We start from the raw sequence: 57,671 nt of genomic DNA on the forward strand, positions 1-57,671 counted from the left end.
GTTTGGCAACTCCGAATCGGCTGAACGTTGAAAAGAAACGGTCATGCCCCCACATACGGTTGTCGCGCACCCCTTCCCTGACAGAAAGGGCATTAACCGCCCTACCCCAGACATCAAGGCACTTATATGCATCCCTCACCGCAGTAGTCCCGTTTACACACGGACCATCCACAATAAGTCCGCTCGACTCCTCTATACAGGCACCATCTTCTGCCGCCCATTTCAAATAATCTTCAGCATAAGGAATTCCTGACAGATGGGTATGAAGCTCTGCCCCTTTCGGCATCTCAGCCAGAACAATGCGCAGGGCAACAGGATCGACCTGCCTGAGAAGCATCGACCTCTCAGAATTCTTGGGAACACAGGCTGAAATAAAAAACAGCAAAAGGATGATTAGTTTTTTCATAGTCAACATTTTATACAACAAGCCCCTCTTCAAGGTAAATGGCATTTTTATGCTGATACTCATTTAATGGAATTCGAAAGGTACCAATACAAAAAAAAAAAGGCCGCCCCAAGGGACGGCCTTTTTACTAATATGCGACTAGATCCTAGTGTGCTGCGGGAGCGGCACCGCCTTTGGGGTGGCAACCAGCGCAGGATACGGGACCCTTATCTTCTTTTACGTGGCAGTCGGTGCAAAGCTGATGATAAGCATTGCGCAGACCGGTCTTACCGGATTCAGGCTTAACTGCGTGGCAGTCAGCGCACTTCTGATCTTCGGAAGACTCGTCTTCAACGATTTTGCCATCTTCCCATACGTGGTGACAAACAGCGCAATCGTCGATACCGGCCATTTCATTGTGTGCATCATGTGCGAACACAGCAGCAGGTCTTTGATGCTTAGGGAAAGCCGGGTCCAGCAGGGAGGTAATGTCTTCCTGACAGAACGCGGGAACCATGTAGAGCAAGACACAGGCGGCAATGACCGCAATAGAGAATACTCTTTTAATCATTGTAATCTTCCTCCTACTCTTCCGGCTTTTCCATGAGATCATAGATAAGATCGCCGAAGAACTTAATGTCCATACCGAGCTCATAGTAATGAACGAGGTCTTCAAGTCCGCCGTGGCAGTTATGGCAGGGAGCGAGAATGGTGTTCACGCCAGTCGCCTTAAGCTGCTCAGCCTTGATCTTGTTACCCTTCATACGGACGTTCTTGAACGGAGGACCGCAGTTGATAACACCACCACCAGCAGCACAGCAGTAGTTGTGCTCAAGGTTGGGGGTCATTTCAACAACGTTTTCACACAGAGCGTGTGCAAGCTTGCGGGACTGTTCCATCAGGCCACGACCACGGATAATGTTACAGGGGTCATGCACAGTGATGGGCTCTTTGAACTTCTCACGCAGCTTGATCTTGCCTGCTTCGAAGAGTTCCCAGAAGAACTCAACGGAGTGGACAACTTCAATGGGGTACATTTCCCATGCGTCCCAGCGGTTACCCTGATCGTAGATGGAGCGGAATGCGTGACCGCACTCACCCATTACAATGCGCTTGACCTTGAGGTCGAGAGCGGATTCGAAATGGCGCTTTTTAAGGCGACCCATCATTTCGAAGTCACCGGTGAACATGCACATGTCGGAGTTATCCCAGCCCGGTTCAGTGGGCATGGTGAAGTCTACACCGGCTTCGTTGAAGATGTATGCAGCCTGATAGATGAGCTGGGTACGGAACTTGGGTTCCGGTGCGATAACGGAGTAGTAGATCTCCGCACCTTCTTTATCCAGCGGAATGCGCAGGTTAGGCATTTCATCGCGGGCCTCATCTTCCTGCCACTGCAGGGTATCCGGCCATTCGTCATCCTTGAGCCACATCTGGTTCATGGTCGCGGAATGGGAATGAGCGGTATCCTGAATGTACTGGGGAGTTACACCGAGCTTGTGGCACATGCGGCGCACCATGCTCATGATGTAACCAGTATCAATACCGAGCGGACAGAAATGTACACAGCGGCGGCAGAGGTTACACTCGGTGTAAGCAATCTGTGCCATTTCGTACACTTCATCAGCAGTGAGTTTGTAATTCTTACGCAGAATCTTGCCCAGAGTCTGGTGAACTTTACCAGCGGGAGAATAGCTGGGGTCACCTTCGTGGGACATATAGTAATGGCAGGCTTCGGAGCACATGCCGCAACGCATACAAGTCTCAGCATAAAGCTTGAGTTTTGCGCCGGCTTCTCCTTCAATAACCTGCTTGAGAGTATTTTCGATACGTTCCGGAGTCAGGCGAGAAACACCCCGCTCGAGTCCTACGTCTTCGATTTTCCTGTCGAATGTCATTTTTCAGTACTCCTTGCGGGAATTGGTTACCAGTCCTTGCAGCGACGAACACCGCCGAACTCGGAACCCATGTAGGCTCTGGTGAACAGGCCGAACACTGCGTGGCTCAAACGGGTGAAGGGAATGCTGATAAGCATGAGTTCACCACAGAGGATATGCAGAATGAGCATAACCTTGGCATCGCCGATTTCATGGTAAGCCATGACACCGGTCAGGAAAACGAGAGAAGGCACAGCAAGTGCGATCCAGTCCTTAGCGGTGGTCAGGTAGGCAACGTCTTTCTGCAGAAAACGGCGTGCGCCGAAGTAGATGCAGCAGACTACAACCAGAATGGACATGATGTCAGCAACTGTGTCCGGAAGAGTCGGCCAGCTGATGCCGAAAAACTGATCCCAGAGAACCACGTGTCCCAGCAGGAAGATGGGCACAATGACAAGACAGATGTGAAAGACGAAGGTTACCATCGCAGTCCAAGGATTGCGCTGCCAACCGAGGGTTCCGGTAGGATTCAACCATGCCATGATAGAACGGAAACCATACTTGAAGCTCATGTAATGCAAAGACGAACCGTCTTTTGCCTTAGCAAGCTGGTACATGGAAACCAGTCTGTAAGCGGAACCGAGAATAAATACGCCCCAGGCGAACCATGCCAGAGGACCAACAACGAATGCATAAACACTGTTCATGTGTAATTCCTCCGGTTTTTTAGAATTCGCTTACTTCAGCAACGATGCGTACAAACTTGCCGCCGTCTATTGCACGAATAAGGACTTTGGAGCTGTCAGGGCTGAAAATGGGTTCCCAGCACTGATCAAAATCCTGAGCATAAGGCTTGCCGTCGAGAACAACGGTGTAGCGACCGTTCTTTTCAACCTTGGCAGCAACCTTGCTGCTATCAGGGCTGAAAACAGGCTGCCAAGCCATTTCGTAAACACCGGGCCAGACTTTGCCGTCACACAGAACTGTGTAATCGTAGCCGTCTTTGCCGAGTGCAGCTGCGCGGTTACCGTCGGGGCTGACTGCCAGATCGATAACAACAGGAGCAGTAATGGACCAAGGCTTACCATCAACTGCAACGGTGAAGCTGCCGAAGATGGGAGCAACTATAGCCCAAAGCTTGGAACCGTCTGCGCTGAACTGCTGGTGCCAGCAGTTAGCCATATTGTTCTTCCAGATCAGTTCGCCATCCTGAGCCATACCCCACTTTCCACCCAGACGAACAGGAGCAACGAGAGCACCGGTTGCGGGGTTGAAGGTGGGAGCCCAGACACACTGGTATTCGCGCTGCCAGATTTTGCCATCGACTGCGATGGTGTAATCGTAGAGGGTCTTTCTAACCTGACAGGCAACTTTTTCACACTTGGCGTCGAACACCGGGGTGTAGCAGTTCATGAAAACGTTATCCCAGGCGGTGCCGTTAACAGCAATTGTATAGATACCTTTCTGAAAGGTTTCTATGTCAGCCTGCGGCATAGACTTAACCTGAACGACAGCAGCAGTGGATTTACCATCTCTGCCTACGGTGAAGTTGTTTGCGTTTTCAAAAAAGTTTTCCCAGAGGACACCGTCCACGCCCATACCGTATTCCATATCCTGCTGCACAGCGCAGACAATGGTTCCTTCAGGGCCGAAGGTAGTCTTCCAGATGTAGCCGTAATTTTCCGGCCAATGCTTGCCGTCAACAGCCAGAGTCCACTCGCCCATCTGCTGGGCTACACCAGTGAATCTGCCGTCAGGTGCAAATTTGGGGTAGAAAATCCTGTCGTATGCTTCTTCCCAAATCTCACCGTTGACGCAAGCAGTGAATTCCAGATCGCCTTTATGAACAACAGCGCCGACTTTTTCTCCGTCGGGGCTGGCATGGAATTCTTCCACCCACTCAAATTTATCAGACCAGGATCCAGTATCCTGGACCTCTCGCCTACCGGGATTCCAATCCCACGTGGACGCATCAGGCATCTCACGCCTCCTCATTCCGAAGATTCGGTCTATCCGCCAACATTCCGAATCAACTCGGTTTTCCGGGTGCTGCGCACCCTAGTTTTCTAACCAACAATAGTCCCGTCTTTGGTCGAAACAAACCTCGTCACACCAAGGCCGGAGACCCGTCCGGCCTTATATCTGCAAGTTAATTGGCACATTTTGCAAAGTAGGACAATAGCATCCGGGGGGTTTGGGTATGAATTTTTTTCAAAATAAAAAGGGCAACCTCCTCCACATGAGGAAGTCGCCCTGCAAAAATATTCTTTTATATAAGGACTTTATAAAGACATTTAGATTATAAAAAAAGCATAAATCAAAAAAAAACTTTTAATTAAGGTTTTAGTTATTCCTACTTTAACAGTAGGACATATTACCTACCAAAGCAAGAGGTAATCATAGGTCCAGTTCATCAAAAATGTAATCGTAATCTAACTCTGAATTTACCAAACCAGCTCCATGATTAATCTTGATCATATCCCTGAGCTTATAGCTTTCCTGAATTGCTTCCATTTTCTTGGCTACGGCATAAGTATCGTCACGCACAACAATAACAGGAATTTCAAGAACTTCCGACCGAGTCAGAATAATATCATTGGGATAAAGATTACCGGTCAGGATAAGGCAGGGGCAGTTACCTTCAAGGGCCACCAGCTGAACATCAGCCCTGTCACCACCGACAATGACAGCAGAGTTCTTATGCCGCCTGAAATGAGTGATGAAGTTCTCAACCTGCATGGTACCGATAAGGAAGTTCTCAACCACCCGGTCCGCCTTGGTATGAGCGGAGATAATCTTACCGAAGAGACGCTCCGCGAGATCGCTGACCTTAATGGCTCCCATGAGCGGGTCACGGGGAATAATACCCAGTACCTTCACGCCCTTCTTTTCCAGAAAAGGAACGATCAGCGAGGTCAGTTCATCCATGTAGTGTTCGGGGACATCATTGAAAACCACACCGAGAAAATCGTCACCAAGTTCCTTCTGAACCCGGAGCACATAATCGTAATGAAGCTCACTGCTGTAGCGGTCCACCAGAATGGTTTTGGCTCCAAGGGCACGGGAGACATCCGGACCGCTCACCCCGCAATAGGTACCGGAACTTAAATAGCTGCCGGAACCACCGAGAATCATGACATCCTTATCGCTGCTGAGTTCTTCGTAAGACTCTACAATGGAAGGCATGAGATCGCCCATATCTTCTGAAAAAGCCTTGATGGTAAAATCACGGGTAACCAGCACAGGGGTGACCTTGGCCGGGTCCTGTTCCAATCCCAGTACCTGCTGGATAAAAGCCGCATCTGCGTCTCCGGGAGTATCGCCGTCCATATGAGGAACAGCACCCACGGGCTTCATGTAGCCCACATTAAATCCGCTGTTGCGAAACTTAAGTCCCAATGACATGGCCAAAAGGTTCTTGCCGGAGTACCCGGTAGTGGAACCTATATATATACTTACCATCTATGCCTCCTTATTCGCGCCCATCCGGCCGGTTGCCCGCATCTGCGGAGATATCGACAACAGTCATCCGGGCATCGGCAACCAGAGCCTCGTCCGAGCTGACAAGCACAGGATTGAATTCTGCTTCATAAATTTCAGGAAAATCATTCGCAAGACACGACATCCTGATCAAAACATCAGTAATCGCCTCGAAGTCAACAGGCTCGCCCCCCTTGACTCCTTTCAATAACATATAGGAACGGATTTCACGGACCATATCCCCGGCATCCTCTACAGAGAGAGGAGCGAGACGGAACGAAATATCCTTCAAAATCTCAACATAAACCCCGCCCAGCCCAAACATGAGCAAGGGGCCGAACTGCTTGTCCCGACGGAACCCCACAATAACCTCGCGGGACTGGGGAGAAGCCATCTGCTGTACAAGACAACCTGCAATATAAACATCCGGACGCAAACGCTGGGTCCGGGCGGTGATATCCCAGAAAGCGGTCTTGACTTCCTCTGCGGAATTAAGCCCTACACGGACTCCGTCCACATCGGACTTATGTGAAATCTCCGGGGAAGCGATCTTGAGCACGACCGGATAACCTAGCTGCTCGGCAATTGCCGCAGCTTCATCACCGGAACGGGCAAGATCTGATTCCGGGGTCGGCAACCCGTAAGCGGTAACAATGTCCCGGGCCTGAAATTCCACCAGTTCAGAACGGCCGGAACGCAAGGCATTATCCACGACAACGCGGGCAGCTTCAACATCATGTTCCGGGGTGAAATAGGTACGCGGGGGGCGTCCTTTCCAGACAGCATATTTATGCATGCAGTCCATTGCCCGCACAGCCTGCTTGGGAAAGTCATATACCGGAACTCCGGCTTCTGCAAAAATTTCACGGGCCTCAGCACTGTTCTTGCGTCCCATAAGACAACAGAAAACAGGCTTGCTAACTTCCCCCATACCCTCAACAATAGCCTTGGCAACCTCTGTAAAATCGAGATTAACCGTGGGAGCGATAATTACCAGCAGACTGTTTACCGCCGGGTCATGGCCCACAATGCGCACAGCGCGACCATAACTTTCAGCATCGGCATCCCCGAGAAGATCCACCGGGTTGTACAGTGATGCATATCCCGGAAGCATGCGCTGCAGCTCACCGATTGTTGACGGCGAAAAAGTAGGCATACGCATGACCGATTCACCGCAGGCATCAGCAGCAAGGATACCGGGACCGCCGGCATTGGTCACGATGCCGAGGTTCGGGCCTAAGGGCAATTCCTGAACGGAAAAAGCCTTGGCAAGGTTGAAAAGTTCATCGAGTTTTTCGACCCGGATGACACCGGACTGACGGAAAGCCGCATCACAAGCCTGATCAGAACCGGCCATGGCCCCGGTGTGCGAGGACGCAGCCCTTGCCCCGGCAGGGGTGGTCCCGGCCTTCATCATCAATATAGGTTTTTTCATGGATACCTTAGCGGCCTGTTCCATGAATTCCCGACCATTCTCGATGTTCTCCACATATCCGAGAATGACCTTTGTTTCAGGATCATTACCGAGATATTCGAGCATGGAAGCTTCATTGATCGCAGCCTTATTACCAAGGCTGATAAATTTGGAAAAGCCGACCTTTTCGCCAAGCGCCCAATCAAGAACAGCGACGCAAAGAGCTCCGGACTGCGAGAAAAACCCCATACTCCCGGGAAGCGGATTACCGGTAGCGAAAGAAGCATTGCCCCCGCCTCTGGAATTAATCACCCCAAGACAGTTGGGGCCGAGCAGGTTCACATCATGCTCTTTCGCCAACTCAGCAAGCTGCACTTCAAGGAGCCAGCCACCATGATCAACTTCCTTGAACCCTGCGGTAATGACCACCACAGAACTGACTCCCAGTTCAAGCAATTCCTTGAACACCCCGAGAACAAGATTACGAGGCACCGCCACAACGGCTAAATCAACCGGAGTACCGATATCAGAAATATTTTTATATGCGGGAATACCGTGAATCTCCCCGCCGCGCGGGTTCACCGGATAAAGCTGCCCGCCATAACCGGCACTGAGCAGGTTAGACAGAATGGTATTTCCTATTTTTCCGGAAACAGATGAAGCGCCTACAACGGCGATTGATGACGGAGTGAACAGACTATCCAAACTATCTCCCGACTTTTCCCCAAACTTGTCTGGGAAAACAATAAGTTCACAAGCAATTAAATTTGTAAAAAAAATGTAACATAAAAACATGCTGCCAACAGAGTTTTTCTGTTATCAGCTTCACAAATGTTAAACATAGTCCTAGTACGGCAATGATGGCAAGCAGCTATACAGCAATGAAAAATATATTTTCAATACGGTAATTATCCGCAAAGAAAGTCATCGGTCAAAGTATTCCAGCTATAAACGTCTCATTTATATGATAATTTTTATCAACACACTATTCATTTACGCATAAAGTTCTTAACAAGCTGAGATATTGCGCTTTTGTCACATTTAATGGTAAACGTTTCCTAAGGTCGGAATTTAAAAAAAATTGTGTCGCATTAACGATTTGATCAATGCTGTCATTTTGAGGTGGGTCAGCTATGAATGCAATTAATGACTCCAAGTTAATTGAAGAAAGCTTCTGCTCTATTACCGAAGCCATATTCAAAATACTTCCCAAAAATAAGCTTCCATTCAGTCTATATAGGATGAATTCGTCCAATGGAAGATTCTCGCCCATCACTATCCCCGGAAAACCCATTGTCTCTGCTGATAAACAAGCTATTTCCGAGGACTGCGAACGGGGACTTATCTTTATTAAGTTCACCGACATAGGTGCATGTAAACCTTTTTTCATGCACCACCTGCCTACGGTCATTTGTGATATTTCACATTCCATCCCGGAGCAGGAACTGGCAAGCCTGCTTTTGGAAGGATTGAAAGAAAGTGCTGAAAAAATTTATACTGATTCCATAAAACTGCATTTCAAAGATTTCCACAACACACTGACCTGCGTCGGTGAATTACTCCATGAAAAACCTGACCTGCTCTGGCTGATGATCCCCATGCTTGATGCGCAGCATTCACTGGTCAACAAAGCCCTTTCCAACGGTGTAATCGGAGCGGCAGTCTTACTGCATGCCCGGGAAGTAAAACCGGACGTTAAAATTTTTGTTGATGCTCTTTTCGCTCTTTTCCTCTGCGACATCGGCATGTCCAGCTTGCCGGAATTCGTACTCGGTAAGGAATTCTGCCTTTCATTGGATGAGCAGAAACGTATCCGCCAGCACCCAATCGGATCAGTGGAGGTTCTGAGTATGACCAGCACCCTTAGCAAGACTTCACTGCGGGCAATTCTGGAACATCACGAAAGGATGGACGGTTCGGGTTATCCAAGAGGCGTAACCAACGAAAGCCTGTCATGGCTCGGCAAACTTTGCGGTGCTGTGGATTCATACGTGGCAATGACCATGGGACGTCCGGGCAAGAAAAGCATGGACACGGTCAAAGCTTTGAAAATCCTGTACAGTGAATCCACGCAATACGACCCGAATATTATTTATGCACTGGAAAAAGTAACCTACCGCGATTAAACAATGAGCAACAAATCAGCTAGTCGGAAAACATTTAGGCCTTGGATTGTATGGGGTATTGCCACCCTCTATTTTTTTTACGACTACGTACAACAGGTTGCCCCCGGCGCAATGGTCAAGGACCTTTCCACCCATTTCAATGTAGGCGCCGCCTCCATGGGCTTCATCGCCTCGGTATACTTTTATTCCTATGCATTAATGCAGATTCCCATCGGAATGATGGCCGATAGGTTCGGTCCTCACCGTCCGCTGGCCGCAGCCGCCCTGATATCATGCACAGCCGGAGCCTTATTCACCTTCACATCCACCCCGGCAGAAGCCATAGGAGTCAGAATCATCCTCGGGGCCGCAACAGGTTTTTCCTTTGTTTCCTGCCTCAAACTGGTGGACAACTGGTTTCCGCCTGAGAAATTCGCCACCATGGTCGGCCTGACCAATATCATCGGCATGTCCGGTGCGGTGATGGGTGAAGCCCCCCTGACCGAATCAGTCACCCGTTTCGGCTGGGAAAACACCCTACTCGGCATTGCCGCATTCGGCGGGCTGATCTTCTTGCTGATAATTTTCAAGATTAAAGACCGACCAGAGAACACCAAACACCAACCGGATTCCTTGGAAAAACCTCCGGCAACCATTCCAGTCCTGATCCAAATATTCAAGACACCTTCGGCATGGCTGAATGCCGGATATGCCGCTACCATCAATATGGTCTACACCGGCTTCGGAGCACTCTGGGGTACGGTTTTCATCTCCAAACTCTACGGTATATCCACCACGGATGCAGCATTCATGGTCTCAATGATCTTCGTCGGTGCAATTCCGGGCAGCTTCTTTTTCGGCTGGTTTTCTGACCGCATCGGCAAGCGGGGAATCCCCATGATCATTGCCTCCGCAGGTGGATTAATTTGTATGGCTTCCGTGGTATATGTGCCCCATATTCCATACACTTTGATGTTCGGCCTCATGCTCCTTCTTGGATTCTGCTGCTCCGGAAACGTTGTGGCTTATGCGTTCGGCAACGACATCAGCCCCAAAGGCGCGGACGGAATATCCCTCGGATTTGTAAATACCTTCCTCATTGGCGGAAGCGCCATTGCCCAGCCGCTTATCGGCTGGCTGCTGGAACACGGCTCAAGTAGCATTAAAGATTTAAGCATTATCGAATTCCGCTACAGCCTGACCGTGCTTGTAATTGCCAAAACTTTTGCCCTCTGCTCTGCACTGGTCATCCATAAATTAAGACCGGATGAATAATTTTAATTCATAGTCCCCCAAAAAAATCCCGCATAGAATTATCTAAGCGGGATTCTTTAATTAGTAATCTTCCGGTTTGTGCTTGCATTGAGTTACCGGGGCATGCTCGGTAATTCCATTAGCCCGTAAATCTTCATCCGTGCGCCGGAAAAGCTTGCGCAGCAGCAAACGGATATCCTCAAAGATGAGATAAAATGCCGGAACCAGCAACAAGGTAATACCGGTAGCGAAAAGAATACCGAAGCCCAGTGATACAGCCATGGGGATCAGAAACTTGGCCTGCCTTGACGTTTCAAGAATCATGGGCGCCAGTCCGCCGAAGGTCGTTAGCGTGGTCAGCAGGATGGGTCTGAAACGGGCCGTCCCCGCCTCCAGCACGGCATCATAGGCACAATGCCCTTTGCGCCGCTGAATGTTCACGTAATCAATAAAAACCAGTGAATCGTTAACCACAACCCCGCTCAAAGCGACTATACCGAACAAACTCATCAGACTTAGACTGTAGCCCAGCAAAGCATGACCGATAACCGCACCGACAATGCCGAAAGGAATACAAAGCATGACGATCAACGGCTGGAAGTAGCTGCGGAAAGGAATAGCCAGCAAGGCATAAATCACCATCATGGCCATGAGCAGCCCGGAAATCAGGCTTTCAGTACTTTCCTGCATATCGGCCTGCTTACCTTCGAGGGAGTAGCCCAATCCGGGATAATCAGCCTTGAGTTGCGGGATTACATTGGCAACAACATCCGCCAGAATCTGCGATGTTTCCTTCCGCGGATTAACATCAGCTTCAACGGAAATGACCCTCCGTCCGTTACGGCGATCAATTGAGGTGTAGGCCCTGCCGTCCTTAACCTTTACGACCTCACGCAGAGGAACATCTGTTCCGTCAGGGGTACGAATCATTAATTCTTCAAAATCATACTTGGATGCGCGTTCCTTTTCCGGAAGACGAACCATGACCTTGATTTCATTTCGACCGCGCTGCTGACGAAGAACCTCGGCCCCATAATATGAGGCACGAATCTGGTTGGCAACATTGCGGGAGGTCAAGCCTAAACTACGTCCTGCGGGCAGGAGTTCAAAGTCCAGCTGCCTTTTACCCGGCGAAAAACCGGAATCAATATCCTTAACTTTGGGATACACGCTCAAAGCCTGCGCCAAATCGGAAGAGGCCTTTTTGAGCACTTCAATATCACTATGGCTCAGCTCAATTTCAAGGGAGCTACCGGAACCGGGACCACCTCGGTCCGATTCAAATAGGATCGACTCGGCTCCGGGGATAGGACCAAGATTCCGCCTCCACTGGCGCACAAATTCATCAGTATGGATGGGTCTTGTATCAGCATCGGTGAGGAATACCTGCACCTTAAGCACGTGGCTGCCGCTGGTCTTACGTCTGCCGGAACCGCCGATCTTGGCATAAATACCTTCAACCAGTTGATCCCCGCCATTTTCCTCAGCAACCTTTTCCGCTGCAGCAACAGTCTTATCCAAAACCTTCTGGGTAACTTCCTTGGCTGTTCCGTAGGGAAGGTCAACAGTCAGATAGGCATAGTCAGACTCAATCTTCGGAAACATGGTAAAACCGAGTCTGCCGCTTTGAATGTAGGCAAAAGAAAGGATCAAACATGCTGCCCCACAGGCTACGGTGAGGTAGCGCAGGGTTACCGCTCGATCCAGAAAAGGACGGTAAAACTTATGAACAAAACGCAGCAGACCGTGGGATATATTCTGTTGGTAATGGAGAATAAACCCCATGATCTTTCCCGGCTTGCGTTCACTGCCGTGACCGAGGTGAGCTGGAAGTACAAAAAGAGACTCCACCAGTGAAATGAAAAAGACACTGCAAACGACCATCGGGATGACCTTGAAAATCTTACCCATGACTCCGGGCACGAAGAACATGGGCATAAAGGCCACAATGTTGGTCAAAACACTGAAGGTAACCGGCATGGCAATGCGCTTGGCTCCTTCACAGGCAGCTTCGATCCAACTCATGCCCTGCTGGCGCATGGTATAGACATTTTCACCGACCACAATGGCATCGTCCACAACAATACCCAGCGAGATAATAAAAGCGAACATGGAAATCATGTTGATACTCGCTCCAGCCGGTGCAAGGATAAGCATGCCGCCCAGAAAGGAAATGGGAATCCCCATGGAGACCCAAAAAGCCAAACGCGGTTCAAGAAAAAGAGCCAGAAATACAAAAACCAGCCCAAGGCCCATGTAAGCGTTGCGCAGAAGCAAATCCATGCGCTGGCGGTAAACGTCAGAGCTGTCGTTACGCACAGCCACATGCACACCGATAGGCAGGCTTTTATTAAAAACTTCAAGTTGTGCGTGCACGGCATCTGAAACCCCGATAGGGGTCTGATCGCCGATACGATAAACCTCAACACGCACTGCAGGCTTACCGTCAAAGGTGGTTACGATATCATCGTTCTGGAAGTCTTCTTTAACCTCGGCAATATCTTCCAGCAGAACCTGTGTCCCGTCATCACCGGTAACAATGGGGACCCGCGCGAATTCACGGGCATAATCGCGGCGTTCCTTGAAACGGACCAGAATCTCACCGCCCTCGGTTTTAATGCCGCCGCCGGGAAGTTCTACAGATGTCTTGGCAAGGGAATCCGCCACATCAGAAAGGGTCAGGCCATAGGCCCGAAGCTTCTCCTGCGGAATTTCAATGGTAATCTGCAATCCACTGACTTCAGCAAGCTCCACCTGAGTAATCTCAGGATCACCAATCAATTCTTCACGAAGCTGCTCGGCCACCTTGCGCAGGGAAAGGGCATCCGTGTCCCCATAAACCATGAGCGAAAGCACCCCGCGCTGATGCGAGGCAACACTGATTACCGGGTCCTCGGCTTCTTCGGGAAAGGAGGTAATCCGGTCCACTTCACTCTTGATATCCTGACTGAGTTTTTGCAGATCGTAACCTTCAATGGCTTCAGCAACGACAGTTGCACTGCCTTCCGCCGCAGTACAGGCAACTTCCTTAACCCCATCAAGACCGATAATGGACTCCTCAACGGCCAGAACAATACCCTGCTCCACTTCTTCGGGGCTGGCTCCGCTATAGGTAACCTGCACCGTAACCGTATCGGTAGTGAATTCGGGGAAAATCTCCTGCTTGATATTGAACCCCATAACCAAACCGCCGACCAACAGGATAATCATCAGCAGGTTGGAGGCAACCGGGTTACCGGCCATCCATGCAATAGGACCCGATTTTTTATTCTGATCAGCCATTGCTGTTCACCTTCTTTTTCATGGAACCGGAACCATTCTCACGCAGTTTCATATTCTGCAACGGTGCGGAGATATCGGTAACAACCAATTTTTCACCATCAGCCACGCCAGTATTAAGGTAAACGTAACCCTGATCACGCCAGATGGGGTCAACAGTCCTGATGTCCAGCAGACTACCTTCTTTCATTATCCAAATGGTGTTGTTGTCGCGGAAAGCGGTCCTTGGAATGGCTATTACTTTTTCCAGCATGCCGGAATCTATGTAGACATTTACGTAACTGCCCAGCAGCAAAGGCCGAACTTCACCGCCCTTTAAATTTAAAGGATCTTTCACCGAAACAATGATCCGGGCCATGCGTCCCTTGGATTCCAGTGAAGGCAGGAGACGGAGCACTTGCCCTTCCCGCTCCACAGCAGTCTTACCACTGCCCATACGGACCAAGGCTTTGGAGCCCTTGAAACTGTTTTCCGCAGAAGGGATATCAATACTTTCCAAACGGTCCACGGGGACGGAGACAAGAACCCAGAATTCATCAGTTCCCACCAGCGAAGCAATGGTTTCATTAAGACTGAGATGCGCTCCGAGGTCAGCACTCTTGCTGACAATCATACAGGCAAAAGGAGCTTTTACGCGGGTACGGGCAAGGTCAATACGGGCCTGCTTGAGTTTAGCCTTGGCTGAGGAAAGGTCTGCCTGAGCCTTTTGCAGATGGGGTTTACGCAGGGCCAATTCTGCCTCCTGCATGGTACCGCCGGAAGATTTCTTAAGCAGTTTCCATTCACGTCCGGCTACACGCTGCTGTCCGCTTTCAAGCTTGAGGTTGTACTCGGCCTCAGTGACCACTGCTTCCTGCTGCTTGACTGCCAGTTCATAATCAAGGGGATCTATGCGCAGGACTTCTGCTCCTTTTTCAAAATATCCGCCGGGAATAAAAGAATCACTAACCGAAATAACCTTACCGGAAACCTGCGGTTCAAGATTGATTTCCCGGGCAGCTTCAACAGTTCCCATAACCGGGGTCGAGACCTGAAAATCCTTGACCTCCAGCACGCTGACGTTGACTAGAGGAGCAGATACCACCGGAGCTTTTTTCTTGGCCACAGGCTTGGTGGCGATAAGGGCCTTAGCTCCGATCACAGCCCCGACAACTATAATTAAGGGAAGAAGCCCTTTAAGGCCGATCTGCTTGATGTAGTATAATATTTTCTTAGCCATATCTAAATTCCCTCCTGTGCAGGAACGGATTGTTTTCCATGTTTTTCAGCAACAACTGCGGTTTCATCGTCAGCTTCCGGCTTAAGCTCGGCCCCGTCTTCAAGGGAATTGGTCCATGTGCCGCCAAGAGCGCGATACAGACCGACCCGGTAGCTAAGCAGATCAGCCTCATCCTGAGCTATGTTAATTTCAAGATCATGCACGCTGACCAGGGCACTGAGCACCGGCAGGTAATCTTCCAGCCCCTGCAAATAACGGGAACCGGCTTCCTCAAGGTTGAGCTTTGCAGCTTCAAGCTGATTCTTGCGGGCTGAGATATATTCATGCTGCCACTTTTCCTGCACCAGCGAATCCTGCACTTCCTTGAATGCTGTATATACTGTGTCCTTATAGTTAAGCAGACGCTCATCAACCACAGCCCGGGTACGCTCAACTTCAGCCTTACGCTTGTAGCCGTCAAAAATCGGTCCGGTTATGGATGAAGTCAGGGTGGTCAGCCAGCCGGAAAAAATATTTGCAAGCTGGGCACTGGAAAACATGGCTTCAGCTGAAAGAGTCATGGAAGGCAAACGGTCAGCCCTTGCGGCACTTACCGCCCAATCTGCGGATTGCAGATTCAAGCCAGAGGCCCGCACATCCGGGCGCATGGAGAGCAGGTCCAAAGGAATTCCCAGCCCCGGAAGATTAGGAAGATCAGGAAAATCAGCTGTAGCAACATCAATAGATCCGGCAGGACGTCCCAGCAGATAGGCGAGTTCATGCAGCTTAAGCTGTTCCTGCGATTCCACCGGGGGAATCAAAGCCTTGGTCCGGGCCACGGTTTCACGCTGCTGAAAAACATCAAGGGCTGTGGAAAGGGAGTTACGGAAGCGAAGTTCGATCAGTTCAAGGTAGGTTTCGTTGGTTTCAAGCTGTTTCTGGTAAATAGCTTTTTTCTTACGCTGCAACTGGATTTCCAGCCAGCGTTTAACAACCTCGGAAGCCACAGTCATGGCTGCGGAATTCACATCTTCACGGGAGGAAAGATAATCAAGCTCACCGGAAGCGGCATTGGCTTCGATTTTCCCCCAGAGGTCTATTTCATATGATGCAGCCAGCCCCAATTTATGAGAATCGGTGGATGTTGAACCTTTGGAACCTTCGGTACCGTCATTACCGGTGCGGGAGTTAGAGTAGGTTCCTTTACCATCCAACTGAGGATAAAGATCGGCCCGGGATTTGACTGCTGTGGCCCGCAGTTGGCGAAGCTTGGCCCAAGCTATCCGAACATCAAAGTTCGCGTTGATACCTTCTTCCACCAGACGGTTGAGTTCTTCATTATGAAAGCTTTCCCACCATTTACCCAATTCACGCGGTTCACTGGAATAGAGTTCATATTGCGGAGGCACACCCAGAGTAAGATTAGGACGCGGGTCCGGCCTGAACGGAGAACATGCTGAAAGCCCGAACAGGGCCAGCATGCAGATCGCGGTTAATTTCAACTTGAATGAGGACATATTTTTATTCTCCAGTACGTTCCATTTTTCATTTTAATACCCACAAAGCGGCAAAAGAGTATTAGGATGATGCTAAAAGTTGTAAACAAATGTAAAAATACGGCCCCAACCCCTTCCACCCGCGGGCGGACATGGGTACCCTGAAAACATGGAACAACAATATCCCGTACTCATAGTTGATGATGATGCCAAACTCAGGGAACTGCTGACCCAGTACCTTGAAGGATACGGTTACGAGGTCAGCACCCTTCCTTCCGGGGAAGGTATCATTGAAGAAGTAAAAAATTCATCACCTGCCATCGTAATCCTCGACATCATGATGCCCGGTAAGGACGGCCTTGAAGTACTGCGCGACCTGCGTCCCCATTCAAATGTCCCGGTGATCATGCTCACCGCCAAGGGGGAAGATACCGACCGCATTGTCGGCCTTGAGCTGGGTGCTGACGACTATATTTCCAAACCATTCAACCCCCGCGAACTGCTGGCCCGCATCAAGGCGGTGCTGCGACGGGCCCAAGCACCGGACAAGCAGAATTCCCCAAATTCCGGGCAGATCAATGTGGCCGGGGTTGTTCTCCATCTGGCGCATCAGAAACTGGAAATTGAGGGGGACTCTCTTGAACTTTCCTCCACTGAATTCAAGTTACTCAAGGCATTGATGGAAAATCCGGGCCTGCCCATGACCCGCGATGACCTGATGACCTCTGTCTGGGGCAAAGATTTCAACGCCTTCGACCGTAGTATTGACGTGCATATCAGTAAGCTGCGTGCCCTCTTAAAACCCTACCCGGATCATGAATCGCGCATCAAAACCGTCTGGGGAACCGGATACATGTTCGTGAGCGAATAATGAGAATAAGCCGTACCTATCTTAAAATATTTATTTCTTTCCTGCTGGTGCTGGTAGTGTCTGAACTTATCATCTTCGGTCTGCTGCACATGTCATGGGATAAGAGCCCCCGCATTCATCACATGGAGCGACGTCTTTTCACAGTAAAAGACCTTGTGGAAATGGAACTGGGCGATATTCATACTTCACCGGAAAATGAAAGAAGGGTCCTCACTCCCCTGTTGAAAACCCTGAGTAAATCACTACAGGCTGATATCTGGATAACCGGACCGTATGGAGAGATTGTTGCTTCCTCCACCCTGGAAATTCCGGACATGACCGAATTCACAAACGGGTACGCTGCAAGATCAGTTGATGGAATATACGTATACAAGAAACGTAATAACCGCATGAAGAGCGTGTACTGCGTCTACACCGGCAAGCTTCCTGTAGGTTACCCTTTCACCTATCATATGTACCACTCCTTTCCGAAATTCGACGAGGAAAGCTGGTTCATTCGGGCGCAGATAATTTTGACCATTATCGCTGCGATTTTCCTTATCCCGGTTTCAAGACGCGTGATTCGTCCTTTGAAAGAGCTGACTACTTCGGCTGCTAAAATGGGCCGCGGCGACCTTAAACAACGGGTCGAAATCAAAGGTAAAGACGAAGTGGCCGAGTTGGGCAAAGCCTTTAACCACATGGCCGAGGGGCTGGAAAAAATGGTCAAATCCAGCCGCGAACTGACCGCCAATGTTTCCCACGAGCTGCGCAGCCCGTTAGCCCGAATGCGTATCTCACTGGAAATGCTGAAAGAACGCATTGAAACCGGAAACACTTCTGGCTGTGACACATTCATCAACGGCATGCAGGCGGAAATAACTCACATGGACGAACTGATCGGTAAGATCATTGAATTTTCCAAGCTGGAAATGCATGAAAGCCCGGCCATGACCGAGACGGTTAATTTAAAGGAGCTCATATCCGACCTTCTGGGGCAGTACCAATGCGTTGCCGAGCGCAGCAACCTGAACGTGCATGCGGACCTTGATGAAATCAAACTTTCCAACTGCAACCGCAACGGCATCGGCGTTGTTATGGACAACATCCTCGGCAATGCCTTCAAGTATACCGATCCCCAAGGAAATGTTGAAATAGACTTAAGCAAAGATGAAAGTGGCGTGCGTATTTCAGTAACCAATACCCATGCCCCACTTCCCGAAGAGGATCTGGAAGAAATTTTCAACCCCTTCCACCGCTTGAAAGGACAGGAAATCCCCGGATCCGGTCTGGGACTTGCTGCTACCCGCAGGATATTACGTATTCATAATGGAGAAATTCGGGCAGAAAACAGCGAAGCCGGATTCAAAATTGTGGTCAGTATTCCTGTAAGGAATAGCTAGACAAAAGAAACGAGAGACAACTCCATGAACATCACCCTGAGCTTCGAACTGGAAAATATCGACTGGCCCAAGATCGCAGAAATTTTTGAAAAAGCCCCCCTCGGAACCCGCGAACCGGAAAAACTGTCCCGCGCAGCAGCAAACAGTAAACTGGTCTGCTTTGCCAAGGACGGAGACGAATTCATTGGTTTCGCCCGCGCCATCAGCGACGGAGAATTTCAGGCCGCAATCTACGACCTATGCATCCTCCCGGAATACCAATCCCACGGGCTCGGCAAGAAAATGATGACTGCCATGATGGAAAAACTCGAATCAGTCAGCATCATCCTCTATGCCGTACCGGGCAAAGAAGGCTTCTACGAAAAGCTTGGCTTCAAACCCATGCTTACCGCCATGGGCTGTTTCAAGGATGAAGCCGGGATGATTGAGCGGGGATATTTGGAGGGGTAGAGATATTCACATTTACTTTTTACCACACTACTCAGAATTATTCTTACTACTCTCACCCCTAAGTTGCTCATGATACCTTTCAGCTTCTTCACGCTCTTTTTGACGATCATCTGAAGAATAGCAATTAACACGCAATCGCCTGAAATCTGTAATCCTCGAAAATGAAGTAGCAATTTTTTCGATATGCTTAGCGGTCCGTTCAGCGGGGTCTTCGCCTAACTTAGAAAGACCACTAAATAAAGAAACATCAATTACTGATGTAAAAGTCTGCTCTCCTCCTAAACAATCTGTACAAGTGGATGTAATTTTAGTCGTTATTTCAGAAAGATGCTTAAAAGAACCAATGAAATGGATCATTTCCTGTCCAGGTTTCAACACATCTATCTCAAGAAAGGAGTATTCATTAAACATGTGCCCCCCTTTATTCTTCTCAAGCTTAAAATCAGGATCAGCTTTTATTTGAACGTTCCTCGCAACTCCAGACCCAACATTAACAATAACAAGATCCATATAATTTGTAATTTTACTTGGTTCTATTGTCACAACAACTTGAGGTTGAATCTGTTGCAATCGCGTTGCACGGGCTTCATTAGCCAGTGTGCGTGTATACCAAGCGAGAATTGCAGTTAAAAAAACGAGAGCCAAGGATGATAATAAGCTAACAAATTCTGCCACAATTTGCCTCGGTGATTTACGTTCAAAAGACCAATTCACCCAACCAGTTATACTGACGAAAATCTACTCTCGATAAACAACAAAGCCAACTCATAAAATATTAAATCTTCTCCCCCACCAAAACAAAAGTCCCGTACTGACGGACAACACCTTCTTTATCCGGCTTGTTGTAGATGCCGTGTTCATGATGCTGCACAGAAGAGAATTCTGCATTTGTGACCTTTGCGGCGAATTCATCCGGCTCAAAACCATTGTATGGCACAACATTGTCGCCGTGGAAACTGCCGTCTTCGGGCAGGAGTTCCCCGATTACCAACTTGCCGCCCTTCTTTAATAATTTAGCCATCAGCTCCAGCACTTCCGGCAGATCCTCAACATGGTGCATAGCCATGGAAGTGAAGATCGCATCAAGTGAATCTTCCCGAAGTCCCGATTCGTGGAGAGCTACCGGAATAACCCGCACATTGTCGAAATCATTACTCGCTAATTTAGCATTGAGCATATCCAGCATGGCGGCAGAAGTATCAAGTGCATAAAGGGTCTTAACCCTTTTAGCAAAGCGCAACCCGACAAGTCCGGTTCCGCAACCGAAATCAAGGACTTCACTTTTCGCCGTAAAATCGACAGCCTTTTCCACTGCAGCAGCGAATTCATCAGCTATGCGTTTGCGTTCCGGATTGCTGTCCCATTCCTTAGCCTTACGAGTAAATTCATCCTGTGACATAAATGTCCTCCATAATAAAATCCCGGTAGATTGAATCTACCGGGATTTTATATAACTTATTTCCAGACCTTCATAAACTCTGCACTACTTTTTCCAGAATCAATGTGCTTAATTAGTGCGGAGCCGAAAACAGCTGCATCAACAACGCCATCTAATTCCTTAAGCTGGGAAGGTTCTTTGAGACCAAAGCCAAGAGCCACCGGGATGTCGAAGACCTCCTGTGCCTTGGCAAGGCCATTTTTAACTTCTTCCGGCAGGGATGCTGTTCCCCCAGTAGTACCGAGAACGGAAACATAATAGCAGAATCCGTTGCCGCCCTTGGAATAAAGAGCCATGCGTTCAGGCTCGGTGTTCAGACCGACCAGCGGAATGAGCGCAATCTCATACTTAGCGAGCAAATCGCGGAACTCAACGCCTTCCTCATAAGGCAGGTCCGCAATAATCAAGCCGTTTACCCCGGCAGCACAGGCGTCCTTGGCAAACTTTTCCAGTCCGTACTGTAACACTGGATTATAGTAGCCCATGAGCAGCACCCCGGCACTAATCTTTGCGCGGTGCTCGGAAAGTCCGGCCAGAATCCACTTCAGGTTGATGCCATCCTCAAGGCATTTCAGTGATGCAGCCTCAACAACCGGGCCGTCAGCCACGGGATCGGAAAAAGGCATACCGATTTCAATTACATCCGCACCGTTTTCGTCCAGTTCAAGAATTTCTTTCCAAAACTGATCCCGGTTGGGATATCCACCGGGCAGGAACGGGATAAGTCCGATACGCCCCTGAGCCTTAGCTTCATTAATTTTATCTGCAAGTTTGGTAATACTCATATCATCGTCCCCCTTATTTTCCATGTTCGGCGAGGTAGTCTTCAAGAATGCCCATGTCCTTGTCGCCACGACCGGACAGGTTGACGATAACGTTGGCGTCTTTGGGGATGGAATCCCGGTTCTCCAGAACCCAAGCCACAGCATGGGAACTTTCCAGCGCAGGCAAAATGCCTTCCTTACGGCAGAGCATCTGGAATGCATTCAGAGCCTGATGGTCATTCACGGTGCCGTACTGAGCACGACCGGAAGCATGCAGATGCACGTGTTCAGGACCTACACCGGGATAATCCAGACCGGGAGCAATGGAATGGGAAGGCAGTATCTGCCCTTCCTCGGTCTGCAGCAGCAGAGTGTTCATGCCGTGCAGCACGCCGGGAGTACCAAGATTGATAGGCGCGGAGTTGGTGCAGCCCGGTTCACCGGTTCCCGCAGCCTCAACACCGACAATCTTCACGGATTCTTCTTCCACAAATTCATGGAACATGCCGATGGCATTGGAACCGCCGCCCACGCAGGCAACTACCATGTAAGGCAGTTCGCCTGTTTTTTCCTTGAACTGGGCCTTGGCTTCACGACCGATAACAGCCTGAAATTCACGAACCAGCAACGGGAAGGGGTGCGGTCCGGCTGCAGTACCGAAGCAGTAATGGGTGGTCCGCTGATCAGCGATCCATTTACGGAGAGCAGCGTTAATTGCGTCTTTCAGGGTCTGTGTGCCGGACTCAACAGGTACACATTTAGCGCCCAGAAGTTCCATACGACGCACGTTATGGGCCTGACGTTTCACATCGATCGCGCCCATGTAAATTTCACATTCAAGGTCAAGCAGGGCCGCAGCGGTTGCGGTGGCTACGCCGTGCTGCCCGGCCCCGGTTTCAGCCAACAGCATGGGTTTACCCATCATCTTGGTCAGCAGAGCCTGACCGACAGTGTTGTTGACCTTATGCGCTCCGGTATGGGCAAGGTCTTCACGCTTGAGCCAGAGGTTGAAGCCCAGTTCGCGGGAGATGTTCGCGCAATGGGTCAGTGCGGTGGGACGACCAACGAAATCCTGCAGAAGTCTGGCAAATTCCTGCTGGAATTCATCGGATTTCATGATCTTTTCCATGGCCTCTTCAAGCTCGAGCAGCGGCGGCATGAGCAGTTCAGGTACAAACTGTCCGCCGTAATCTCCAAAATATCCTCGTTTCATTTTTATATCCTTTTGATTATTTGCCTTCGGCGACCCTGCCGGGGGCCTTAAACCCTTTTTGAAAAAAGGGTTTAAGAATCCCAAAAACTTTTAATAGGGCTTCGCCGCTTTGAGTGACAAATTGTTATTGATTTATGACCACAAAAGCCGCAATTAGTTTAATTTTGTCTTTTTTACCGGGAGCCGATTCCACACCGGAGTTTAAATCAACTCCGCTAGGTTTGGCTTCGGACAATGCCTCTTTTAAATTATCGGCGGAGAGGCCACCCGCCAAAAGCCATAGACCCGGAATGGTTACATCTTTAAAGACATCAAATTCCATTGCTGCCCCGTGCCCTCCGCCGGACTTCCCGGCATCGAAGAGTAAGTAGCTACAATGGGGAGCGAAACGGTCAATGTCGGCCTGAAACTCTTTTACAGAATCATACTTCTGAGGCCAGAGCACTTTGATGACCCGCTCTTTGCCTACGGCCTTGCAGAATTCTTCATTCTGTCCACCGTGCAGTTGCGCGAAGTCGAGCTGGCCGTCCTTCAGAGTTTCAATCACTTCCGTTGCGCTCTGTTTCACGAAGACGCCAACTTTTTTAGCTCCGTCAGCTTTGATGGAACGGGCAAAATCAGCATCCACATTGCGCGGGCTGGAAGGGTGGAAAATGAATCCCAAAAAATCCGCGCCCTGCTCTTCACACATAGCCGCGTCTTCTTTGGAAGTCATTCCGCAGACCTTAACCAACAGGCTCATGACCTGCCTCCTGCCACAAGCGCGGCCAGCTTGGCCTGCGGATCTGGGCTGGCCATGATTGAAGTACCGATAAGCACGGTATCGTAGCCCAGTTCGTTCATCTGTGCGCAATCTTCCGGTTCACTGATTCCGCTGGCGCAGATCCAGATTTCACCATCTTCCTTGAGCTTGATAAATTCGATGGAGCGGTTCATGTCGATGCCCAGCGTATCAAGGTCGCGGTTGTTAATCTGGATAATCCGCGCCCCGGCCTGCTTGGCCCGCTTGAGATCAAGATCATCAAATGCTTCGACCACTGCATCAAGACCTGCAGCATGAGTACGCTCAATCATCTCTTTCAGATAACCGTCATCCTCAAACATACGCACGATGACCAAAAGCGCTGAAGCCGGCGTCGCCAAAGTTTGCTCAATCTGCATCAGATCGGTCAGGAAATCCTTACGCAGCATGGGCAGTCCGCTGTCTTTAATTTCATCAAGGTAGCTGATATTACCTTTAAAGTACTCTTCCTCAGTGAGCACGGATATGGCCGAAGCCCCGCCAGCCGCGTACATCTTGGCAACATCCGCAGCGCTCAGCCCAAGATTGATATCACCCTTGGAGGGGGAAGCGCGCTTGTACTCGGCAATGACCTTCAGCCCGGATTCATCACGGCGGATTGCATCGGCAAAGGAAGCACGCTCACCCGCATAAGGAGCAAACTTTTTACCTTCAACCTGCATCTTCGCCAGCATATCCAGCTCGGCCTGTTTTGCTGTTCTGAATTTATCAAGCATGGCCTAATATTCCTTATCAACGCCTTTAGCGACCTTGGCCTTAGCTTTTTCCATAGCCTCTTCCAAAGATACGTTGTCCAAAATAGAAATTGCTGCGCCGAGGTTGATGGCGACCATATCAAGCATGGCCTGCGGTGCGGTACCTGCCAGCACCTTACGCATGGCTGCCAGTGCTTGCTCACGATTAGCAACCGCAACATCTTCTGATTTAGTCAGGGCAAATCCGTAATCCGCCGGATCAATCTTAACTTCAGTGAGTTCACCGTTTTCCACCAGAATGGCATCATTCACACCAAAGGGGGTAAGTTCATCAAAATTAGCGGCTCCATGTACAACGTAAGCCTTCTCTACATTGCTCAAGGCCAAGACTTCCGCCATCAACCGCAAAATTTCCGGTCTGCCCACACCTACAATCTGGTGGGTGGGACGAACGGGGTTCAGCAGGGGGCCCATGAGGTTAAACAAAGTCGGAATCCCCAGTTCTTTGCGGATAGGAGCGATTTTTGCGAAGGCCGGGTGGTAATTGGGGGCAAACAGAAACACAAACTTGTCCCGCAGCAGCACATCGCGCGCATCATTTACATCCACATCCAGCGAAATTCCCATGGCTTCCAGCACATCTGCGCTGCCACAGGTGGAAGAAACCGCCCTGTTACCGTGTTTAGTAACAAGGTACCCCATGTCGGCAAGGTAAAGAGATACCGCTGTTGAGCAGTTAAAACTGTTAGAACCGTCACCTCCGGTACCTACTGTATCAATGCATTTGCTGTTAATGCCCTTGATCAACTTGGCTTCACGCAGAGCAGCGCGAACACCCGCTGCAACTTCAACAGCTTTTTCGCCTTTGATACGCAAGCCCATAAGCAGAGCGCCCGCCTGTGCCTGAGTCATTTCACCGGAAAAGAGTTCCTCGAAAACCGCATCAGCCTGTTCAGTAGTCAGATCCTGACTGGAAGAAAGAGCGGTCAGAGCTTCGCTAATTATCTGTGACATTTTTATTTCCTTCTATATATAATGATAGAGCTAAATATTTCCGTCCAAGAAGTTCTTCAAAAGCTTCGGTCCATCCGGGGTCAAAATTGATTCCGGGTGGAACTGGAGTCCGGTCCACGGGCGGTCCTTATATCTAAGCCCCATAACCTCATCCTGATCAGTCCATGCGGTCAGCTCCAATTTATCCGGAGCTTCATCCACGTTGACCACCAGCGAATGGTAACGGCAGACATTGAAAGGATTGTCCAGCCCAGTGAAGATGCCCTCATTCTTGTGGTGCACATCGGAAGTCTTGCCGTGCATGATACGTCCGGCGCGAACTACCGAAGCGCCTGCGAAATGACCGAGGGTCTGGTGACCGAGGCAAACTCCGAGAACCGGAATTTCCTTAGGCAACCGGGAAAGAAATTCAAGGGACAGCCCTGCGTTTTCCGGGTTGCTCGGTCCGGGGGAAAGGCAGACCCGTTCCAGTTTGCCGGACTCGGCCAGCTCAAGTATTTCCTCACGGTCGTTGCGCAGCACCAGCGGATCGGCACCCAGCTGCTGGAAAGCCTGCACCAGATTGAAGGTAAATGAATCAAAATTATCTACGAGTAAAAACATCACCGCCCTCCGACTGCAGAATTTCCTTGAGAACCCGTGCCTTGTTGTTGCATTCCTTCCATTCCATTTCAGGATCGGAATCATAGACGATTCCGGCCCCGGCCTGCCAATGGCACTTGCCGTCGCGAATCCACATGGAACGAATAGTAATTCCGGTATCAAGGTTCACGGAATCCTTATCCAGACCGATAAAACCGATGCAGCCGCCGTAAGGCCCGCGCGGAACATCCTCGATCTCGGAAATGATTTCCATGGCCCGGATTTTCGGAGCGCCGGAAAGAGTCCCTGCCGGAAAGGTGGCCTGCAGCACATCAATGGCATCGTGGTCATCACGAAGATCGGCTTCCACATAGGAAGTGATATGCATGACGTGGCTGAAGTATTCGATCTGCTTAAACTTCTCCACAGTAACCGAACCGGGCTTGGCAATGCGTCCAAGGTCGTTACGCCCGAGGTCAACCAGCATGACATGTTCGGCGATTTCCTTGGGGTCGGCGAGTAACTCTTCGGCAAACTTGCGATCCCCGGCAACATCCTTACCGCGTGGGCGGGTTCCGGCGATGGGCCGAACTTCCAGCCTGCCTTTGTCACAACGGGCCATCAGTTCCGGGGAGGAGCCAAGCAAAATTTCTTCACGACTGAACTTCATGTAAAACATGAATGGTGAAGGGTTGGCCTGACGTAAGCGGCGGTAAAGATCAAAAGAATCACCGCTGAAAGGAGCGGAAAAACGGGTGGAAAGAACCACCTGAATACACTCGCCCTCGGCAATGAGTTCTTTAACCTTATTGACCCCTTCCATGTATTTTTCCTTACCCGGGACAGCCACCGGATCACCAACCTTGGTCGGTTCACACTCGGCACCGAAAACAGGCGGTGTAAAATCCGGAGCATCGTCCTTATCAAGAGAAAGGAAACAACAACTGTGCTTGAGGTGATCGAAAAGAACTACCCGTCCGGGCAGGGCCAAGCGGACCTCGGCATCGTCTGCGGGCAACTTGTCTTTGAGTTTCGGCTCCAGCATTCCGGCGATTCCATAACCCAATGTACCGTAAAGGCCACGGGTCAAGGCAGGCAGTTCGCCCACTTCCGGCTGAGCTTTCAGGTGCAGGGCCTTCATGACCGCGCGCATACCATCAAGAAAGTCCATGCCCGAATATGTAGCCAGTCCGGCAAGCCTTGAATCAGCACATTCAACGGACAACTTGCCGCGCACAGGCGAAAGCTTGAGTCTGAAATCCCAAGCGATAAGGCTGTAACGTCCAAGTCGTCCGTCAACCTCGGCACTTTCCAATAGAATCCCCGGCGCATCACCCACCAAGCCCAGATATAGGCTGATCGGGGTCTGCGTATCAGCAGGCAACCATTTGCCGTACTGGGTAAGTTCAATTTTCATATCAGCTCCATTTGCCTCCGGCGGCTTACCCCCTTTTGCAAAAGGGGGTAAGAATCCCAAAACCTTTTAGTAAGGCTTCGCCACCGTAAGTATTAATAAGTTCTACTGTAACTACTCACACCAATTTTTAATATAAAAAAAGCCGCATCCTCAGGGAGAATGCGGCTAATCACCTTTTTTAGATGCACTTCTCCCTAGGTATTGTTGTCACGCCACCACCAAGAAGCACGGTCTGCAAGCAGGTCCATATCACCTGCTGCTGCTAGGGAAAGAAAAGAACGGAACAGACGAGTAGCTTCCTGACTGTACTGGTTGGCATCAGTAATAGTCCCGAATAGATCGCTGTCCTGAGTAACCATCTTACGCGCGGATTCGAGTCTGCGCTTGAAAGACGGGGTTACGAATTTTTTGATATTGGGAATTTCCCGGGAACAGGCCAGAAATGCAATTGTGGAACTGAAGTTCAAGGCCTGAATCATAGCCATGGCTTTATCGTGCTCTTCAACGGAGGATTCAAAAGCCCCGAAGTTGAGGCGTTCAAAAAAGTCTTTCACTGCCAGCATGGCGGAACGATCTTCTTCACGCTCGGCAACAAGGGCCACGGTAGGTTCAAAATCAGTGGGAATCACCGGCCCGAACAGCGGGTGAGTTCCGACCACAGGTCCGTCATAAGCGCGGAGCATCTGCTGCACCGGACGGCCTTTGACCGAACCGACATCGGAAAGAATCGCGCCTTCTTTCAGATGCGGAATCACGATGGGCAGCACTTCATCCATGACTGTTACCGGAATACACAGGATCACCAGATCAGTATCCGGCAGACGGCGAGCCATCTTTTCCTCGTCCAAAGGAGTATCGAAACGGTAGACCATCAGTCCGGCCCGTTCGGCAGTGAGCGCGAGGAAGCCCCCCATCTGGCCCCGAGACCCGATGATGGCTACGCTATGTATTTTTTCAAACTCGCACTCCATGACTAACAACCGTTTCCTTTTTTAACTTTTTCCCATTCATCCCAGAAACCGGGGAAAGATTTGGCTACACAGCCAGGTTCTTCGGGAATTGATTCGATGCCTGCCATGGCGAAAATCGCGGTACACATGGCTAAGCGGTGATCATCATAGGTGGTGAAAACAATACGCTCACCCTTCTTGAGCGGTGCCGGGATAATGGTGATGGAATCATCAGTAATCTCAGCTTTACCGCCGGCACGCATGACCTCGGCAGCACTTGCTTCGAGGCGGTCGCATTCCTTGATGCGCAGGTGGGCCACATTGGTGATGGTGGTCGGGCTGTCCGCAAAAGCGGCAACAACAGCCACGGTAGGCACCAGATCCGGGCATTTGCCCATGTCCACTTCCACGCCGTGCAGCTTGGAGGGGTAGACTGTCACGCTGTGATCGTCACTTTCGATCTTGGCGCCCATGGACTGAAGGATGTACATGATTGCCTTGTCGCCTTGAAGGGAATTTACGTTCATTCCTTCAATCTTCACAGGATTGTCACCTACAGCCCCGGCAGCGAGAAAGTAGGAAGCATTGGACCAGTCACCTTCCACGCGGTATTCGTCACGCTCAAACTTGGAAGGCTCTACAACGAAACGGATTTCGCCGGGAACAACCTTCTCAACTTTCCTCCAGTCGGTCTTGGTCCATACACCATTTTCTTTAAGCTGAACTTCAAACTTTACTCTGAAATCTTCCATTACATTGAGGGTCAGGGCAACGTAAGGCCATGAGACCGCTTTCTCACCAATAATATTGATGATGGTGGCTTCATCTGCCAGCGGTGCGCCGAGCAGCAGGCCGGAAAGGTACTGGCTGGATTCCTCGAGGGAAATATCCATTTCCTTACCTTTAAAACCGGAAGCTTCAAGAGTCACCGGAGGGTAACCCTGCTTATCGGAAAAAGTAACCTTGGTACCCTGAGATTCCAGCGCGCTGGTCAAAGCCCCGATGGGACGGTCATGCATGCGCGGAGTACCCTGCACCCGAAAAAGACCTTTACCTGCACCAGCCAGAGCTGTGATCAAACGGCAGGTGGTGCCCGAGTCACGCATTTCCAGAACCGCAGGTTCCTTGGCTCCGCCCTTGGGACCGCCGTCCATACCGGTCACGGTTGTTGCAGTCCCATCAATATTGAACTGCGCGCCCATGGTGGTCAGGCAATCCATGGTCCGGTTGATGTCGTTGCTGTCCAGAGGATCAAGAACAACAGTATTGCCGTCAGACAATGCCCCGGCGATGAGTGCTCTATGCGAAAGAGACTTGGACGAAGGAGCCTTAATTACGATTACGTTTTCAGAAGTCATTTTTGTATATCCTGACTATTTCCAGTCTTTAGAAATTTATATTTAAATTTTACTGCCGTCTTGAGAACCAGCGGGGTAACTGCCGAGTATTTTAAAAGTCAGGCAGCGGGCTTTGAGATCTTCGATGAGCGATGCGTGCTCATCGGCCCCGAGATCACCTTGCAGGTCGACGAAAAACATGTACTTCCACTTCTCGCCAAGGGCGGGGCGCGATTCAAGCTTGGTCATGTTGATGTCATGACCGGAAAGCTCGTTGAGGACTTCTACCAGCGCGCCGGGACGATCCGGGGTGGTAAAGAGAAGTGAAGTCTTATCGCGCTTGCCCTCCTGACCGGGCTTAGGACCGATAATCAGGAAGCGGGTCCAGTTGTCCGGCAGATCTTCAATGGCTTCGGCTGTAACATGCAGACCGAAAAGATTTGCCAGCTTTACATGCCCCACTGCGGCTACCGGTTTGTCACTTTCGGCAACCATCTGGGCGGCCTTGGCAGTGGATTCCACAGACACGAGCTCTGCACCGGGCATATTGGCCCGAAGCCATCCAGTGCATTGCTCGAGTGCCTTGGAGTGTGAGTAGACCGTTTTGATCTCGCTGATGTCGGCACCCTTGGTCATGAGTCCGTGGCTGATACGATGATACAGCTCGGCCTGAATGAAAACCGGGTAGCGCATGAACAGATCAACGTTCTGCCCGACCGTTCCCTTGAGCGAATTTTCAAGGGGGATGATGCCTAAGTCGGCTTCGCCCTTGGAAACGGCCACAAAAATATCTTCAAAATTATTTTTAGGGAGCAGGTCAGCCTGACGTCCCATGTGCTGTAGTCCGGCAAAATATGAAAATGTCCCTTCGGGGCCTAGATAGACCACACGCTCAGGCCTTTGCAGCCTGCGGGAAGAAGAAATAATTTCGCGATAAATTGCTTCAAGGTGCTCAGGGGGGAGAGTTCCGGGATTACGCTCGATGAGACCGCGCAGGACTTCCTGCTCCCGGAAAGGCTTGAAAATCTGGTCAGATGATCCGGCCTTGATAGCTCCAACTGCAAGAGAAGCAGCGGCACGCTTGTTGAGAAGCTCAAGAATTTCACTGTCGAGGGAATCGATTTCCACCCGCAGGTCGCCAAGATTTTTTTTGCTGGACTGTGACATTTTATTATTAATCCTCTGAAATTTCTTCTTTGATGCGCATGCCGAAGTGGCGGCCCGCTTCATCAATACGGCAAAGAACTTCGTCGCCTTCTTTCAATGTTACCACACTTACAGGTTCACCGTCACCGCTAACGACTCTGATGGTCTCAGCATTCTGGAGGAAAACCTTGCCGGAAACCGGACCTTCGGGGGTCTGGACCTCGGCGGTGATAAGCAGCATGGGACGAACTTCAAGCTTGCTGCGTCCGACAACGGCTACGGAAGTCTCACCGCTCTTATCCACAACCAGCACCTCGGAACCGGAACGAAGTTCTTCGAGATAAGTAGTCTTGTCACCGGGCAGGAGGGCGTAGGCATGAACAGCTCCGGCGTTCACTCTGAAGGGACGCGCGGCAACGTACGGGTTGGATTCGGTTTCAGCATGCACGAGAAAGGTGAAGGCGGAAGAATTTCCGGTCAGGATGCCCTGTCCTTTCTTGAGCTTGGAAGTGGTATCGACGCAGACCCGATGAGCAAGTCCGGCGGATTCGATTTTGGTAACGGTAGCTTTCTGGAGTTCCATTTTACCCTGCGAGAGTTTCAGTTCGGCCACGATCTGCTTGAGATCGGCAGCACCTTCGGGAGTAACCACGATTGAATCGGCACCGCGCTCCATGACGGATGCAGCCAGCCTTGCCCGGTCAAGGGACTCGGCTTCAAGGGCGAGGGCATCAATTTGGGCGAGCAGGTTTTCAACCGGGATAATCTCCCAGCCTGCGGCAAGACAGACGTCTTTGCCTTTTTTGTCAAGATTAACCGCAACAGCCTCATCAGCCTTTTCGTTGATAGCAACACAGGGCATGTCTTCGGGAGTGATGACAGTTACCCGGCCGAGAGATTCAACGGTTTCCTTGTCTTCCGGGGAAGTGAGGATCGCATCGACACCGGACTCCAAAGCAAGGCTGAGTAACTTTTTGTCGAAGGGGATCGCTTTGAATATAATCTTTTTCATTTTCCTGTTCCTGACTTATTCGCCAATGTGCGCGAGAGCGTTATCTACAGTTTCATCTTCGTGAACAATCATGTGCAGGGCTTCTACCAGTTTAACGCGGTTTTCATGCTGGAAGACATTGCGGCCAACAGAGAGTCCGGCACCGCCAGCTTCGATGGAATCAGCAACCATCTGCAGGAAGTCGCGGGTGGAATCGAGCTTGGGACCGCCAGCGATAACGACCGGGATACAACAGCCTTCGACCACGTTTTTGAAAGTTTCAATGTCTCCTGTGTAGGGTACTTTTACGATGTCGGCACCGAGTTCTTCACCAGCGCGGGCGCAGTGGGCAACAACTTCGGGATCGAATTCATCTTTGATTTTGGGGCCGCGGGCGTAAACCATAGCCAGAACCGGAACGCCCCAGCTGGTGGCAGCGGAAGCAACTTCGCCGAGACCGGAAAGCATCTGCGCTTCAGCTTCATCACCGAGGTTCACGTGCACGGAAACGGCATCCGCGCCCAGACGAAGTGCGTCTTCAACAGTACCGACGAGAGTTTTTTTATTGGGTAGAGGGGAAAGACAAGTGGAAGCGGAAAGGTGAACGATAAGGCCGACGTCGCCGCCTTCTTCACGGTGGGAGCAACGGACCAGACCTTTGTGCATCAGCACGGCATTGGCTCCGCCCCTGACCATATCGTTAACCGCCCTGCGCATGGAACGAAGTCCCTTGAGCGGCCCAACGCTGATACCATGGTCCATGGGAACAACAATGGTCCGGCCTGTATTGCGGTTTACTATCCGCTCCATTCTTACGCTTTTACCAATCTGCATTTTAATTTCTCCTGAAGTTTGCCTCTAGATTCTCCAAGATCCGCTTCCCTTTTCGGCGACCCGTGCAAAAAAAAAGGGCCGCCGGCGATTCTTCGCCTGCGGCCCTTTCGTAGAGGTCGTTTGCTATGTTTCTCTTTTTACTTTTTGTACAAGCAAACCTCCACCCGACCACAAGCGTGGGTGCACCAAAAATAAAAAAAGTAAAAAAAGTAAGAGAGGCCAGTGCCTAGGGTGTTGAAAGTCTGCATGAGGATTACTTAACCGGGTCCTGAAAAAATTGTCAACAACTTTATTTATTTTTTTACCATCATTAATATAATAAACGCTGTTTGTTAATTTTTCTTATGTTACGGAGTGTCACATTTTAAATTGTTTACCTTTTTGTAATTTACCCCCACTTCGAACACGACAAAAAAGTACAAAAATACATTTTTGTAATCGACATTTTTGAGCTATCTTTAAAAAAACCTTTTATTTCAAGTATTTATATTTTTGGCACAGTCCCTGCTTTAAGAAAAACATCCTTGAAGCAATCAACATCCCTAAGGAGGACTGTATGACTATTAAACGTTCAATGGTAGGCCGCAAAATTCCGGCCCTCGCAACTCTCATGCTCCTGGCAGCACCTTCCGCGGCATTCGCAGCTGAAGAAGCCATGTCCCAGACCCACGGTAACATTCTCTGGACCCTTCTCGCGGCGATCCTCGTATTTTTCATGCAGGCAGGCTTCGCATGTGTCGAGGCAGGATTCACCCGCGCAAAGAGCGCCGGCAACATCCTGATGAAAAACTTTCTCGACTTTTCCGCCGGTTCGGTCATCTTCTTCCTATTCGGCTTCGGACTCATGTTCGGCCTTGATGCAGGCGGTTTTGTAGGCTCATCCGGCTTCGGTCTCTCCGGAACCGGACTCACCGATCCGGACTCACAGTGGACCATTACTTTCTGGTTCTTCCAGTCTGTATTCGCAGCCACCGCAGCAACTATCGTATCCGGTGGTATTGCAGAACGTACTAAGTTCAGCAGCTATATACTCGTAACCGCCATTGTGACCGGGCTTATCTATCCTATATCAGGACACTGGGCATGGGGCTCCCTCTGGCTCGGCGATGCAGGCGCAGGCTGGCTTGAAGGCATGGGATTCATGGACTTCGCAGGCTCTACCGTAGTTCACTCCGTAGGTGGTTGGATCGCACTGGCAGGCGCCATGGTCCTCGGCCCCCGTATCGGCAAATACACTGCGGACGGCAAAGCAAAAGCTATCCCCGGCCACAACATTCCCCTGGCGGCTCTCGGTGTATTCATCCTCTGGTTCGGCTGGTTCGGATTCAACCCCGGTTCCACCACCACTGCTGACGGCTCCATCGGTCTCATCGCTGTAACCACAAGTCTCTCCGCCTGTGCGGGTACTCTCGGTGCAATGTTCACCTCATGGTTCAGATTCGGCAAGCCTGATATCTCCATGACCTGTAACGGCGCGCTGGCAGGACTGGTTGGCATCACTGCTCCCTGTGCAACTGTAACTCCCGCAGCATCCCTTATCATCGGCCTCATCGCAGGTGTGCTGGTAGTACTCTCCATCGAATTCATTGATAAAGTGCTCAAAATCGACGACCCGGTAGGTGCTGTTTCCGTTCACGGTGTATGCGGTGCCTGGGGAACTCTGGCCTGCGGCCTGTTCACCGCTCCTGCCCTCAACGACGGCACAGGCGGCCTCTTCTACGGCGGCGGAATCGGAATTCTCACCACCCAGATCATCGGTGTCGCAGTCTGCTTCGTCTGGGCATTCGGTATGGGCTACCTCGCCTTCACCATCGCCAAGGCTGTAATGGGTATCAGGGTTTCTGCTGAAGAAGAAATGAAGGGCCTCGACATCGCAGAACACGGCATGGAGTCCTACAACGGTTTCCAGATCTTCTCCAACGAATAGTCCAACCATCACACAGAGAGGAATAATACAATGAAACTCATCATCACATATATCAGGCCCGAATGCCTTACCCCGGTAAAGCAGGCCCTCTACGCCAAAGGCATCTACTCCATGTCGGTAACCAACATCCTCGGTTCCGGCCGGGGGGCGGGATTCACCGAAACATACCGCGGGGTAGTAATGGAAGTTAACCTGCTCAAAAAAATCCGTATCGAGATCGGTCTGGATGAAGAAAAACTCGAAGGAGCACTGGAAGCCATCAAGACCGGTGCACAGACAGGCAAAGAAGGTGACGGCGTCATCTTCGTGCAGGACCTGAACCGGACCATCAGGATCAGAACAGGTGAAGAATCACTCTAACCACACAAAACTTAGGCATATATCACTCTAACCCCAATTAGTGTACAGCAGGCCGGGTTTATCATCGGCAGTTAAACCCGGCCCGGTCCGATGCCCACCTCCATCGGACCCCACCGGCCGAAAGGGACTTCCCACCCTTTCGGCCGCTTTTTGAGAAAACAAAGCGACTGCTACTATGAATACTACCCCTGATTTTTCCATTTCCGAACTTATTGAAAACGACGGTTTGACCACAGTACTGCAGCCGCTTATCTCCATGAACCGCAAGGGCCTGCTCGGTTTCGAGGCCCTGACCCGGGCCATCAATCCCCGTACCGGGGAAAATATTCCGCCGTTCACACTTTTCAACATGTGCGAGGACCTTGAAACCCTAACCCGGCTGGACCGGGCCTGCCGGAAAAAAGCCTTTGAAACTTTTGCACCCATCTCAAAAACCGACCGTTCACTGCTTCTTTCTGTGAACATTGATGCAGCTATCATCAACGAAAAGACTTTCAACTACGGCCTGACCGGAAAAATGGTTGAAGAGTGTTCCATCCCGGCCGGGAATGTCGTTCTCGAGATAATTGAATCCAAAGCCGGAAACGACGCAGCCCTCTCATCTTTTGTAGAAAATTCCCGCGAATGCGGATTTCTCATCGCCCTTGATGATGTTGGGACCGGTCATTCCAATCTTGATCGCATCCCCTCCCTCAAACCGGATATAATTAAAATCGATCGTTCTCTCATTGCTGATATCAATAGAAAATTTCACAACATGGAAGTAACCCGCTCCCTGATCTGCCTCGCTGAAAGGACGGGCTGCCTACCATTAGCCGAGGGAATTGAAACTATTGAGGAAGCCCTGACCCTGATGAGTCTTGGAATTGATGTTTTTCAAGGATTTTTCTTCAGCAAACCGGCTCCGGCAGCAGTAGCCATCAATACAGACATGACTCCGGTAAAATTTCTGGCCTCACGCTTTAAAACCCATGTTCTGGAGAAATTAAACCGCCAGAAAATAATGGAGAACAGCTATAAAAGGATGGCCGGTAAATTACGTGAAGCCCTTATGGACGGCACTCCCGGAACAACCGACTCTGCTCTTTCAGCATTCATCACGGAAAACACAAATATTGAGTGCGCCTACATTCTGGACACCAACGGAATTCAGGTTTCAGAAACAATCTGCAACCCTTACAAGCTTAAAGAAAACAGGCGTCTCATCTATCAGCCTGCCCCTGTGGGGGCAGACCATTCACTGAAAGAATATTACCTGACCATAAAAACAGGCAACCAGTGGCACACCACTGATCCATACATTTCGCTTGCTTCAGGCAACAATTGCGTCACTGTTTCCACAAAAATGTACGACACACCCAAATCACCCATCCTCTGCATAGACATCAGCACTTAAGCCCTTTTCATGCCGATAAATAGAGCTGATTTCATCCCATGTTCTTTTAAAAGAAGCAGCAAACCCAGAAAGGTCATTTACTAAATAATAGCAATATGATTATAATAAAAAGCACACATAAACATACCAACAGAGGAAAAGACAATGGAAGCAGATTATGGTGTGCAAATAAGATCTGGAGCCAAGGTAGTAATCCCCAGCAATACAGCTTATTCGTTTGGGAAAGGGGACTTTACTATTGGAGCGTTATTTCAGACTGAGCAACCGGGTACTTTACTAAGCCGAAAATCAACCGAAGGAGGCTCAGAAGCCTGCGCGGGGTGGCTGTTGGTTATCAAACCAGACGGCATAATCAAAATGGCTACGGACAACGGCTTCGGCTTCTATGAGGTGAACTCTGAAAAAACACAAGCATTAGATGGTCTTTGGCATCATGTGGCAGCGGTGCGCAAAAAAGGTATAATCACAATATTTTTTGACGGTAAACCAATCAAAAGCACTGCCAAAGGCAGTTTGGCCTCCCCCTTAAATATTTCTAATAATCGACGTATAGTCATCGGTGGCTGTGACCAAAAACAGGAACCTCATCGGCAATTCACAGGTATTATTGAGGATGTTATCCTATGGAACAGAGCGTTAACTCAAGATGAAATCATCCCCACTATGTTCAATTTAGTGCAAGGCACCGAACCTGGGTTGGTCGGCTATTGGGCTATGAACAACGACCTGACAGATGAATCCACCCATCACAATATAGCTACAGCCGAAGGACAGATTACATTCGTACCGGTGTTCCATTGCACATGGGCAGAAGCTGACAATCATTTTTCATTTTGTGGAATCGATAACAACTACGTATCCGATTACCAGTTCGTTGCACGGGCTTCGAATGAAAGTGTAACACGACTCCAGGAGTTGGATGTTCCAGCCAACACCCCCTTTATTTATGGAGGAATTATAGACAAAAACAAAGATGAATTGTCTTTCCCAACAGGTGCGATCCTCAAAATAACAAAACCGGATGGAACTCCATTGACAGACCAGAATAATGGGGACGATCAGTTCGTGTATATGAATGGAGCATCTGTTTGGCAATTTATGATCAAAAATCCAACTCCCGGAATCTGGGTAATCAGTGTGACCGCGCAGCAAAACGTACCCTTTACCCTAACCGTAGGGACCACCCCGACTATAAACGTAGTCCAAACCATAAAGAACGCCTTGGACCCAATATATCCACACCCCAGTTCCCAGATAGTTCTCAACAGCCGTAACCGGGCTTTGGCGGCTGCTATGGGGTGGTCATTCGCTGACGTGGGATTGATAATCGGAACCGCCATCGCTGGAATCGGAATAGCCGCTTTACTTGCACCTGCCGCTGTACCTCTTTCATTAACCGCCGCAGGGCTAGCTACTTTAGCAGGTTTAGGCATCGCAGAAATGTCCGGCCAAATCAAACTACTGACGACCCCCGACTCTCTTTCTGATGCAGGGCGTCAAATTTCAAAATTGATTGGTTTCGAACCTACTCCGATTCTTGACGAAGGGATTAATCTGACGGGTGGTTACGTAGAGTGCGCTAACCATGCAGCTTACAATTTCGGTCAAGGGGATTTTTCCTGCGAGGCGTGGGTAAAACCAAGCAAGCAAGGCCCACTTTTTGGACGCAAGAGTACAGAGGGAAAACCTGGCTTTATATTTCAGGTCAATCCAGATGGAGTTATTTCTTTGGTCACGGACAACGGAGCTGGCTATTGCCTACTCAACTCTCCATCTACCAACGTATTTGACGGACGCTGGCATCATATCGCCGGAGTCCGCAAGGGCAGTGACATGCAAGTTTTTCTAGACGGACAGCCTTTGGGGGGAGAAATCGCCAAGTCTAAGGAACCACCTTTAACCGTTAGCAGTAATATCCCTTTATTAATAGGTTCAGTACAGCAACAACAACAACCCTATCGTTTTTTTCAGGGAACGATATCTGAGGCTCGCCTTTGGAACATAGCCAGAACCAGAAAAGAAATAAAATATTACATGGACTTATGTATTCCACAAGACAACCAACACCTTGTAGGTTATTGGCCATTCATAAACAAATCTTCACAAGATCAATCCATAACCAAAAACGACGGAACCCTAAAAGGTTCTACCGACTATGTGTCACAGCCTGGTAATGAACTCTGGGAAATTCAGTTAGGCAGAAATGCCGCAGGAGGATACGAGTGGGTAGGAGAACACACGTTCTTAGGCATCATGAAAAAGCCATGGTCTGAAACACAATACCCTAACAACGTCGAGTACTTTTTTGATTGCGCTGGGGGACATGGAGACGAAGCTGGACATAAAGTGCCTGTCACCATGGGAACATTAACTGTACGAGGGCGTCCCAACGATCTCATCCGGATGGCTACCGGAAGTAACGTTATTGACCCGGAAAAACGAATTTATGGCAGTGGCAGTGAATGGGGCCAAGGAACAGCGGGCATTAACGCTAGCGGCAAAATAAACCGCAACGGATTTTGCCATCAAATATCCAACCGCTTGCTTTATTCAGCAGTCTGGCCGAATAGGGCAGTCACACTGGGGCATGCTGATCCCCCAATACGGGGCTATGAAATCACCGTCGCATGGACAGGTGTATTTGGAGCTTCATGGGGGAGCAAATTCCATGGACGAGAAATGAGTTTCGCCGATTGGTGCAAGCACGCAGGCTTTCCACCACCGCCTAGCGAAGACTCAGCGATGTACGATGACTTAATCAGGTATGCCCCGTCGGACCGTAAAGCATTTATCAAGCATGCCATTGATCTTCAAGAATCATATCACCCCGAAATATCGAAAGAAGAAACCGATGAACTGGAATTAAAATTCAAGTCCAAATTATCGGAAGATATTTCAGATGATGTTATATCTGCAATGGGGTTAAAATAGACAAGCAAAAAATTAACCCTCCTGCTTAATTTTAGCCCTTTTAATTAGAGGCTTAGACAAAAGCTGCTCTAAGCCTCTAATTACCACAGCGCCATACATTTCGCTTGCTTCAGGCAACAATTGCGTCACTGTTTCCACAAAAAGGTACGACACACCCAAATCACCCATACTTTGCATCGACATCAGTATTTAATCCAGCTCTCCGTTCAGCTGTAACTATAATGTTTGTTGCAACCGCACGGGGATTGGAATATCTTTCCCGCCTCAATAAATTATTAATGGACCGTGAAAATGAACAAAGACACTCACGACGGACTCTTCTATGCCGGGGCGGCATTTATCCTCTGGGGCCTGCTCCCCGTTTACTGGAAAGCACTGGAAGAAGTCCCCGCACTTGAACTTCTCTGCAACAGAATTGTCTGGTCACTTTTTTTTGTAGCTATCTTACTTTCCTGCAAAAAACGCTGGCGAGAAGTAAAGACTGCCCTTGCGGACAAAAAAGGAAAACTTCTGCTGACCATAAGCAGTTGCCTCATCGGTACCAACTGGTTCATTTATATATGGGCAGTCAACCATGACCATGTGGTGGACACCAGCATGGGTTATTATATGACTCCGCTGATGAATGCGCTGCTCGGTTTCATCTTCATGAAAGAAAGACTGAACCGTCTTCAGGTTATCGCCATTGCCCTCGCTGCCTGCGGGGTAGCCTATTCTATAATTGATTACGGACACATTCCTTATATAGCATTGACTCTGGCAGTATCGTTCGCCTTTTACGGACTGGTTCGCAAGGTAATGAAGGTGGAATCCCTGCCGGGACTCTTTGTGGAGACCGCAGTGCTCGCTCCCTTATCTGCAGCTTATCTTCTGTGGCTGGCTTTTTCAGGCGAAATAAGTATATATAAAATCAGCTTAATGGATAATCTCCTGCTGCTGGGAGCAGGTGCCGCCACATCTTTGCCGCTTATATTTTTTGCCCACGGAGCGCGCAGGCTGCGGTTGGTTACATTGGGAATGATGCAATACATCGCCCCCACACTGGCACTAATGCTCGGTGTATTTGTATATGAAGAGCCATTCAACTCTGCAAGGCTGGTTACTTTCGCCTTTATCTGGAGCGGAATTGCAGTATATGTTGCAGACGGGCTAAACAAAAACTTAAAAGTAATTTCAACAACAAATAACTAATCAGAACAGCAGGGCCGGAGCAAAAATTGATTCTAGCACCAAAGAAAAGCAACTTTTTCAAGAAATGGATTCCGCTCAGGCTGATAATCCCCCTGATTATAATTCTGACTGTAGCCAGCTACATTTGCGTAAAACTGGACACCATGTCCATCCATGATCAGGAAAGGCTTTTCAATGAACAACAAGCCCTGCAGGCAAAACTGGTAGCAACTGCGCTTGAAGATCAGCTTGGAAATATTGTTGAATCTGCCTCTACTCTGTCAAAATACTCTCTGGTGGATTTCATTGCCGGGAACCGTTCCGCAGAATCAATAAAAAAATTATTCAAAATAAAACAGACAGACCAGACCTCTCTGACCTTGATCAGCTTCAACTCTGCACATGGAGCAGAGCTCACATCTGAAATTAATTCATCAAAATTGATACAAGCGCATCGCATCGCACGGGAATGGACTGAAAAATACTATTCCGCAGTATCCGGCATGCGTTCCGGGTTCATTACCCCGAAACCCGTAGTTAATGAAAAAATCCACTTAGCCGGGATGCTCATGCCTGTCTGGAACGGTAATGATTTTTCGGGAATACTCACAATTGCTATTGATCTGGATAAACTTACTGACAAGTACATCAGTCCCCTGCAGATCGGTAAATTCGGCTCAGGTTACATTATCGACGGTTCAGGAACTGTCATATTTGATCAGGAAACCGAAATCCTCGGACAAAATGTATTCTCCCTGCACAAAGGTTATCAGGATCTGATTAAGATAGACTCCCGCATGCTTCACGAACCATATGGAACCGGTGAGTATTCCTTTACTGTAAAGCGAGATAAACACGTGGAACGCAAACTGGTCGCATGGCACTCTGTGCGCTTCGGAGAAATGAAGCTTGTTGTTGCCATCTCCGCCCCAGAAACCGATGCCACCAACTCAATGGCTTCCATACAGGCTGTGCGGGTAGCAATGCTTGTATTTCTTTCACTGCTCTTCTTCGCTGTCATATTTTTCTTTTACTATCACAGGTCCCAACAACTTCTGCTCCGCCAGAATAAGGAACTGAAAAGCAAAGACAATGTTTTCGAGGCAATCGCCGGAAACGCTCCAGGCATTATTTACAAATGTGAAATGTCCCAGCCTTTTGAGATGCATTACATCAGTTCCAAGATACGCAAAGTAACCGGATTTGACCCTGATGATTTTCTCAAAGGCGGCAAGAGCATGTACTACGACCATGTGCACCCAGATGACCGCACCGGGTTGAAGAATATCATCAGCAAAGCACTCAGCCAGAACAAACCCTTTGAGCATGAATACCGCATCATCCGCAGTGACGGCAGTGAACGCTGGGTTTATGAAAAAGGAACCAGCCTTCCTGAAGAAAACAGCATGGTCGGGTTCATCCTCGACATTACTGACCGCAAAAACGAGGAAAAAGCCCTTAAACAGGCAGAAGAAAATTACAGCGCACTGGTTACAACCGCTCCGCTTGGAATCTTCCAAACAACTCCTGAAGGAAGATTCATCAGTTCCAACAGCCAGATGGCTGCATACTACGGATACAATTCACCGGAAGCATTTCTGAGTGAGATTTCCGATATTGCCCGGGACTGTTATGTCCAGCCCGAGGAACGGGATCGGCTCCTGACTATCCTCAATAAATTCGGCCACACAAACAACTTCGAAGCCCGCCAAAAACGCAAAGACGGCTCTACATTCTGGGCCAGTGAAACCATCATGGCCGTCAAAGACGAAGATGGAAATATCATACGCATGGACGGCTTTCTCATGGATATTTCCGAACGCAAGGAACACGAAGAGACCATGCGCCGTCTGGCCATGTTCGACAACCTGACCGGATTGCCGAACCGGGTACTCTTTGATGACCGCTTGAAACTGGCCCTTTCCCATGCCAGCCGCAACCGCATGAAAGTTGCTATCCTTTATGCCGACCTCGACAACTTCAAACAAGTCAACGATGAACTTGGACATATGGCCGGGGACACTGTGCTCAAAGAAGTTGCCGGAAGGTTCAGCGACTGTCTGCGCACCAGCGACACCCTTTCCCGCATCGGTGGCGATGAGTTCATCTTTATTTTGCAAGATATAGGGACCAACACAGAAATCGAAGTTGTAGCCCAGCGCATTATAGACTCCATGCGCGCCCCTTTTTACATAGGTGAAAAAGTATACAGAATCGGGGTAAGCATCGGGATCAGTGTTTTCCCGGATAATGGCGAGGAAAAAGAAAAGCTGATCCGCATTGCTGATGAAGCCATGTACAAAGCTAAAGGTCAGGGCAAAAACGGCTACGCATTCTAGACCAACGTTGTTTTTCACAAAAAAGGCACATTTTCACCTTCAAGCCGTGTGAATAAAGATTTCAAATAGTTGTATTGACCCCGCATGCCGATATGATAAGACGGAATTAACGGGGCAATACAGTGCCGTATTTTCTTCAACGGTACTTTCTCCCCTGAAATACACCACAATACAATTCTTTGGAGAAAGAAATGAAATTTCGTAATGAGCATGACTGCATAGGCCAGAAGGAAGTTCCTGAAGATGCCCTTTACGGGGCACAGACCATGAGGGCATCCGAAAACTTTCGCATTACCGGAATCCCCATCTCCCACTACCCGCACATAATCTACTCACTGGCTCAAATCAAAAAAGCCGCCGCCCTGACCAACAATGAACTGGGCAAACTGGATGATGACAAGACCAAAGCCATTGTCTTTGCCTGCGACGAACTGCTGGCCGACAAACATCATGAGCAGTTTGTGGTTGATATCATTCAGGGTGGAGCCGGAACCTCCACCAACATGAATGCCAACGAAGTCATAGCCAATATCGGCCTTGAACACCTCGGCTTCAAACGCGGAGAATATGACAACCTGCACCCCAATATTCACGTCAACATGGCCCAGTCCACCAATGACGTATACCCCACCTGCTTGCGGCTGACCCTGATCGCCAAGATGGACCAGCTCATTGAGTCCATGGAATACCTCCAGAAAAATTTTGCCGCTAAAGGAAAGGAATTTTCTCATATCCTGAAAATGGGCCGTACCCAGCTTCAGGACGCCGTGCCCATGACTCTCGGTCAGGAATTCACCTCCTACGCGGTCATGGTCGGTGAAGATATTGAACGTGTACGCGAAGCGAAAGCCCTGATCTGCGAGATCAACATGGGCGGAACCGCCATCGGCACCGGCCTGAACGCACCGCCCAAGTACGCCGAACTGGTTACCGCCAAGCTGAAAGAAATCAGCGGTTTTGATCTTGAACTGGCCCCGGATCTCGTTGAAGCGACTCAGGACACCGGAGCCTATGTCCAGCTTTCCGGTGTACTTAAACGCGTAGCTGTGAAAATTTCCAAAATTTGTAATGACCTGCGCCTGCTTTCTTCCGGACCGCGCTGCGGACTCAATGAGATTAACCTGCCGCGTATGGCTCCGGGGTCTTCCATCATGCCCGGTAAGGTCAATCCGATCATCCCGGAAGTGGTCAACCAGATTGCCTTCACTGTTATCGGCAGTGACGTCACCGTCAGCATGGCCGCTGAAGCCGGGCAGCTGGAATTGAACGTAATGGAACCGGCCATCGGAGCCAGCCTGCTCAATTCCCTGACCATCATGCGTCGGGGCTTCCGCACCTTGGCCGACCGCTGCATCTCCGGCATCACCGCCAACGAGGATGTCTGCCGTGGATATGTAGAAAACAGCATCGGACTGGTCACCGCGCTCAACCCCTACATCGGCTATGAAAAATCAACCGAAGTAGCCAATGAAGCCCTAAAATCAGGGGGGTCGGTATACGACATCGTTATCGAGAAGGGATACATGTCCAAAGAAGCTTTAGACAAGGCTCTTTCACCTGAAGCCATGGTTCATACCCATCCGCTGAACCTTGTTGAAAGCACTAAAAAATAAAATCCCAAAGGCCGCACAGCTTATGCTCTGCGGCCTTTTTTCAAACAGATTTGCAACAGGAGTGACCAATGACGCAGGAAAAATCAGTTTCCGCCATGTCCATGATGTTCGTGGTTGTGGGAAACATGCTCGGCGCAGGAATCCTCGCCCTGCCTGTCAACCTTTGTGCGGCGGGCTTTTATCCCTCCATTGCCGCCACCCTGCTCATGTGGGTGCTCATGACCTACACCGCCCTGATATACTCGGAGCAGAAAAGCCTGACCACCAATGAAAAAGCTGACCTGCCCACATTTTTCCACCATGAATTAGGCAATGCGGGGAAATGGGTAACCATTGTCGCTAACCTGATCATTCTGTACGGGGTTCTTGTTGCCTATCTCTGCGGCATATCGGCCATTATCATGAGCCTGCAATCCACGTTACCAGAATCTGTAGTCATGACCCTGTATTTCGCTCTCGTTACCGGGATGACTGCCTTCGGCATGAAAATGATGAAAAAATGCACTCCGTACATGGTCACCGTCATGTGGATTACTTTCGGTGCGCTGGTCTTCATGGTTGTCCCAGATGTTTCCGCCGCAAATCTGGAAGCTTTAGACTGGACCTATATTCCTGCGGGACTCCCGGTACTGCTCATGGCCTTTCATTTTCATAATATCATTCCCAGCATCTGCCGGACGCTGGATCATGATCGCAAAAAAATCCGTACTGCCATCATCGGCGGCACAACTATCGGCATGGTAATGAACATTGCATGGCTGCTGGTGGTTCTCGGTGCACTGCCCCTGTCAAATCCCGAAACCCACATCGACCTGATCACCGCTTTCGGTAAAAATGATCCGGCAACCATTCCGTTGGAACAGCTGCTCCAGACCCCGGTATTCACCTATGTCGCCCTGATCTTCGCAGTGGTAGCCATGTCTACCGCCTTCATGGCTAACGGCACGGCCCTGCTCAGCTTTATGCGCGATCTGACCTCCAGCAACTTCGGCATTGATAATAAAGTTGTTGTCTGGTGCCTGTCCTTCATACCCCCGCTGCTGGTCGGCCTACTTTACCCGGATATTTTTCTGGTTGCCATCAACCTCGTGGGTGGAGTCGGGGAATGTATCATCTTCGGCATCCTGCCCGGATTCATTGTCTGGAAATACGCACCGGAAGGCTCTATCCGGAAATATTCAGGCATGGTGCTCATAGTCTGCTTCGCCGCAGTTCTGCTCATTGAACTGGGACAGGAGTTCGGACTGCTGCACCTCAGCCCGGATGTTGAATACTGGACCCACCATACAAGGTAATTAAAAAGCGGGTGATGATTTGAGATCATCACCCGCTTTTTTAAAATTCAGTCTTATTCTTAACCTTCCATTCCCCGTATTCCTTCTTCAAATGGAACAAGGCATTCTCTGTCATCTGGTGCGATTGCATGTCGAAAATGACCGTGTATTCGCCCTTAACCCAAAGCTCCACCTGAGTGGGAGTCAAAGTACGGATGCTGAACCGCAGTCCGGAGGTGGAAACAACCGCACTTTCATACTTATCAAGCACCTTGCGCTTTTCGAGCATAGACCTAAAACTTTCAAAAGTAGCACTTTCAAGCAGAAACTGGTCCTGTGTGAACATGCGTGGGTACTCTTCATTTATGGTCACGAAATTTGTATAAAATTTGTCAAAAAAGACCTTCATTTCATCAAGCACAACCTGTTTTTTTTCAAGCTCACTCATTTTCTCATAAAGGACTTTCTTTTCTTCAGCGCTCATCTTCCGGGGTTTGACCACAACAGCTTCACCTACAGCAGAAGTATCAAGCTTTCCCTTTTCCGCAGATGCTGCAGCCGCAACTTCATCCGGAGTAATGCGGTGGTACTTTATGAGCACTTCGGAAATACCGGCCTGTTCAACGCCCTCACTCTTATAGATAGAAAGTACATTCAGGCCGAGGCTGGTAGTAGGGAATTTACGAATTCTGGGATTCTGCTTCTTGCCTGTATCTATGAGGGTAAATTCCTGACGCTGGCCGCCGGAAAATGAAATAGCCACATCTTTAATCCGGCAGACCTTTCCCTGCCCAGCTCCGGTATCAACCCCATTCACAATATGGATTGAATCAACAATAACCTGCGCCGGGAAGAAAAACTGAATCCATTCTCCGGTCCCACTGCCCTCGCCATTTTCAATCCACCCGGTAGTACCATTGCCGTCTGTAAGATACTTACTGTCAAAAACAGTTTCACCATCCATAGGCACAAAAGATGATGTCCGCACATGAAAGGGCTGAGCAAAAACAATGGAAGGAATTGCGAGTAAACAGATAAGCAAAACAAGTTTGCGCAACATATAAAATATCTCCGGAAATATTCGTCTGGTAAAATTATTTAGTCTGAGAACGGTGCCGTTATAGCGGAATGAAGATAGACTGAAAATAGAAAAAGCCCGTCTTTCGTGTGAAAAACGGGCTTAAGAGCAATTGCTTGCTCAAAAAAGACAGTCAAATATATATTGACTACCAGCGGGGGCGAGGTGCGCGGGGCTTCGCTTCGTTAACCTTGAGGTTACGTCCGCCGAAGTCTTTACCATCCAGATTGTCGATAGCTTCCATTGCGCCAGCGTCTTCCATTTCAACAAAACCGAAGCCACGGGGACGACCGGTTTCTCTGTCTTCGATGAGTTTAACAGATACAACTTCACCGAAAGCTTCGAAAGCAGCGCGGACTTCGTCTTCAGTTGCAGACCAGGGCAGGTTACCGACATAGATGTTCTTGGACATTAAAAATTCTCCTAAAAAATGTATAAACTTTCACGCAAATGCGTCAGGCATAAAAAAAAGGGCAGCGTACAAGATGCGTACACTGCTCCTTGATATACCTGTTAAACTAAAACCAACTTCCTTCCAAGAGGCCGCTGGCAACTAAAGACACTGTTTTACTACTTCCACATAAAAGTCAAGGGAAATATTTCAAAAATAAATTATTTCCACATGAAAAATCCATACAGTAAAAGCAAAAAAACAGATTATACTTTGGAAAAACGGGACGGACGACGCCTTCTTCTTGAAGGCCTTCCGGTTTTACGTTTAGCGCTATCCTCTTGATTTCCTTTGGAACTACCGGATTTACGCTTCGGTGCCGGACGAGAATCACGTCTTTCATCAGAATGCTTTGCAGGACCGCCGCTCGATTTGCGTCCTCCACCTGGCTTGCGTCTGCCTCCGGGCTTACGTCCTTCTCCTGACTTGCGCCCTTCATCATCACGCGCTTCAGCCGGTTTAGGGCCCCTTGCGGGTCTGCGATCGCCAGCGGGCTTGCGGTCCCCGGCAGGCTTGCGTCCGCTGCCTTTCTTGGCCGGGGCAGGATGGGTGTTCGGCTTATCGTAATCGAAATCTTCCAAAGTGCGGTGCTCAATGGAATAGCCTACAGCCTTTTCAATTTCACGCATGAGCTTCAGGTCATCGCGGGTCACAAAAGTAAATGCGCTACCGCTACGCCCTGCGCGTCCGGTGCGGCCGATTCGGTGGGTGTAAGTCTCGGCTGTATCAGGAATATCGAGGTTGAGAACATGGGTAATGCGATCACAATCAATGCCGCGCGCAGCAATATCGGTCGCAACCATAACCTTGAAAGATCCGTCCCGGAAACCGTCCAAAGCACGCTGGCGTTGGTTCTGGCTCATGTTACCCTGTAGGAAAGTAGCCTTGTGACCGCGCGCTGCGAGTCTGCGGGCAAGGTTCTTGGCCTTATGCTTGGTGCGGGTAAAAACCAGCAGGCTATCATAATCGGTCTCAGCAAGGACTTTGAAAAGAAGGCTGTTCTTCAAATGCTGGCTGACCGGGTAAAACACATGTTCGACGGTCTTGGCCGGGGCAGTATTAGCCACCTGCACCGTTGCCGGACGATAGAGAATCTTTGCAGCAAGATCACGAATATCATCGGGCATGGTTGCGGAAAAAAGCAGGTTCTGGCGACGCGTGGGAAGTTTGGCCATGATCCTGCGGATATCCGGCAGAAAGCCCATATCCAGCATACGGTCAGCTTCATCCAAGACAAGGGTATCCACCTTATCCAGCTTGATCACTCCCTGATTCATCAGGTCCAGAAGGCGTCCGGGGCAGGCCACGATAACAGATGAACGGCGAGCAGCCTGAATCTGGGGCATTGCTCCCACTCCGCCGAAAACAGCGGCGCTACGGATTCCAGCTTCAACGCCTAGCTCCATGAAATTCTCATGAATCTGCAAGGCAAGTTCACGGGTAGGTGCCAGCACCAGCACGCGGATCGGCCCCTGACCGGAGAATTTCTTCTCCAGCAGACGCTGCATGATGGGCAGGGCAAAGGCCGCAGTTTTACCGGTTCCGGTCTGGGCAAGGCCCATTACATCGCGACCTTTGAGAACTTCGGGAATGGCCTTAGCCTGAATGGGGGTCGGCGTTTCATAGCCGCAAGCATTGATTCCGGCCATTATGCGCCGGTCAAAAGAAAATTGTTTAAAACTCACAATATATCCAGTGGTGAAAGGACTACATCCGACGGCTGCGCGTGACGGCACCCGTGCTGCGGAATAAATGTTCCGAATACTTAATAATCTCTGGGACGTAGAGGATAAGGGCTTCTTATTGCGAAGCGGATTTCCAGATAAAAAGAATATGATCTTTGCATGCGTCCAGTCACGCCGAGGTGGGAGTTAGTGACTTATTATGGGGCAAATGTAAAGGGAAATATATTAAAACAAAAAATTCCGCAGCACCGAAGCACTGCGGAATCCTATATTCAAATCAACATCCCCCGAAGGGAACATTTCTTAGTAGCGGTAGTGATCAGGCTTGTAAGGACCTTCAACATCAACGCTGATGTAGTCGGCCTGTTCTTTGGAGAGAACATCAAGCTCAACACCGAGGCGCTCGAGGTGGAGTCTTGCAACTTCTTCGTCGAGTTTCTTGGAGAGGATCATTACTTTAGGTTCGTACTCATTCTTAGCGAGATCGATCTGTGCAAGAGCCTGGTTGGTGAAACTGTTGGACATTACGAAGCTGGGGTGACCGGTAGCGCAACCGAGGTTTACGAGGCGGCCTTCAGCGAGAACGATAACGGACTTGCCGGATTCCATAACCCATTTATCAACCTGAGGCTTGATCTCGATCTTCTTGGCAGTCTTGCTGTCTTCGAGGTAGCTCATTTCGATTTCGTTATCGAAGTGACCGATGTTGCAGATGATAGCTTCATCTTTCATCTTGGAGATGTGCTCACCAGTTACAACGTGGTAGTTACCGGTGCAGGTAACAAAAACATCACCGCGTTCAACTGCTTTGTCCATGGGGCAAACTTCGAAACCTTCCATAGCAGCCTGAAGAGCGCAGATGGGGTCGATTTCAGTAACGAGTACACGGGCACCGAAGCCGCGCATGGACTGGGCACAACCTTTACCAACATCACCGTAACCGACAACAACAACGACTTTACCGGCGATCATTACGTCGGTAGCGCGTTTGATACCGTCAGCAAGGGATTCGCGGCAACCGTAAAGGTTGTCGAACTTGGACTTGGTAACGGAGTCGTTAACGTTGATTGCGGGGAAGAGCAGTTCGCCAGCTTCCTGCATCTGGTAGAGGCGGTGTACACCGGTGGTGGTTTCTTCAGAAACACCGCGTACTTTTTCTGCGATTGCAGTCCATTTGCCGGGAGTTTCAGCAACGGAAAGCTTCAGGCGATCCAGAACGCACTGGAATTCCTTGTTGTCGGTCTTCTCATCAAGGATGGAAGCGTCTTTTTCTGCTTTAACACCGTGGTGGATGAGCAAAGTTGCGTCGCCACCGTCGTCAACGATGAGGTCGGGACCGGAACCGTCAGGCCAAGTCAGAGCCTGCTCGGTGCACCACCAGTATTCTTCGAGGGTTTCACCCTTCCATGCGAATACCTTAGCGGTACCGTTAGCTGCGATAGCTGCGGCAGCGTGGTCCTGAGTGGAAAAAATGTTGCAGGAAGCCCAGCGGATGTCAGCACCGAGAGCGTGCAGGGTCTCGATGAGCATTGCGGTCTGGATGGTCATGTGCAGGGAACCCATGACTTTGAGGCCCTTGAGGGGCTTCTCTTTACCGTATTTTTCACGGATAGACATGAGACCGGGCATTTCGCGCTCGGAAAGCTGCATTTCTTTGTTACCCCAGTCAGCGAGGGAAATGTCAGCAACTTTGTAATCAAGCTTAGAATCTACTTTAAGCATTGAAACCTCCATTTACGGGCACTGGGCCCAAATTTATTTCTTTTCAGATATACATACAAGGACGGTCAGTCCTTCATTTACGGGATAACGGCGGATATCCATAGAGCCAAGTCCGGCATCCCTCATCCAGCCGCCAAGTTCTTCTTCTGTAAAACCGAGTCTGCGATCACCGAATTCGCTGCGCATCCGCTCATTGGAGTGGGACACAAAATCGGCAATGACCAGCTTACCGCCGCTGGCAAGGGTCCGCGCAGCTTCAGCAACAGCCTTGTCCGGGCGCGGCAGGTGGTGCAGGACCATGGAAATAAAAGTTAGGTCCGCTTCCCAATCGCGCAGGGGCAGATGGGTAAGTTCACCGATGCGCAGGCTCACGTCAGGATGGTTACCCAGACGTTTTTCCGCCAGTTCCAGCATCTTGGGAGAACTGTCCACACCAATAACGGTTTTACATTTAGAAAGCAGGCTTTCCAGCAGGGAACCGTTACCGCAACCAAGGTCAACACCAACGTTGCAACGGTCCACAAGAGTCAAAAGCTCGCTGTCCAGATTGAAATCACCGAATACGTCGCTCTGCAAGCGCTCCCAGTCCTCGGCAATTTCATCAAAAAATTTGCGGGTCTCAAGATTACGTTCGGCCAGTACCTTGGCTACCCGGATACGATCTTCTTCGACCTCAGGCTCATTTTCAATGAGCCAGCTGATGGATTCCGCAAAACGGTTGCCGCTGCCGGAACGGGCCAGACGGTAGAAATTCCAGAGCCCTTCCCTTCTGGATTCCAGAAGCCCGCTCTCATGCATGATTTTCAAATGGCGGGAGACACGCGGCTGGGACATTCCCAGAACCTGCACAACCTCACCCACATTGAGTTCATTGTCCCGAAGCATGGCTAAAAGCCTGATACGAATCTCATCGGACAACGCTTTGCTGAATTTCAAAATTTCCATCAAACACCCCATCGGCAAAACATAACGACATCTTTATATAACAAAATTTCAATGAGCACTACCCGTCACATTCAAAAGCGTCAAGTCTTAATATAATAGCAGGCTGTTCAGGAAGTGCCAGATGCAAGGCGCAAGAAAAAGACTGGAATGATGCGTATCCAGACATACGTGAGTTTCAGCCTTTTTTGCAGCAACGCCGCAACTGGTGCTTTATGGACAGCCTGAAAGGTTTTGCCATCTGAAGATTTGTTGTATAAAGAAGCTTCACCGAACGAATAATACGGGTATATCATATAATATGGCAGCAAAGAAAAAATATAACGGTCCCAAAAAACGAGTCTGGCACCCCCGGCAGCGCACAGTGCGCCATGTGGGTGAAGCCATGGGCGATTATGTCTCCGATATGGACGGGCAGTACAAACTCATGATTCCAAGGCTTTGGAAAGCATGGCCTGAACTAATGGGAGAACTGGCCGAGTTTGCCAAGCCGCTGGGCCACCGCAAGCGCACACTGATCCTTGCATCAGACGATTCTGTAGCCGCGCAGGAGCTCTCATATTTCGCCCCGGAGATCCTTGAAAGAATAAATTCATTTTTTGGTGAAGAAGTCTTTGACAAGGTGCTATTCGAACTGTTAAACGGCAGGGTTCCATTGGACGGGTACGAATTAAAGCGTACAAAGTTCAAGGACGCCAAGATCAAAAAGCCCGGCAAATTAGGCGGGTTGAAAGACAAATTTGATCCAGAATCGGCGGTCGGAAGATGTTATCTGAAATACGTCCGCCTTTTTGAAAATTCATAAATTTCAGGGCACAAAGCCCACTTTAAGGAGGATATTATGAGTGATGAAACCCCCACCCTCGAGAGCCTGGAACTGACTAAGCCCCTCGAAAAAATGACCACCAAAGACCTGCGTCAGCTCTGCATTGACAAAATGCCCCTGATCGCTGGTGCTTCCGGCATGGACAAAGAAACCCTGATTTCCAACATCAAGGAATATCTCGGAATCGAAGACGAAGAAGGCGCAGTTTCCCCTTACAAAGATCGCATCCTCAACATCAAAAGACAGATGAGAGAAATGCGCATTGAGAAAAAATCTGTTGAAGGCCGCAAAGAGCGTGCACAGCTCCGCCGCAGAATCAACAGAATGAAAAAGCAGACTCGCGCTCTCGCTAAATCTGTATAATTATTTTATTTTCGAAATACATTCATAAATTCGAAAATAGTTGTTGACAGGAAGAGGCAGTTCCAATAAACACTCTTCTCGTTGCTGGGACATCGTTCAATTGGCAGGACGACGGGTTCTGGTTCCGTTAATCAAGGTTCGAGTCCTTGTGTCCCAGCCAACAACAAATTTTATGAGATGCGTCCCCATCGTCTAGCCTGGCCCAGGACACCGGCCTTTCACGCCGGCGACGGGGGTTCAAATCCCCCTGGGGACGCCACTCAAAAAAAGACTTGAACTGCCAGACCAAGTCTTACAAAAATCCGGCTTCACGCTAATAGGCCATAGTGAAGTACGGTACATATTCAAGATGCGTCCCCATCGTCTAGCCTGGCCCAGGACACCGGCCTTTCACGCCGGCGACGGGGGTTCAAATCCCCCTGGGGACGCCACGAAATTTCAAAGCCCGATTCGCAAGATTCGGGCTTTTTCGTTTTTAAAGCATTGAACAAACCACAGAACCTCCACTCTTCGCTTCCATCCGACCTATTGATCCTTCTCCCCGCCAAGTTGACAGCACAATTTTGTTTGGGCAATCCATACAGAATAACCATCACTTCAACTGAGATTCACATGAGCAAAGAACAGATCGACAAGGCTATCGGGCAGCATTGGGATGAACACCGCGCACAAGCCACCCCTCAACGCAACCGCTGGTGGAAATCACCCAGAATCATAGGGCACATCAACCGGATGGTTTGCGGTAAAAGCCTCGAAGGAGTCAGCGAAGGCCCCATCCAGATCATAAAAGAAATACTTAATGGCGGTTCATTCGGCGAAGCTTTGTCCATCGGATGCGGCGGTGCACACAAAGAACTGGAATTCGTAAAGCAGGGGTTGGTTGATCATTTCTACCTCTACGAGCTGAGTGAAAAGAATTGCGAACTCGCCAAGCATAGATTTGAAAGCACGGGCTATGGCGACAGAGTAACCGTCATCAACAAAGATTTCTTTGAAGACCAGCCCCGTGAATTCGACCTCATCCACTGGGACAACTCCCTGCACCACATGTTTAATTCCCGTGATGCAATTGCAAGGACCTACGATTGCCTGCGTCCGGGCGGCCTGTTCTACATGAATGATTTTGTAGGCAGCACCCGCTTTCAGTGGTCGGACACGGAATTGGAGCAGATCAACTACTTCCGCAAAAATCTCCCACCTGAAATGTTCAACAATCCACTGGGCGGAAGATTCCCGCGCCAAGTGGAAAGGCCATCTTTAAAACAGATGATCGCCGCCGATCCTTCCGAGGCTGCGGATTCGTCTTCAATCCTGCCCGCTCTCGAGGAGTTGCTCCCCAATCCCAAAGTTATCCCCACCGGGGGGACCATTTATCATACTTCCCTAAATGATGTTCTCGTGAATATTGAAGAGGATTCCCCGCTACTGACTCAGGCTTTGAAGATTGATGAAGCGATTAGTAAGAAGGGATTTTTTCAGTATGCGGTTTGTTTGGCAGAGAAGGGTTTTGTTTATCAACTAGCGCTAAATTCTTTTAACCCTTCCCAAGCAATTCTCGGCCTTTTTCATAATAGGCAAGCATCTCCTGCTTAGGAACCATACTCCCACCTGTGCACCAGACGAGGTGTGTTGCCCGATCTATTTTCGTGGCAAGGCCATGTCGGTTCAGATATTCTTGATTTCCCAATGTCCTTACGATTCCAGGAACACCCGCCACTGCTGATGGCTCAAGAGCCAAGTGTTCACAGTCAGCCATAATAGCAAGATACTTATATAAATTTTCATCACTGACAGTATAAACTCCATCCAGCAGGTCATGCAGGGTCCGGCCAACAAACCCGGAAGGGCGCCCTACTGCCAATCCATCTGCAGCAGTAAGGTTATCAATCCCAAAGTCCTGCACGCAGACTCCGTCATGCAGTCCCGTATATAAACCGAGAAGCATGGCTGGAGAGTGAGTTGGCTCAGCAAAAATACAATGCACATTATTCTGAAAGGCCAGCTTCAGGCCAAAAGCCACCCCGCCGGATCCTCCGCCCACTCCGCACGGGAGGTACGCGAACAGCGGGTGCTCATCATCAACCACAACTCCCAGCTCATCAAACTGCGCTTTCAGCCGTCCGGCAGCCACCGCATAGCCCATGAAAAGATTGATGGAATTCTCATCATCTATAAAGTAGCAGGACGGATCGTCAGCCGCTTCCTTGCGCCCTTCAGCCACAGCCAGACTGTAATCAGATTCATATTCCAGAACATTAACACCTTTGGAGCGCAGCATGTCCTTTTTCCACTGCCGGGCATCAGCAGACATGTGCACACTTACCTTAAACCCCAGCTGTGCCCCCATAATGCCGATGGAAAGGCCAAGATTTCCTGTAGACCCTACGGCAATGGAATATTTACCGAAGAAAGTACTGAATTTATCTGAATCAAGAACAGCATAGTCATCAGCAAGATTCAGTAATCCCGCTTCCACAGCCAGCGATTCAGCGTGCTTCAAAACCTCATAAATACCGCCCCGCGCCTTTATGGAACCGGAAATGGGCAAGTGATTATCGCATTTGGCGAACAAACGGCCGGCCAAAGACTCTCCATAAAAATCTTCCAATCCCCCTTTCATGACCGGAATTTCCTGAACCGGAGACTCAATCAGCCCTTCTGCCTCGGCTGTTTCCGGGAACACCTTTGCGATATACGGCCTGAACCTTTCCAGCCTCTCCGCAGCATCGTTGACCTCGTCGCTGCCAAAAGGAATATCAAAAATAGTCTCGGAAAACTTTTTTACCTCCGGGTTGAACCAACTAACCTCCTTAAGTGCCACCAGTTCTGAAATGATACGGTGCCCATCAATCCACTCAACCACACTCTTTCCGTTAATTTTTTTACCGGCCATCATATTCCCCTGATAAAATGATTTTCTCGATAAAGATGGGGCACAGTAAGTTATTCATGAAGCATAGTCACTCCCCTCTTCACTTTTCCCAAAAAAGATTTATTTTCTAGTTGACAGCCAACTCAAATCTACATATACCTCTTTCTCGCTGCTGGGACATCGTTCAATTGGCAGGACGACGGGTTCTGGTTCCGTTAATCAAGGTTCGAGTCCTTGTGTCCCAGCCAGCCAAATTTCGCCCGCTTCACCTACCAGGTATCTGAAGCGGGTCTTTTATACAGATGCGTCCCCATCGTCTAGCCTGGCCCAGGACACCGGCCTTTCACGCCGGCGACGGGGGTTCAAATCCCCCTGGGGACGCCATCAGTAAAAACGATCTTCAGCCAGACAGGTCGTCCCATAAATCCGGCTTCGCGCTAATAGGCCATAGTGAAGCAGGTGCATATTTTGAGATGCGTCCCCATCGTCTAGCCTGGCCCAGGACACCGGCCTTTCACGCCGGCGACGGGGGTTCAAATCCCCCTGGGGACGCCACTCAGTAAAAACGACTTGCCAGCCAAGTCTTTATATAAAATCGGCTTCGTTAATAGTGATTCAGGCCACTGAAGCAGGTGCATATTTAAGATGCGTCCCCATCGTCTAGCCTGGCCCAGGACACCGGCCTTTCACGCCGGCGACGGGGGTTCAAATCCCCCTGGGGACGCCACTTTTCATAATAAAAAGGATTGAATCTTTCGATTCAATCCTTTTTTGTTTTCCAGCCCGGACAATCTTAATTAACGCCCGTGACCACCCCGTTTCGCTGGACAAATTTCACCTCCCCGTCCCGGTCCACAAAAATAGCCTGCGGACAAGACCCTAATTTCCTGACCATCTGCACCTTTCCATCTACAGTCACCCGGTACAGCCTGCTCTGCGATTCTGAGAGTACATAGACCGAACTATCAGGAGCAGCACAAAGACCGCTTATACGCCCGAATCCGTCCGCAAAACGCACCCACTCGCCATCACCGTACACCACATAGACAATTCCCTCTTCCTGATTGGCGATGTAGTGGCTGCGTTTACCCTCAGCCACCAGCATTCCTGCTGAAGAAGCCTCTGCCATCGCAACCAGAAAAAGCATCACAAACATGGTTGCCATTACACTCCGACTCACAAAACCTGAAAAATACAATCCATACATTTTTAAAACCTCCAATTTGTGTTTGATTAAACCTACTCCAGCATATAATATCAATCCAATACCATTTAACTGTTTTTTGAGATCAAAAAGGTATCAATATGCGCATGCGTCAACTTCGCTATTTCCAAGCTGTTGCCGAGGAACTTCATTTCGGAAAGGCAGCGGAAAGGCTCCATATCCAGCAACCGCCACTCAGCAGGCAAATTCAAAACCTTGAAGAGGAGCTTGATGTCGAGCTTTTCAAACGCACCAACCGCAAAGTTGAGCTGACCGACGAGGGCAGATATTTCTTGCAGGAGGCAAAAGAAATACTGGCCATCATGGACCGCTCAAAAACAACGCTGCAAGCCATGGGCAACGGTACAGCTGGTAAGCTGAAGGTAAGCTTTATTTATCTGGCATTGTCATCTGCATTCCCGCAAATAGTCGGCGATTTCATTAAGGATTACCCTGATGTGGACGTAACAATGCACGATGAAAACACCTACTTTCAGGTCAATGCGGTAAAGGAAGGAACCCGTCACGTAGGCTTTGTAACCATGAAGCTGGTTGATCTTCAGGGTCTTGAAAGCATGGTCGTACACAGAGCCACTTCGTGCGCGGCAATCCCTGCCAGTCATCCCCTTGCCCAGAAAGATGTGTTGACTCTGAAAGAGGTATCAGAACTACCCTATATATGCAGCACCGACTCCTATTGCCGCATGCGCGTAAATGAAATGCAGCGCATATTCGGGGAGCGAGACCTTGACCTTAAAATAGGCATGCAATACGAACGCAAGCATACCGGTAATGTTTTTGTAGCCGCCGGACTGGGATGGACTATAATCAGTAGTGACTCAGCCGGAACCATCCCTGACGGAATAGCGCTCAAGCCATTGGAAATAGAACTGCACCCCTTTGAGATCGGCATGATCTGGAATCCTGAGCGCATGACCCCGCTGGTGCGAAATTTTATTGAGTTTTATAAGGGGCGGGTGGATGAATAGTTTATTCCACTCACATTTTGATTAGAATAACTTCGGTATTCAAATCAGACTTAATCGCAACAATTACAATTTACATTATATAAGGAAGCCCCATGCCCATCCCGACCCCAGAACAATGCGAAGAACTCCTCGCCTCCAACAACACCCCGGAAGCG

49 protein-coding genes and 7 tRNA genes (2 of these 56 only partly in view) are annotated in these 57,671 nt (G+C 49.6%); 25 read left to right on the forward strand and 31 right to left on the reverse strand.

The window, feature by feature from the left end:
• The 7 genes from ACO05Z_RS15530 to ACO05Z_RS15560 form a co-directional block, all read right to left on the reverse strand.
• Positions 1 to 337, reverse strand: the 5' portion of a protein-coding gene (locus tag ACO05Z_RS15530; protein ID WP_421903098.1) for an adenosine deaminase family protein. Its footprint begins 1,133 nt before the window's first position; 337 of the gene's 1,470 nt are visible here — the first part of the coding sequence; its start codon is at positions 335 to 337; the stop codon falls past the left edge of the window.
• 214 nt (positions 338 to 551) lie between these two features.
• Positions 552 to 956, reverse strand: coding sequence for an acidic tetraheme cytochrome c3 TmcA (gene tmcA, locus ACO05Z_RS15535; protein WP_421903099.1), 405 nt, complete (start codon positions 954 to 956; stop codon positions 552 to 554).
• Positions 957 to 969: 13 nt separating this feature from the next.
• On the reverse strand, positions 970 to 2,283 hold the full coding sequence (gene tmcB / locus ACO05Z_RS15540) for an electron transfer complex ferredoxin TmcB (RefSeq protein ID WP_421903100.1): 1,314 nt from the start codon (positions 2,281 to 2,283) through the stop codon (positions 970 to 972).
• A 26-nt stretch (positions 2,284 to 2,309) separates the two neighbouring features.
• On the reverse strand, positions 2,310 to 2,969 hold the full coding sequence (tmcC, locus tag ACO05Z_RS15545) for a TmcC family electron transfer complex membrane anchor subunit (protein WP_421903101.1): 660 nt from the start codon (positions 2,967 to 2,969) through the stop codon (positions 2,310 to 2,312).
• A gap of 19 nt (positions 2,970 to 2,988) precedes the next feature.
• Positions 2,989 to 4,242 carry an electron transfer complex subunit TmcD gene (gene tmcD, locus ACO05Z_RS15550; RefSeq protein WP_421903102.1) on the reverse strand — a complete coding sequence of 418 codons (1,254 nt, stop codon included), beginning with the start codon at positions 4,240 to 4,242 and terminating at the stop codon, positions 2,989 to 2,991.
• Between the two features lie 417 nt (positions 4,243 to 4,659).
• Positions 4,660 to 5,724: a phosphotransacetylase family protein gene (locus ACO05Z_RS15555; RefSeq protein ID WP_015852912.1), complete on the reverse strand. Its 1,065-nt coding sequence runs from the start codon at positions 5,722 to 5,724 to the stop codon at positions 4,660 to 4,662.
• A 10-nt stretch (positions 5,725 to 5,734) separates the two neighbouring features.
• The gene (locus tag ACO05Z_RS15560; protein ID WP_421903103.1) at positions 5,735 to 7,861 is read right to left on the reverse strand and encodes an acetate--CoA ligase family protein; all 2,127 of its coding nucleotides are present in this window, start codon (positions 7,859 to 7,861) and stop codon (positions 5,735 to 5,737) included.
• 428 nt (positions 7,862 to 8,289) lie between these two features.
• Between ACO05Z_RS15560 and ACO05Z_RS15565 the strand changes: the two genes are divergently transcribed.
• Positions 8,290 to 9,282 (forward strand): HD-GYP domain-containing protein, encoded by a 993-nt coding sequence (locus ACO05Z_RS15565; protein ID WP_421903104.1) that lies wholly within the window; start codon positions 8,290 to 8,292, stop codon positions 9,280 to 9,282.
• A gap of 3 nt (positions 9,283 to 9,285) precedes the next feature.
• The gene (locus ACO05Z_RS15570) at positions 9,286 to 10,536 is read left to right on the forward strand and encodes an MFS transporter (RefSeq protein WP_421903105.1); all 1,251 of its coding nucleotides are present in this window, start codon (positions 9,286 to 9,288) and stop codon (positions 10,534 to 10,536) included.
• Between the two features lie 60 nt (positions 10,537 to 10,596).
• Here ACO05Z_RS15570 and ACO05Z_RS15575 read toward each other — a convergent pair whose 3' ends face one another.
• The 3 genes from ACO05Z_RS15575 to ACO05Z_RS15585 are packed head-to-tail and all read right to left on the reverse strand — an operon-like array spanning position 10,597 to position 16,509.
• On the reverse strand, positions 10,597 to 13,797 hold the full coding sequence (locus ACO05Z_RS15575) for an efflux RND transporter permease subunit (RefSeq protein ID WP_421903106.1): 3,201 nt from the start codon (positions 13,795 to 13,797) through the stop codon (positions 10,597 to 10,599).
• Positions 13,790 to 15,013, reverse strand: a complete 1,224-nt coding sequence (locus ACO05Z_RS15580; RefSeq protein WP_421903107.1) for an efflux RND transporter periplasmic adaptor subunit — start codon at positions 15,011 to 15,013, stop codon at positions 13,790 to 13,792. Before ACO05Z_RS15580 ends, ACO05Z_RS15575 begins: the two co-directional genes overlap by 8 nt.
• A 2-nt stretch (positions 15,014 to 15,015) precedes the next feature.
• A complete protein-coding gene (locus tag ACO05Z_RS15585) occupies positions 15,016 to 16,509 on the reverse strand; it encodes an efflux transporter outer membrane subunit (protein WP_421903108.1) in 1,494 nt (497 codons plus the stop codon).
• Positions 16,510 to 16,657: 148 nt separating this feature from the next.
• Between ACO05Z_RS15585 and ACO05Z_RS15590 the strand changes: the two genes are divergently transcribed.
• Genes ACO05Z_RS15590 through ACO05Z_RS15600 form a run of 3 tightly spaced genes read left to right on the forward strand, consistent with a single transcriptional unit; the run spans position 16,658 to position 19,191 of the window.
• The gene (locus ACO05Z_RS15590; RefSeq protein ID WP_421903109.1) at positions 16,658 to 17,359 is read left to right on the forward strand and encodes a response regulator; all 702 of its coding nucleotides are present in this window, start codon (positions 16,658 to 16,660) and stop codon (positions 17,357 to 17,359) included.
• Positions 17,359 to 18,741, forward strand: a complete 1,383-nt coding sequence (locus tag ACO05Z_RS15595; RefSeq protein WP_421903110.1) for a sensor histidine kinase — start codon at positions 17,359 to 17,361, stop codon at positions 18,739 to 18,741. The genes ACO05Z_RS15590 and ACO05Z_RS15595 overlap by 1 nt, the downstream gene beginning before the upstream one ends.
• A gap of 24 nt (positions 18,742 to 18,765) precedes the next feature.
• Positions 18,766 to 19,191, forward strand: coding sequence for a GNAT family N-acetyltransferase (locus ACO05Z_RS15600; protein ID WP_421903111.1), 426 nt, complete (start codon positions 18,766 to 18,768; stop codon positions 19,189 to 19,191).
• A gap of 27 nt (positions 19,192 to 19,218) precedes the next feature.
• Here ACO05Z_RS15600 and ACO05Z_RS15605 read toward each other — a convergent pair whose 3' ends face one another.
• The 14 genes from ACO05Z_RS15605 to ACO05Z_RS15670 all read right to left on the reverse strand — a co-directional run bounded on the left by ACO05Z_RS15605 (position 19,219) and on the right by ACO05Z_RS15670 (position 32,374).
• Positions 19,219 to 19,866 (reverse strand): hypothetical protein, encoded by a 648-nt coding sequence (locus ACO05Z_RS15605; protein ID WP_421903112.1) that lies wholly within the window; start codon positions 19,864 to 19,866, stop codon positions 19,219 to 19,221.
• A 100-nt stretch (positions 19,867 to 19,966) separates the two neighbouring features.
• Complete coding sequence (locus tag ACO05Z_RS15610; RefSeq protein WP_421903113.1) at positions 19,967 to 20,590, reverse strand: class I SAM-dependent methyltransferase; 624 nt, start codon at positions 20,588 to 20,590, stop codon at positions 19,967 to 19,969.
• Between the two features lie 56 nt (positions 20,591 to 20,646).
• On the reverse strand, positions 20,647 to 21,414 hold the full coding sequence (gene trpA / locus ACO05Z_RS15615) for a tryptophan synthase subunit alpha (RefSeq protein ID WP_421903114.1): 768 nt from the start codon (positions 21,412 to 21,414) through the stop codon (positions 20,647 to 20,649).
• Between the two features lie 13 nt (positions 21,415 to 21,427).
• Positions 21,428 to 22,606, reverse strand: a complete 1,179-nt coding sequence (gene trpB / locus ACO05Z_RS15620) for a tryptophan synthase subunit beta (protein WP_421903115.1) — start codon at positions 22,604 to 22,606, stop codon at positions 21,428 to 21,430.
• Positions 22,607 to 22,730: 124 nt separating this feature from the next.
• Positions 22,731 to 23,348 (reverse strand): phosphoribosylanthranilate isomerase, encoded by a 618-nt coding sequence (locus ACO05Z_RS15625; RefSeq protein WP_421903116.1) that lies wholly within the window; start codon positions 23,346 to 23,348, stop codon positions 22,731 to 22,733.
• On the reverse strand, positions 23,345 to 24,124 hold the full coding sequence (locus ACO05Z_RS15630) for an indole-3-glycerol-phosphate synthase (protein ID WP_421903117.1): 780 nt from the start codon (positions 24,122 to 24,124) through the stop codon (positions 23,345 to 23,347). The genes ACO05Z_RS15625 and ACO05Z_RS15630 overlap by 4 nt, the downstream gene beginning before the upstream one ends.
• Positions 24,125 to 24,127: 3 nt before the next feature.
• Positions 24,128 to 25,117: an anthranilate phosphoribosyltransferase gene (gene trpD, locus ACO05Z_RS15635; protein WP_421903118.1), complete on the reverse strand. Its 990-nt coding sequence runs from the start codon at positions 25,115 to 25,117 to the stop codon at positions 24,128 to 24,130.
• A gap of 30 nt (positions 25,118 to 25,147) precedes the next feature.
• On the reverse strand, positions 25,148 to 25,720 hold the full coding sequence (locus ACO05Z_RS15640; RefSeq protein ID WP_421903119.1) for an anthranilate synthase component II: 573 nt from the start codon (positions 25,718 to 25,720) through the stop codon (positions 25,148 to 25,150).
• Positions 25,701 to 27,116: an anthranilate synthase component I family protein gene (locus tag ACO05Z_RS15645; RefSeq protein WP_421903120.1), complete on the reverse strand. Its 1,416-nt coding sequence runs from the start codon at positions 27,114 to 27,116 to the stop codon at positions 25,701 to 25,703. Before ACO05Z_RS15645 ends, ACO05Z_RS15640 begins: the two co-directional genes overlap by 20 nt.
• A gap of 194 nt (positions 27,117 to 27,310) precedes the next feature.
• A complete protein-coding gene (locus ACO05Z_RS15650; RefSeq protein WP_421903121.1) occupies positions 27,311 to 28,087 on the reverse strand; it encodes a prephenate dehydrogenase/arogenate dehydrogenase family protein in 777 nt (258 codons plus the stop codon).
• A 2-nt stretch (positions 28,088 to 28,089) separates the two neighbouring features.
• Positions 28,090 to 29,424 carry a 3-phosphoshikimate 1-carboxyvinyltransferase gene (gene aroA, locus ACO05Z_RS15655; RefSeq protein ID WP_421903122.1) on the reverse strand — a complete coding sequence of 445 codons (1,335 nt, stop codon included), beginning with the start codon at positions 29,422 to 29,424 and terminating at the stop codon, positions 28,090 to 28,092.
• Between the two features lie 42 nt (positions 29,425 to 29,466).
• Complete coding sequence (gene pheA, locus ACO05Z_RS15660) at positions 29,467 to 30,570, reverse strand: prephenate dehydratase (RefSeq protein ID WP_421903123.1); 1,104 nt, start codon at positions 30,568 to 30,570, stop codon at positions 29,467 to 29,469.
• Between the two features lie 7 nt (positions 30,571 to 30,577).
• Entirely contained in the window at positions 30,578 to 31,561 is a 984-nt protein-coding gene (locus ACO05Z_RS15665; protein ID WP_421903124.1) for a 3-dehydroquinate synthase II family protein, read from the reverse strand.
• A gap of 15 nt (positions 31,562 to 31,576) precedes the next feature.
• Positions 31,577 to 32,374 carry a 2-amino-3,7-dideoxy-D-threo-hept-6-ulosonate synthase gene (locus ACO05Z_RS15670; protein WP_421903125.1) on the reverse strand — a complete coding sequence of 266 codons (798 nt, stop codon included), beginning with the start codon at positions 32,372 to 32,374 and terminating at the stop codon, positions 31,577 to 31,579.
• 556 nt (positions 32,375 to 32,930) lie between these two features.
• On the opposite strand from ACO05Z_RS15670, the gene ACO05Z_RS15675 reads away from it, so the two are divergent.
• The 8 genes from ACO05Z_RS15675 (at position 32,931) to ACO05Z_RS15710 (ending at position 45,405) form a co-directional block, all read left to right on the forward strand.
• Complete coding sequence (locus ACO05Z_RS15675; protein WP_421903126.1) at positions 32,931 to 34,301, forward strand: ammonium transporter; 1,371 nt, start codon at positions 32,931 to 32,933, stop codon at positions 34,299 to 34,301.
• A gap of 30 nt (positions 34,302 to 34,331) precedes the next feature.
• Complete coding sequence (locus tag ACO05Z_RS15680; RefSeq protein WP_421903127.1) at positions 34,332 to 34,661, forward strand: P-II family nitrogen regulator; 330 nt, start codon at positions 34,332 to 34,334, stop codon at positions 34,659 to 34,661.
• A 175-nt stretch (positions 34,662 to 34,836) separates the two neighbouring features.
• Positions 34,837 to 36,057, forward strand: coding sequence for an EAL domain-containing protein (locus ACO05Z_RS15685; protein WP_421903128.1), 1,221 nt, complete (start codon positions 34,837 to 34,839; stop codon positions 36,055 to 36,057).
• Positions 36,058 to 36,201: 144 nt separating this feature from the next.
• Entirely contained in the window at positions 36,202 to 38,988 is a 2,787-nt protein-coding gene (locus tag ACO05Z_RS15690) for a LamG domain-containing protein (protein WP_421903129.1), read from the forward strand.
• 291 nt (positions 38,989 to 39,279) lie between these two features.
• The gene (rarD, locus tag ACO05Z_RS15695) at positions 39,280 to 40,179 is read left to right on the forward strand and encodes an EamA family transporter RarD (protein ID WP_421903130.1); all 900 of its coding nucleotides are present in this window, start codon (positions 39,280 to 39,282) and stop codon (positions 40,177 to 40,179) included.
• 26 nt (positions 40,180 to 40,205) lie between these two features.
• Positions 40,206 to 42,497 (forward strand): diguanylate cyclase domain-containing protein, encoded by a 2,292-nt coding sequence (locus ACO05Z_RS15700; RefSeq protein WP_421903131.1) that lies wholly within the window; start codon positions 40,206 to 40,208, stop codon positions 42,495 to 42,497.
• 191 nt (positions 42,498 to 42,688) lie between these two features.
• A complete protein-coding gene (aspA, locus tag ACO05Z_RS15705; RefSeq protein WP_421903132.1) occupies positions 42,689 to 44,110 on the forward strand; it encodes an aspartate ammonia-lyase in 1,422 nt (473 codons plus the stop codon).
• A 68-nt stretch (positions 44,111 to 44,178) separates the two neighbouring features.
• Positions 44,179 to 45,405, forward strand: a complete 1,227-nt coding sequence (locus tag ACO05Z_RS15710) for an aromatic amino acid transport family protein (RefSeq protein WP_421903133.1) — start codon at positions 44,179 to 44,181, stop codon at positions 45,403 to 45,405.
• 40 nt (positions 45,406 to 45,445) lie between these two features.
• On the opposite strand, the gene ACO05Z_RS15715 is transcribed toward ACO05Z_RS15710, so the two are convergent.
• The 5 genes from ACO05Z_RS15715 to ACO05Z_RS15735 form a co-directional block, all read right to left on the reverse strand.
• Positions 45,446 to 46,444 carry an NADase-type glycan-binding domain-containing protein gene (locus ACO05Z_RS15715; RefSeq protein ID WP_421903134.1) on the reverse strand — a complete coding sequence of 333 codons (999 nt, stop codon included), beginning with the start codon at positions 46,442 to 46,444 and terminating at the stop codon, positions 45,446 to 45,448.
• A gap of 166 nt (positions 46,445 to 46,610) precedes the next feature.
• A complete protein-coding gene (locus ACO05Z_RS15720; protein ID WP_015852943.1) occupies positions 46,611 to 46,874 on the reverse strand; it encodes an RNA recognition motif domain-containing protein in 264 nt (87 codons plus the stop codon).
• A gap of 245 nt (positions 46,875 to 47,119) precedes the next feature.
• Positions 47,120 to 48,598, reverse strand: a complete 1,479-nt coding sequence (locus tag ACO05Z_RS15725; protein WP_421903135.1) for a DEAD/DEAH box helicase — start codon at positions 48,596 to 48,598, stop codon at positions 47,120 to 47,122.
• A 303-nt stretch (positions 48,599 to 48,901) separates the two neighbouring features.
• The gene (gene ahcY, locus ACO05Z_RS15730; RefSeq protein ID WP_421903136.1) at positions 48,902 to 50,320 is read right to left on the reverse strand and encodes an adenosylhomocysteinase; all 1,419 of its coding nucleotides are present in this window, start codon (positions 50,318 to 50,320) and stop codon (positions 48,902 to 48,904) included.
• 33 nt (positions 50,321 to 50,353) lie between these two features.
• Positions 50,354 to 51,265: an ArsR/SmtB family transcription factor gene (locus ACO05Z_RS15735; RefSeq protein ID WP_421903137.1), complete on the reverse strand. Its 912-nt coding sequence runs from the start codon at positions 51,263 to 51,265 to the stop codon at positions 50,354 to 50,356.
• A 298-nt stretch (positions 51,266 to 51,563) separates the two neighbouring features.
• Here ACO05Z_RS15735 and ACO05Z_RS15740 point away from each other — a divergent pair, with 298 nt between their 5' ends.
• The 6 genes from ACO05Z_RS15740 to ACO05Z_RS15765 all read left to right on the forward strand — a co-directional run bounded on the left by ACO05Z_RS15740 (position 51,564) and on the right by ACO05Z_RS15765 (position 54,044).
• Positions 51,564 to 52,067: a DUF721 domain-containing protein gene (locus ACO05Z_RS15740; RefSeq protein ID WP_421903138.1), complete on the forward strand. Its 504-nt coding sequence runs from the start codon at positions 51,564 to 51,566 to the stop codon at positions 52,065 to 52,067.
• 36 nt (positions 52,068 to 52,103) lie between these two features.
• Positions 52,104 to 52,451, forward strand: coding sequence for a hypothetical protein (locus ACO05Z_RS15745; protein WP_421903140.1), 348 nt, complete (start codon positions 52,104 to 52,106; stop codon positions 52,449 to 52,451).
• 85 nt (positions 52,452 to 52,536) lie between these two features.
• A tRNA-Gln gene (locus ACO05Z_RS15750) sits at positions 52,537 to 52,611 on the forward strand.
• Positions 52,612 to 52,632: 21 nt separating this feature from the next.
• Positions 52,633 to 52,710 (forward strand) — tRNA-Glu (locus ACO05Z_RS15755).
• Positions 52,711 to 52,804: 94 nt separating this feature from the next.
• A tRNA-Glu gene (locus ACO05Z_RS15760) sits at positions 52,805 to 52,882 on the forward strand.
• A gap of 181 nt (positions 52,883 to 53,063) precedes the next feature.
• On the forward strand, positions 53,064 to 54,044 hold the full coding sequence (locus ACO05Z_RS15765) for a class I SAM-dependent methyltransferase (protein ID WP_421903141.1): 981 nt from the start codon (positions 53,064 to 53,066) through the stop codon (positions 54,042 to 54,044).
• Here the strand turns inward: ACO05Z_RS15765 and ACO05Z_RS15770 are convergent.
• On the reverse strand, positions 53,986 to 55,344 hold the full coding sequence (locus ACO05Z_RS15770; RefSeq protein WP_421903142.1) for a D-serine ammonia-lyase: 1,359 nt from the start codon (positions 55,342 to 55,344) through the stop codon (positions 53,986 to 53,988). The genes ACO05Z_RS15765 and ACO05Z_RS15770 overlap by 59 nt on opposite strands.
• Before the next feature lie 152 nt (positions 55,345 to 55,496).
• On the opposite strand from ACO05Z_RS15770, the gene ACO05Z_RS15775 reads away from it, so the two are divergent.
• The 4 genes from ACO05Z_RS15775 (at position 55,497) to ACO05Z_RS15790 (ending at position 56,050) form a co-directional block, all read left to right on the forward strand.
• Positions 55,497 to 55,571, forward strand: a tRNA-Gln gene (locus tag ACO05Z_RS15775).
• A gap of 58 nt (positions 55,572 to 55,629) precedes the next feature.
• Positions 55,630 to 55,707, forward strand: a tRNA-Glu gene (locus ACO05Z_RS15780).
• 93 nt (positions 55,708 to 55,800) lie between these two features.
• Positions 55,801 to 55,878: transfer RNA gene (locus tag ACO05Z_RS15785), tRNA-Glu, on the forward strand.
• 94 nt (positions 55,879 to 55,972) lie between these two features.
• A tRNA-Glu gene (locus tag ACO05Z_RS15790) sits at positions 55,973 to 56,050 on the forward strand.
• Between the two features lie 66 nt (positions 56,051 to 56,116).
• Here the strand turns inward: ACO05Z_RS15790 and ACO05Z_RS15795 are convergent.
• Positions 56,117 to 56,488: a hypothetical protein gene (locus tag ACO05Z_RS15795; protein ID WP_421903143.1), complete on the reverse strand. Its 372-nt coding sequence runs from the start codon at positions 56,486 to 56,488 to the stop codon at positions 56,117 to 56,119.
• 140 nt (positions 56,489 to 56,628) lie between these two features.
• Here ACO05Z_RS15795 and ACO05Z_RS15800 point away from each other — a divergent pair, with 140 nt between their 5' ends.
• Together ACO05Z_RS15800 and ACO05Z_RS15805 are read left to right on the forward strand one after the other, a co-directional pair.
• A complete protein-coding gene (locus ACO05Z_RS15800; protein WP_421903144.1) occupies positions 56,629 to 57,516 on the forward strand; it encodes a LysR family transcriptional regulator in 888 nt (295 codons plus the stop codon).
• A 92-nt stretch (positions 57,517 to 57,608) separates the two neighbouring features.
• Positions 57,609 to 57,671, forward strand: partial view of an HD domain-containing protein gene (locus tag ACO05Z_RS15805; RefSeq protein WP_421903145.1) — the 5' end (the start) only. It continues 462 nt past the right edge of the window; the window shows 63 of its 525 coding nt (coding positions 1-63); it begins with the start codon at positions 57,609 to 57,611; its stop codon lies off the right edge, out of view.

It is taken from the genome of Maridesulfovibrio sp. (genome assembly GCF_965230075.1).
Taxonomy (GTDB): domain Bacteria; phylum Desulfobacterota; class Desulfovibrionia; order Desulfovibrionales; family Desulfovibrionaceae; genus Maridesulfovibrio.

Coding starts and splice junctions, on each gene's coding strand:
- tmcA (WP_421903099.1), bottom strand. CDS start 956: ATGATTAAAAGAGTATTCTCTATTGCGGTCATTGCCGCCTGTGTCTTG.
- tmcB (WP_421903100.1), bottom strand. CDS start 2,283: ATGACATTCGACAGGAAAATCGAAGACGTAGGACTCGAGCGGGGTGTT.
- tmcC (WP_421903101.1), bottom strand. CDS start 2,969: ATGAACAGTGTTTATGCATTCGTTGTTGGTCCTCTGGCATGGTTCGCC.
- tmcD (WP_421903102.1), bottom strand. CDS start 4,242: ATGCCTGATGCGTCCACGTGGGATTGGAATCCCGGTAGGCGAGAGGTC.
- ACO05Z_RS15555 (WP_015852912.1), bottom strand. CDS start 5,724: ATGGTAAGTATATATATAGGTTCCACTACCGGGTACTCCGGCAAGAAC.
- ACO05Z_RS15565 (WP_421903104.1), top strand. CDS start 8,290: ATGAATGCAATTAATGACTCCAAGTTAATTGAAGAAAGCTTCTGCTCT.
- ACO05Z_RS15570 (WP_421903105.1), top strand. CDS start 9,286: ATGAGCAACAAATCAGCTAGTCGGAAAACATTTAGGCCTTGGATTGTA.
- ACO05Z_RS15575 (WP_421903106.1), bottom strand. CDS start 13,797: ATGGCTGATCAGAATAAAAAATCGGGTCCTATTGCATGGATGGCCGGT.
- ACO05Z_RS15580 (WP_421903107.1), bottom strand. CDS start 15,013: ATGGCTAAGAAAATATTATACTACATCAAGCAGATCGGCCTTAAAGGG.
- ACO05Z_RS15585 (WP_421903108.1), bottom strand. CDS start 16,509: ATGTCCTCATTCAAGTTGAAATTAACCGCGATCTGCATGCTGGCCCTG.
- ACO05Z_RS15590 (WP_421903109.1), top strand. CDS start 16,658: ATGGAACAACAATATCCCGTACTCATAGTTGATGATGATGCCAAACTC.
- ACO05Z_RS15595 (WP_421903110.1), top strand. CDS start 17,359: ATGAGAATAAGCCGTACCTATCTTAAAATATTTATTTCTTTCCTGCTG.
- ACO05Z_RS15600 (WP_421903111.1), top strand. CDS start 18,766: ATGAACATCACCCTGAGCTTCGAACTGGAAAATATCGACTGGCCCAAG.
- ACO05Z_RS15610 (WP_421903113.1), bottom strand. CDS start 20,590: ATGTCACAGGATGAATTTACTCGTAAGGCTAAGGAATGGGACAGCAAT.
- trpA (WP_421903114.1), bottom strand. CDS start 21,414: ATGAGTATTACCAAACTTGCAGATAAAATTAATGAAGCTAAGGCTCAG.
- trpB (WP_421903115.1), bottom strand. CDS start 22,606: ATGAAACGAGGATATTTTGGAGATTACGGCGGACAGTTTGTACCTGAA.
- ACO05Z_RS15625 (WP_421903116.1), bottom strand. CDS start 23,348: ATGAGCCTGTTGGTTAAGGTCTGCGGAATGACTTCCAAAGAAGACGCG.
- ACO05Z_RS15630 (WP_421903117.1), bottom strand. CDS start 24,124: ATGCTTGATAAATTCAGAACAGCAAAACAGGCCGAGCTGGATATGCTG.
- trpD (WP_421903118.1), bottom strand. CDS start 25,117: ATGTCACAGATAATTAGCGAAGCTCTGACCGCTCTTTCTTCCAGTCAG.
- ACO05Z_RS15640 (WP_421903119.1), bottom strand. CDS start 25,720: ATGTTTTTACTCGTAGATAATTTTGATTCATTTACCTTCAATCTGGTG.
- ACO05Z_RS15645 (WP_421903120.1), bottom strand. CDS start 27,116: ATGAAAATTGAACTTACCCAGTACGGCAAATGGTTGCCTGCTGATACG.
- ACO05Z_RS15650 (WP_421903121.1), bottom strand. CDS start 28,087: ATGGAGTGCGAGTTTGAAAAAATACATAGCGTAGCCATCATCGGGTCT.
- aroA (WP_421903122.1), bottom strand. CDS start 29,424: ATGACTTCTGAAAACGTAATCGTAATTAAGGCTCCTTCGTCCAAGTCT.
- pheA (WP_421903123.1), bottom strand. CDS start 30,570: ATGTCACAGTCCAGCAAAAAAAATCTTGGCGACCTGCGGGTGGAAATC.
- ACO05Z_RS15665 (WP_421903124.1), bottom strand. CDS start 31,561: ATGAAAAAGATTATATTCAAAGCGATCCCCTTCGACAAAAAGTTACTC.
- ACO05Z_RS15670 (WP_421903125.1), bottom strand. CDS start 32,374: ATGCAGATTGGTAAAAGCGTAAGAATGGAGCGGATAGTAAACCGCAAT.
- ACO05Z_RS15675 (WP_421903126.1), top strand. CDS start 32,931: ATGACTATTAAACGTTCAATGGTAGGCCGCAAAATTCCGGCCCTCGCA.
- ACO05Z_RS15680 (WP_421903127.1), top strand. CDS start 34,332: ATGAAACTCATCATCACATATATCAGGCCCGAATGCCTTACCCCGGTA.
- ACO05Z_RS15685 (WP_421903128.1), top strand. CDS start 34,837: ATGAATACTACCCCTGATTTTTCCATTTCCGAACTTATTGAAAACGAC.
- ACO05Z_RS15690 (WP_421903129.1), top strand. CDS start 36,202: ATGGAAGCAGATTATGGTGTGCAAATAAGATCTGGAGCCAAGGTAGTA.
- rarD (WP_421903130.1), top strand. CDS start 39,280: ATGAACAAAGACACTCACGACGGACTCTTCTATGCCGGGGCGGCATTT.
- aspA (WP_421903132.1), top strand. CDS start 42,689: ATGAAATTTCGTAATGAGCATGACTGCATAGGCCAGAAGGAAGTTCCT.
- ACO05Z_RS15710 (WP_421903133.1), top strand. CDS start 44,179: ATGACGCAGGAAAAATCAGTTTCCGCCATGTCCATGATGTTCGTGGTT.
- ACO05Z_RS15715 (WP_421903134.1), bottom strand. CDS start 46,444: ATGTTGCGCAAACTTGTTTTGCTTATCTGTTTACTCGCAATTCCTTCC.
- ACO05Z_RS15720 (WP_015852943.1), bottom strand. CDS start 46,874: ATGTCCAAGAACATCTATGTCGGTAACCTGCCCTGGTCTGCAACTGAA.
- ahcY (WP_421903136.1), bottom strand. CDS start 50,320: ATGCTTAAAGTAGATTCTAAGCTTGATTACAAAGTTGCTGACATTTCC.
- ACO05Z_RS15735 (WP_421903137.1), bottom strand. CDS start 51,265: ATGGAAATTTTGAAATTCAGCAAAGCGTTGTCCGATGAGATTCGTATC.
- ACO05Z_RS15740 (WP_421903138.1), top strand. CDS start 51,564: ATGGCAGCAAAGAAAAAATATAACGGTCCCAAAAAACGAGTCTGGCAC.
- ACO05Z_RS15745 (WP_421903140.1), top strand. CDS start 52,104: ATGAGTGATGAAACCCCCACCCTCGAGAGCCTGGAACTGACTAAGCCC.
- ACO05Z_RS15765 (WP_421903141.1), top strand. CDS start 53,064: ATGAGCAAAGAACAGATCGACAAGGCTATCGGGCAGCATTGGGATGAA.
- ACO05Z_RS15770 (WP_421903142.1), bottom strand. CDS start 55,344: ATGGCCGGTAAAAAAATTAACGGAAAGAGTGTGGTTGAGTGGATTGAT.
- ACO05Z_RS15795 (WP_421903143.1), bottom strand. CDS start 56,488: ATGGCAACCATGTTTGTGATGCTTTTTCTGGTTGCGATGGCAGAGGCT.
- ACO05Z_RS15800 (WP_421903144.1), top strand. CDS start 56,629: ATGCGCATGCGTCAACTTCGCTATTTCCAAGCTGTTGCCGAGGAACTT.